The following is a 53,735-nucleotide window of genomic DNA, read 5'->3' as shown; positions in this document are numbered from 1 at the left end:
CATTACGTCAAAGAAGCTGTATACATAAAAAATAGCCATTTGCATAGTGGCATAGGCACTAATGGCAACTCCCAATATAAATGCAGACCAGTGCAATTTTATTTTTAACCCTACGCGAAGAAATATTGAAAATAGTGCGTACTGCAAAGGCAAGTCCAACTTAGGTACATTTAGTACAATCCGCATCAAAAAGGATACGAGAGATATAACCACAGCAAAAAGGATAATCCTGTATTTATACTCTTTAATGGGTAACATATACAAGGCCAAAGGGAAGACGATTATGGCCATTGCATCAAACACCCCAATAATTATATAAAACAAATTGGTTAACACCTTACACCACCCTATATTTAATCTACCTTAATTATATAGTGGTGCATGGCGTAAGCAAGAGGTTTTAAAAATTTACTGATACAATATCCTCCAGCTTAATCCAACTAAAATCATCCTCACCACGAAACAGTTTCACTTCGCGTCTAGCGGTGTTAATTGACGTAACAACACCAGTCATAACCGTATCGTCGAACGGGCTAAATACAGTCACGCTGACAGGCTTACGCGAGTTGTAAGACTCTATTAGAGCCTGCTCAATCAATTGTACCTCCTGGTCGTCCAACTCCGGTTTTCCCCGCCTCTGGCGATCCTGCATGAGCTTTAAATAAGCCTCTTTATGTTCTGGTATGATGATCCGCGAACTTTCCCATAAACCATTACCCTCAAGTTTCTTTCCCATGTATGTAGCCTCCTGATGTATTATGTAACGATTATATTACGAACATTTGTTCCTAACAAGGTGTTTTATTTGCCATCTATAAAACTTTTGTACTAGAAAAATATTCCTAGGTCATATATACTATTTTTATGAAAATGTTGGTTAAATAGGGGGAAGTAATATTGAATAAACCAGTATATAAGAAATGGTGGTTTTGGGCTATCATGGCGTTTGCAGTTATTGGGGGAATAAGTGGCGGTCTAAAAGATAGAGAAGGAACACAGACTGTAGCTGAAGTAGATTCAAAGCAAGTTTCTGAAGCAAAAACTGTACAGGCACCTTCACCAACGGAAAAGGTTGAAACCGCTGTATCTGTCCCAGCCCCTAAGAAAGAAGCAGTATCAACAACCGAAGAAAAAGCTGAGAAAACAGAACCTACACAGGAAGAATGGCAAGCTAGTTATAAACAAATTTTACTCAATGAAACTTCTTCATATATTGAATTGACCGTAAAAGGGACTCTATCAGTTGAGCGTCATGAATCAGCTATTAAGGTTTTAAACAAATATTCTGAAAAGGTAGCACCTAGCGAAAAAGATAATGCTTCGAAACTTGCTGCAGCAGTAGAAAAAGATAATCTTGCTACAGCTCAGAAAATTTATATCTTAATGGGCGGCGATGATTTTCCAGAGTTACACAAAAAACGACTTAAATAATAATAAACCCCGGAGCAATCCGGGGTTTTAATATTCTGTATAGTATCTATTCGCCGCACCTGGGGGCGTAACAATCTTCTGATCACGATCCCAGCCCTCTATTATCATGATGTGGCGGGTATCTCTCTTGTTATCCCATAGAATATAATTATCCCTCTCAAGAGCCAACAGCCCCGCCTTTATGTCCTCTGTACGCCTTCCTGTCTTTATCTCCAGTTCCTTAATTGTTGGTAGTCGGCGGCGACCAGCAGAATAGTTGTACAGTATCCGCAGTAACTTCCGTTCTCGATCAGTGAGCATAAGGTAACACCTTAAGTGCACGCGGCATATTTTCACCACGTACAATATAGCCCTTCTTTTGCAGGCGCTCCATGTACCCATATGCTGTTGATGTAGCTGCCAACCCCAACCCGACTTGTAACTCACGAACCGTTGGTGGATATTTACTTACCTTGATAAATTGTTCGATATAACTCAAGGCTCTCAGTTCTTTCGATGTCAATTTCATCATGATGTCACCCCTTGATGTTTGGATATACTCATTATATACCGAACAAATGTTCTAAACAATGTAAACAAAAAAGAGCAATGAGGAATAATTATTATTCCTCTTGCTCTTTCGCTTTTTCCGCCATCTGGTTGACTATAACACTTACGGTACATTTCTGCTTTTCGGCTTTCTCCTGTAACCATTCAAGTAGCTCAGGCTCGAAGTAAATAGCCTCTCTCACTTTCTTATCCTTTTTTGGTGGTCTTCCCGCCATAAAATCACGCTCCTATTACGCACATTTTACAGCATTTAAAATATTTTAGCAACACTCAAAAAAACTATTTACAAAGCATTTTAAATGCTGTAAAATAGTAAATGTAAGGAGGTGAACAAAGCATATGAAAGATTGGGTAAACCTTATTACGGCAATCATCCAACTAGCTACAGCATTGGCTGTACTCCATGTACACAACGCCAGCCGTAAGAAGACAAAGAAAAAAGGAACCAAACGACGCGGTCGGCGCAGACGTTAAGGATTCCTTTAGAGGTGGCGGCTAGTATAGCGCCATCTCCACCCAATCATAACATAACGGTTTGACATATACAATTGGCGGCGGCCTTACGCTGGAGGTAGTGAAAATGTTCAAAAAGTACAGAGCAACAAAGGAAAATGTAATTTTGTTGGAAAGCGCCATGAAGGAGTTGGGCTATCCCATTGAAAAGATAAGCGCCGCAAAAGATTACAAGAAATTTAAGTATAGTAACTGGCACATCATGTTTCACAACACGGTTAATTCAAAAATGCAAGAACTGGAGGCTGCTCACAATTAATCATCAAGGGGCTTCGGCCCCTCTATACAAGAAGGTGCGAGGACTGATTTCTGAATACTTTAGATGTGGTAAAATTAGATGATAATTTTAAAAGGAGAGGACTATAGATGGGATACAATATTGGAATTGGCGAAGCGATATTACATGTAGACAAGAATGACGGGCAAATAACTGTCGAAATTGAACGTGTTGAGGTTGCTGAAGCACCAGTGTGGGAGCTTCCAGAAAATGATCCGTTTCCCGATTTAGTTGGGAAGGGCAATTTCACGTATCCAAGCAATTCGGGATTTGCGAGGTTCTCTAGTGCGACTGGTCTGAAAGATGTGCTTTTCAACTTCGACAGCACGGCCACAACTTTAATAAAAGATGATGACCTGAAGATAATCCGGCGAGCGAAGGAACAATGGATTACGGATCACCCTAAAAGTATTGCGGGATGGCGCAGGAACGAGGACGATATTCTGGCCAAGTTGATTTGGTATGAATTTTGGTTTGAATGGGCTCTGAATAACTGTAAGATTCCTGCAATTCAATGTAGTTAGTATCCGTCTGAGATATATTCCAATCCAATTTTCTAAAAGGAGGTAACCGTATGGCAACGTTGAGTATGGTGGTTAGTGTAGCTGCGGTCCTCGTATCAGTTTACGTGGCTGTAAAGGTATGGAGGGACAAAGCGTGAAATACGGACCTCGCAAACCCAACCTAAACAAGCGTATAGCAGCCCGTACCAGCCTTAAACGGCAGATTGTACACCGCGCAGGACTCAAGATGCCACGGGGCTGGGGATGGCTCCGTAACCCACGTAAGGCGGCATACAACAAGGTGTACAATCGCAGCACGTTCGATATATTCAAGCTGCTTTCCAAATTGTTCAAATAAAAAAAACTCTGCCGACCAATTAAGGTTAGCAGAGCTTTTTACTATTTGACAATAAACCTCACTTTTGTCCCGTCAGCATACTTATCTAACTGATGGCTTACCCATGATCCTGCTCCTCTGTTATCACTAGGGGTTATGTATCGAATGTCAGCACCTGCGCCACCTTCAGCGCACATTGCCATTGGCCACTCATCACGGTCATATCCTTCTTTAGTCGGATATCCCTTTAGAGACTCCTTCCTGTTTTCCTCGGCTCCATCCCGATCAATCGTACATACAGCAGAGTGTCCGGCTGCAATGGCATCCCTAATATGTGCTCCGGTTTCAGGGTAGCGTGAGCTTGGAAACTCCAACGTATACCCTGTTGCTTGTTGACTAATTGCTGCCGATTCAGCATATACACCTTGTACGGAAAAAATAGCAGCTAGTAAAAATACAATTAAACCTCTTACAAATCCTTTTACCATATGACACCTCCGAAATATGTTAAATCTTCTAAATACTATACTGAAAGATATGTCAAAGTATCGGGCATATTGTCGCTAATTAAAAAGACTCATACCAGTTATTATTACAAACTAATATAAGTCCTATCTGAGATTAAATTTAGGTATTAGGAGGGAGTGTGCTCACAAACTCATAAACACCTACTATACGTTTAGCCGGGTAATCCGGATTTTCAAATACAGTTATGGAATATCCTTGTGGTTTATTAATCATAGAATTAATAACATCTTTTGGTAACTCTTTTTTTAGCGAGGCTTTGATATCAACTTGGTATTTCAGATTATCGTCATCTGAAATTAATTCTTCACCCTTCACTGGTATAGTTTCAGGCAAAGTATAATATTTAGCTAAACTTTCTGGAACACTTATATAAAAATAATATGGATGTTTACCCTCCAATATATATTTTCTAGGCTTGTCTCCAAATTTATAAGTTACACGAAAGGAGACTGAGTTATCAGAGGAATCGTGAGACATTTTAAAATCATAGACAAGAAAGGCGTTAGGGTCTTCAAAATGAGTCCCCGTTAAAAAAGGCTCACTCTTTTCATTGTTCTGATCCTCATTTCTTTCTTCACTTTTGCTCTTATTTGTCCCGTTGTTTACATTATTGCTAGGATTAAGTTTATTATTAGCTGTATCCATCTCTTTATTATTACTGCTACAGGCAACCAGAGTTATAATTATAAATACTAAAATCCATAAACTAGTTTTTCTTAAAATGATCTCTGTCACCCCCTTGAAGTATAAAAAAAGGAAACCAGTTTGGATATTGGTTTCCTATGAAATTATTACAATTTTCTTACAAATATACTATCGGAAAACTCGGAAGTAGTCCAATTTCCAGAGTTATAGGTGCTGCTAACTACCACACCAGAACTATTAGCTCTTTCGATATAGCCACTTGTTTTTACCACTACACTCCCAGCTTTAATAGTATAAACACTTTTCGCTGGAATAGACCATGTAATACTAACTGATTTAGTAGAATCAACTCCTGCATTTACATCAAGAGATGCTTTAACTTTTTGGGCCATAATCTTTAGCTCAGTCTCACCACCAATGGTGACATTTGCAAACTTGCGTATACTTACCGTCCTCGTTACCGAAGTTGTTCCCCCTCCAGTATTAGATACTTCCATAGAAAAGTCTGTAGATTTTTCTCTCGTTGTTTGATAGGGCTCATAATAAGTCCCTGGCCCGGGATATTTAGCCTCCGCAAAAATTACTATTCCTGAAGGGTCGATCGCTTTCTCATACGTTGCTTCAGTAACACTTTCTGCATAAACTGAACTAGAACCTAATGACAATAAAGTTATTACACCTAACAAAGATAAACTTTTTAATTTCTTTTTCACGTGTTATCTCCTATTCTTATTCTTTATTTTCACACCCACAAAATTCAATATTATGGATATACGCTCATTATAATCAAAATATGCTACAATTAAATAAGAATAATTACTCATTTTACAACGGTTCAATATACCTAATACTGTAATATTATGTATATATTTGTCGAATTTTCTGGTCTCTGATTGTAAAATATTATATAAAAGCATCTGCAATTTATTAGTTCTAATTAAAAGACCCCATACTGGTTACATACCAGCGGAGTCCTTTTTCACATCTACTCTAAATTCAAACTGATTCCTCATGAAATAGCTTCCGTTAATCTTAATCGACTCCGGTGTAATCTTCTCCACTATTCCACCGTAGTCCACAATATCTATCAAATCCTCTCCCAACGGCTGGACTACATATACTCTTACCTGGCTTAATGCAGCAGCAAATAGTTCGATATCCGACTTTAACACTTTATATGTATGGTTCATGCTGATCACCTCAGATCATTCAATAAAATATTCCCCTGCCGACAAAACCCAACAAGCGCATAGGCTATTGCCAAATACGCTTGTTGGGCTCTACTTTTTACCATCCTTAAAAAAGAGTCAAGTCAAGTGAAGTAGTATTATCCAACAATTCTTTTCACGAAATTAAATCCAACACGCTTTAGTAATTATGACTAACAGGATAAAGAGCACCAAAATTGCACCTGTCGATGTGAAAGGACAAAAATGTTTGGCCTTGTGCTCATGTCCACATTCACTCACATGAACTCCTCCTTTTTTTAAGTTACGGTATATAGTATGTGTCCTTGAAGAAATTGACAGGGCTAAACGGCAAACCGCAAAAACACCCTACCAGCTTAGCCAGTAGGGTGTCACCGATGCTTTCGGATTGCATAACGGTGCTTCCGTATGTGTTGTTATCAGCATACATGATTTGAATGATGTTGAAAATGTTCGTTATCTTACCGCAAGAAATACTGTAATAGCCATTGCAACAATTGCGGCAACAGTAGCAATAGAACCCCATATATTTGCTGTTACTAACGATTGTGAGTGTTTTACACTTGAGGAAACCTCTGATTTTATCAAGCGTATTTCTTCCTCGACAGAGCTAATCTTCGTTTCAGTTCTTTCTGAGCCCTCTCTAATTGCAGTTAAAATACGTTCCTCGCGTTCTTTAGCTTCTTGTTTCCAACGACGATCCTGTTCCTGCATTTCATCACGGTAACGCTGTTCACGTTCCTGGGCGTCCTTGTGATAACGAGCCTCGCGTTCTCTTGAGTCGCGTTCAATACGTTCAAGCAACAATTTTGTCGAGTCTTCCATGTTATCACCAACCTCTGTATGGTTTTCCTTTGCTGAAGCCGTTTCATATTGTCCCCTAAAAATCCGTTGCAGCAATCCTTCCATAGACGAACTACTTCCCCCCTGAGGAGTATGAACATTTATTTTTACATCTTGATTATTAAAAGACGACTGGGAACTGTATTTACCAGCAGGGATAAAGGATGCATTGCCCTTATTTTTTTGTGTTCCTATAGGAACACCGTTGAATAAGCTGTTTGGGTCTTTAGAAGCGCTTGAACTATTCATCGCTACTTGCTAGAGCGGATTCTGCTCTCCCCTTAAGGTAATTATAAAATTCATCTTTAAAAACTTCATCCCCTTCAAATAAGGATGTTTGTGTTAAGTTAAGCATAAACTCTACAATGTATGCAATACCCGTAGGATCAGCATTTAAATCAAAATATGTTCTATCAGCACGAAACATTCTTATAATGTCCGATTTTGCACCCATCAGTTCACATCTAACTATGTTAAGCGGGGATCTGTTGAATGCCTCAATAGAGGTTCTATAATCAAATTGAAACCTCTGATTTAATGAAATGTAGAAGGATTTGTTTTGTACTAAGTAGTCAGACACTTCATCCATGTATTTGCTTATTACTAATTCTATTGCTCTTCCCGCTGGAGCCTCAAAGATGAGGTCTATCACATCTGCCAAACTTTCATAATTACTATGTTCCCTATTTAAAACGTTCTCAATTGTATTCCATAAAAACAATTTTGTGTTGCTGTCTTCTTTAATAGCAGCATCTATGTATCCAAGACCGGATTTTAGGATGGCTGCAATATCTAGCTGCTGTTCATCCATACATGACACCTCCTAAATATTTCTTTTTCTTAATTATAACAGATCATTTAAAAAAACTATAATCTAGTCTTTTTCAGCCTACACTAACTGATTAACACACCTGCAATTGACTCTATCAATATAGGTGAATTATTAGTCACTTTAACAACCCCAAAAATACCCCACTTGCATCAAGCCAGTAGGGTATTCTGATGAGTTCAAATTAGTGCATAGACTCGTAAACATATTGTAGGAGAAAATAATTTAAAAATTGAATGCAACAAATTTTCTAATTTCAGGTCTCCGATTACGAAGATCAAGTAATAGACGATCGATACCAGTGATGGGTTGAGTTCTTCTATCAAGTCCTTGAACCCTTAATTTTTTTAAGTCAGTTCTTGACATTGTACCAACTCCATCTTCTTCACTCCAATAGTTCAATTCAAGAATCTCCTTTACAGGGAGGTTAATGAGGCTCACTGCGATAGGAGACCGTCTTAAATCTCCAACTCCACCTCTCCCGGGAGCCTTAAGAACCACTTCATATGTCTCGCTCTCGTCAGAATTCCATCCTTCTATCCATGAAGCGTTAACATTATGATCCTCCAAAATTTGCGCTTGTTCACTCAGTAATCTCCCCTGTTGGAAAAGCTTTACTCTGAGAGATGTAATTCTGTTTTGGTTAAAGACCTCAATAAATTCCTCTTCGGTTACATCTCTATTTGTAATAACATAATCAAACTCTGACCCGTATATACCTTGGAAGCCACCATTAATCATTGTGGCAAGACGCGCCAACGCTTGTTCCCTATTAAGATTATTCGCTGGGTACTCTCTATGCTGTATTAGCAGTCTTTGCTCTTGCAAATCAAGTGCAAAATATGTGTTGAGGTACGGAGCTACATCAGGTACATAGGAATTTTTCTCATCATCTACAGAGTTAATGTCTGGAGAGTACTCTTCAGACAGGCATCCACAAATGATACTAGATTGATAATCAATCTCGCTTGTAATGCAATATTCAAAACCTTGTTCTCCCGGGATTTTTGACAATCCTTTAAGGTATTGAAACAAACGCTCTCCATTGGTGACTAAATCACCAGAGTAAATAACCTGGTACACCCTAAAATCCATATGCATAAATAGGCCTATCTCCTCTCATTGGTAGATAGGCCTATATTATCATATTTACGCTACCTTTGTCACATTTTATCTTTTCTAGTAGATAACGGCATCTTCTGCATCAATCCATATATCTAAACCATTTTCAGTTTTAATTCGGATATCTGTTCCAATAGCTGTTTCTGATATTTCCAAAATTGTGCCTACTGCCCCATATATTTCGGGATTACTATTAGAAATTACCTCAATTTTATCATTTACTGCCATACCTAAATCTCCTCCTAATTTGGATTTATAGGACTTATTCTCCATAGCTTGTTCAACTCCTTCTTAATCTTGATATTTATTTATACTTAAACACAATTATTCCACTTCATAACAAATATAACCCCCTGCTAGGTCTTCCGGCAGGGGGTTATATTTGTTTACTCTACTGCTACTCCCGTTACATTCGCTTGTGGTGCTGGAAAAGTATCCTGATGAATTTCAGGTGTCGCGTTTGCCACAGTATCTGCTCCAGTAGCCTGTAAAAGGATTGCAGTAACTTGAGCTGCCAACGATGATACAGCCTCCTTAGCAGCCGCTTGAGTAGCTTTTTCGTTAAGTTGTAATTCCGTTACAATCGCCTTCGTTTTAGAGTTATACTCCAAATATGCCTTTTCTATCGCGGATCGAATCTCTACAGCTGATACAGTAATGCCCTGTTCTGCCAATCGCAATGTAGTATATTGCAAAGCCTCCTGAAGCTTACGTTCTCCCCCAGCTTCTTTAAATGCTGTTTGAGCAAAAGCAAAGCCCTCCCCAGCAATTTTATGAATCACTTCACGTTGCGCTGCCGTTGTACGCGCTTCTAGCCACACGTTAACCTTAGTTTTTAGTTTGTTCAAACCTCCTAAAACAAACGCTGTAAGCACACCCGCAACGGCTGTGACAATGGTGCTTACATATGGTTGTACATTTTCAATAATGGTTTGTGTTTGCATGATTACTTATCCCCTTTCGTTTTCAGACCAGCAATTTTATTTTTCGCTTCCCAAGAAACCTCAGCTCCATAAGATTCTGCGATTGGCCGAAGTTGTACATAAGCGACACCCTCCACAAGCTGCACAGATTGCAATTTTCGATTGTTCAGATATGCGACCTTTTTGGCATTATCCCAGCGTAAAGGGATACCGAGAGCATTCGCCAGCACGCGCAACGGAACGTGAGTCTTTCCATCAAACAGCAGAGCTTTACCCACATTCTCTCCGTTGATTTGGAATGATCCATCCGCAACAGTCGCAGGCTCTTCTTTGGGTACGGATGTCTTCTTCCTAAACCGTGTCCGAAGCTCATCTGCCGTACCGTCAAATTCATTCAAATCGACTGGACCCGCTATGCCAGCCACCTTACGTGTGCCGGACGGCAATGTGCCACCAGCCGAGCCATCGCTATACTGCCAGAAATCCCAGCGTGACCAACCGGATGCGCCAGGCGGAACCTGTGTGGCGCTGTACCGGGCAATCCACAATGGGTAATCTGATAAGCCGCTGAAATTACCGATGAACGAAGGATATGTGTACACGATTGGTCGTACTCCAGTAAGCCGCTCAACTTCCGCCAGAAATGTCTTGGCTACGGCTGTAAGAGCCGCTTTGCTTAAGCCGGACTTATTGGACTCATAATCCATTACTGGTGGCAGATCGAAAGCCGTGATGCCTCCGGCTGAATCAATGGCGCTCACGAAGTTTGCAGCTTCCTTTCGGGCATCCTCCGGCGTTTTCGCAGAGTCGTCTACATAGTGATAAGCTCCTACTAGGACTCCGACAGCTCGTGCAGCCTGTGCATTACCGATGAATGTTTTGTCGCGGTATGACTTCCCTTGACTAGCCTTGATGAAGGCAAACGATAAACCGTCTTCCTTCACTGCCTTCCAATCAATCTTTCCTTGATAACGGGATACGTCTATTCCTTGGGCATTACGGCTGTTTCGTCGTTGCATCCTCTTTCTCTCCTTCCTGGTTACCACTTTTACTTTTTAGAACTTCCACTGCCTGCCGGATCACTGGTGGAATTGGCGCTCCAAGCCTGCCTCCATTCTCAAGAATGGAAAGCAGCTCATTTGCCATATAAAAATAGGCGACTGCATCCCGGAAAAGATGCGAATCGCCTAAGACACCATCAATCAGATGGGATACTGCTACCATTGCAAAAATAAAAACCTTACGAGAAATACCGATAAGACCAATTTTACTTTTTAAGCCTGGTCCCGTTCCTTTCTTCCCTTCTGCTCCCGCTGCCAATAGTCCAGTCACATAATCAAATATGACCAGTGCAAGCAACACCCCCAATACTCCCGACCACCCACCGTAAAAATACGTCACAGCGCTGCTTCCTAAAGCAGTACTGAACTTAAAAACCTCCCACTTATCCACCTTACTTCCCCCGTCTCTCCGTTCAGGAAACTTTTCCTGAGCTATCATCATCTGTTTTCTGTTCCTTTTCCTCTTGGGCCTGTATCTCTGCTAATGCATTTCCTACAGCTATATCCAATCCCTCAAGTATTTCTTTACGTTTATGTGGCTGTGAAGCAATTACAGCAGAAATGACCTCAGTCAATTCTTCAATCGGCCTTGTTAGATCCAGTTGTATATCCAATGTGGATTTTATCTTTGCCATGGGTTCAATCACCTCCTTCGAACGAAAAAAAGACACCTTATTAAAAGTGTCTTGCCGTCATTGTTTTGCTATGGAAATACCTTCTGGCGGAATTACACCGCTATTGAACCAAACTGCATATCCCGAGCCTACAATACATATGGTGAACTGCATCTCGGAAATATATTTCGAAAATTTATGTTTTTCGATTTCAAAAGAAAAAGTAGTGGCTCCAAGTTCTAAAGCTATTGCAGCTCCAGTACCGTCTCCTTCATAAAACTCAGGAATGATTTTTTCATCAACCATTCCCATCAGCGGATCGGCTTGTCCCTCAATTGAAACTCCAAACTACAGGTCGATCCGAACTGATTGATGATTTCAAACAAGCGAACAAGTTCCTTTGGGTTAGACTCAATCATTTTATCTGACATTAAGGTCATCGCCTTTCTTGTGAGTTTTACTATCTTGCGTTCAATTCATACAGTTCCTGAGCAAGCTCTTTCACATCGTTCTCATAGAGCTTCGCCGCAATTTCATAAAGCTCTGGAATCTTTTCCATCACTTTGTCAATGTATTCAATTTTATTTTTCAATTTCGGCTTATTATTTTCGTTATAGCGATCCAACCGAGCAGATAAATTGATGTGATATTTCATCTCGAATTGTTTGTACAGCTCACGCCAGCGTTCTTGATACCTCTTCCCACCTCTACGGACAACTCTATTTAAAATTTGTCGCTTGGCAGCAAGGTCGATATCATCAACTAACCCGACAATGACCGTCTCTTTATATTCAATTTCTTCACGTTGGGATATGATTACTTCGTTTTGTTGTCGCACAACCGCTAAAGTCTGTTTGAACATGGCTCTGGTCTGGTCGTCAGCAAAAGGGAGATATGTTTCAATGAATGCATTTTCGTTCGCTATGTATCCTCCGGTCTTTCTAATAGAAGGTAGTACCTCATCTGCCACCTTAGCCTGAAATGCTTCAGCTACTTCACTTTTTGCCTTCATTGCAAGACGATAGAAAACATTCTCAGGTATATAAGATTCTTTCGCCCACTTGTGGTCGAAACCAAACTCATCCAGGTATTCAAAAATGCGTTCCCACCGGATGCTGTTGTATTCCTTCCCGTTTTTGGTTTCGCACTTAGTAAATCCAAGGCCGCGCACCGTATCTCCTAAATTCAGTTGAGCTGTACCATTCCCATCAATAAAACCTCTTATTCCGTGAATTGTAAGTATATCCATTACTGATCTCACCTTTCTTTGTACGCAAAATAAGCCCCTGAGTTATCAGAGGCTTTCATACTTATATCTTAAATTGGTACTGTTGCTGTAACGCTGCGGATTTTAAAGGGAAACATAAATCAGTGAAAATAAAGTTGTAAACAGACCATACGTTTTCAAACTAACAGGAAGTATAGTTCCAATTATGGTAATATGGGGAATAATCTTTTGTTTGAGTTAGGAGCGAGTTACCCATGGATCTACTCATAATTATTTTAGTGTTCGGTTTTATAACCATAGTAAGTTATCTCAGGGCAATTCATATTTCTCTTCAGCGAATTATAGAATATAAGCGTAAAGAAAATGAATAGCTATTTTTAGATGTGCCAAAGTGTTGGGTGACATAGTTAAACCAACATAGAGATGATTGTTACATACTTGTTGGCTTAATCAATGACATATGGAGGTTAATAGGCAATGGATAACTGGAATGATAAAAATACTTGGGAACAGAGTGAGATTCATATTGACCAACTGACAGGCGAGATTGATCAGATTCTACACAAGATAATTAACGGGCTAGAGGATCTAGGTATAGCATACGGTATCATTAGGGAATTTAGTTATAATCCTGAAGAGCCACCAACCTGGACTATTAGTATTGAGGAATCTAAAACCGTACTCACCTTGGATATCTTATTCCAATATATGAGCCTGCATAGAAACATCGAGGATGCTTTGACTCATTTTATGCATGATCACTTTCCGTACTTTACTTAATGAGAGTATAACGGTGAAGACTATTCAACTAACGGGACATGATTGTTGAGCAGGCGCTATAAGCCTACTCTTTGGGCATTAGGCGCTAATTTGACTATTTTTAAAATGGAGTTGTTTATCATTTTAAAGCATTATAAGATGGTTTCAGACATCGATGTACTTTAAAAAGAAAGAGAAGAAAATATGAAGGCTGAAATTGAAAAAATACCGTCTTGTAGAATTGTATACATGAGACAGATTGGTCCTTATGGAATTGCAAATTCACAACTAATGGAGAAATTTAAATTCTGGGTTGAATCTAATGAATTATTTAATAATACGTCTATTATCCTCGGTATTGCCCAAGATAATCCTGCATTTGTAAAACCGGAAAATTGTCGCTACGATGCGTGTTTGGTTGTTCCAAATGATTACTGTGTTGATGCTGATGAAGTAATCCTGAGCAACATTAGTGGAGGAAGATACGCTGTTTTTAAGATAAATCATACAGCAGAAGCTGTTCAAAAAGCTTGGGCTGAAATATTCCTGGAGTTGGAAAATCAAAGGTTCAGCTTAGATGAAACCAGACCTATCTTGGAGCGATATACAGTTGAACTTATTAATAATCATTATTGCGAAATTTGCGTTCCGATTCAATAGACGTATTAAGATATAGGTTGTTTCTTTATTGAAAGCAGTCTAATACTATCCTCTTTTATAAAAGTAAAAGCCTTCTGTTTAAGAGGGCTTTTGTGTATACAGTATATAATTTTTGTTTGCTTCTAGATTACTACTTATTTATTTAGTAGCTAATGCTGCTTTAAGTTGTTCTAGCTCTTTTTTGTGCTCAAATAAACCGTCTTTGGATTCTTGTAATCCTTTCTCTGTCTCAGTGACGCTTTTTTCAATGCGTTCAATAAGTTTTTGATCGTCGCCTGCCGCACCTAATCTTCTTTTTGTGTCAGTCAATGACTTTTCATATTTTTTAACCTCATTATTATATATATCGATCAATTCCTCCACAGTTCCAATATGCTTCACAATTAGTTCCTTGGACCAATTGGTATATGGGTTATCTTTCAAAGCTATAGCTTGTGACTGCTCTTTAACAACCACATTAGAAGAAGGAGTTACTGTTGTAATTTCAATAGTTTTCCCCTTCACCACTAGGTTCGCCCCCAAAGATTCTGAGATCGAGCGCAAAGGTACATACGCTGTACCATCGACGGCAATAGCGTTTTCAGACAATGTTGTTCCATTTACTCTCACATTGTATTCCCCTGCAACAGTCTTCCCAACTAGTGATTTCACTTGATCTGCCGCAGCTCCACCAGAAGTAGCTAGCAGTACCCCGAGTAAAGCACCTATAAACGTATACATCTTTTTATTCATCTAAATGCCTCCGCTAACGGTCTATTCGTTTCTATTTTATTTCAGTGAAGCTATAGCTTTATTTATTTCTTCTAGTTCAGTCTTATATTTAGCTATATTAGTTTCAGCTTCTTGTATGCCGATTTCTGTATTCTTCTTGGTTTCACTTCTGATCGCCAAAATATCATCAGACACTGCGGTATTCATGTTCGATATCTTCTGAAGGTTAGAAACAGCCTTGTCACGATCTTTTTCGGTATCGGATAAAAATTTTTCAAGTTCGGCCTTTCGCCCATTCAGCTTTTCTTTGGACCACCCTTCATATTTTCCTGTTGAAGCCGTATTTACAGGTTCCGTATCGGCAGTTCCATTAGTAATCTGAATTGTTTTACCATCCACTTTTAAGTTCACTCCTAGAGAGTCAGACACAGCTCTCAAAGGTACATGTGCTTTTCCGTCAACTACTATCGCACTTTCCGACAGAGAGTTTCCATTGACCTTCACAGTGTACTCTCCTGCTACTGTTTGCCCGACTAAAGATTTTAGTTGATCCGCAAATGCACTTCCAGCCGTAGCGACAACCGCACCAATTAACACACCGCTGAGTAAATAAGACCATTTTTTCATTATCCGTACCTCCTACATAGTATATATGTCCTAATATTACCATCGGCAGGAGGTTCAGTAAACATCATGTTGTCGAACTACTAGAGTTTCCTCCAGCAGGAATATTAACTGTAGCCACAGTTTTACCCCGACTAAATAGTTTCAGATTCCTAGAACTTGGATCGAAAGAGGCATTAGTGATTAAACCATTAAACAGATCACCGCGAATCTCTGAAATATCATTCTGCAAATTACTGATAGTTTGCTTTAAGTTCATTATTTTATCTATTTCCAGTCCGTTAACTGTCGCGTCATTGAAGTCAACTTCTCCTTGAAAATAAACCATATCATCTATAGATCGTAGAATCATACCAGCCATATTTCCTAAATGGAATCCATTCGAATCAGCAAAAATACTTCCTCTTGGTGAGCCATTATCCATAAAGAGTAAGGCTCCACCATCATTATATTGTCCTAATGAAATAGCTTCTCCACCGCGTAAGTTATAAGCAGTAAGACCATTAGAGTTTATCTCTATACGCCTACCCTCTTTGGCTGTACGGAATAAGGCTCCTGTAATAATACCGCCCTCGATCTCATTACCGATTAACTTACTCCCTCGTATCGTACTTGCATTAACTGTACTAGCCCTTATATCTGAAGCGTTCATTTCTGAGTTGTCTATCTGCCCAGTCAACTTAATCGAACGAGCTACAACATTCCCCTGCATGTCTACTCGGAATGGCGCAATGGTATAGTCGTCATTCCCTGCACTTATTCCATTCGTATTGATTTTGGTTACATTATTACCACTACCAATCACCAAGGATACAAAGTTACCGAGTTGCCCGACAATCTGTTCAGCAACAACGCCACGTGCTGTAATTGCTGTCCTTGCTGTTTTCCCTCCATCTGTTGTTAGGACTACCCCGTTTGAAGTCATAATAACTTGGTTCTGAGCATTGGTCTTGTCCTGTAGGATTATTCCGCGTTGATCGTACTTGATTTCTGTTTTGGAATTATCAATATCAATCACGGCCTGCTTTGCAAAGGATTCAAATACTTCCGTTCGGATCTTTCCATTACTAAACAAGTTATTGATAATATTTTTGTTCCGCTCCAGGTCAGAAATGATATCGGCATAGTCCCGTAAATTGACATTGGATATGGTAGGCTCGCTGTGTTTGTCACGGCTATATGGATACTCTGTAAGTTCTGTAATCCTGGCTTTGAGTTTGTTCATATTCATTGCTGGGTCAATACACATTACCGTATCACCTAAATGTGGTTCTGGCTCTGTATTGTCAATTTTGAATAGGTCAGCCGTAGATACGGTAACTTCTAGTGTTACATTCTCTTGCTCCCTGAGAGCCTTGCGAGTAGCCTTAAGCAGCTCTTCAGGTTCTTCAATATCCTGCTCTATGATTTCCCCATCGTAAAAAGGAACCGACTCGCTGGCCCAATACTGAGCATAAGGAGAAATCAAGTAGTTTACCGCCAGCTTTCCGTTTACAATCGTTCCTGGTATGCCTGACAGCAAACTCCGCTCCTCTTCGGTCAATTTGGACGCATCCATTCCGATAAAGGTACGTCCATCCTTCAGCTGAGCGAACATACGCGTAACTAGAGACTCACCTTTGTCTTTGAAGGAACTAGATACGATATTCTTTTTAAGCCGATACTGTAGTCCATTGTCAGTCCCGATCTTTTTTCTCAGGTTAATTATGAAGTTGTCTGGCTCTACTTCACACTCATACATCTGAATGATTTTATTAAGCGCTTCAAGACAAGTACCTCGCCCAAAGTCCTTAACATCGTGCAAATCAAATGTGTCGTGAATAACAAACTTAAACCGTCCACCTGTAGCAGCTGTAATCAGGTCTGTGAGTTGATTGATATGGATACCATAGGCTTCTGCAATGTATGAAGCATATGGAAACTTGTAATCATTAAGTTTGAACATGATGTGATTACAGTAGATATTTGCAGTGAGCTTTCGACCTTCCCGTGATCGGCTACGAGACTGGATGACATAAAATTGGCCACGCTCGTCTTGAACGTGGCCTTTGATTGCTATCTTTTCCCTATAGTCTTCGCTGGTCATTGGTACCATAAAGGTTAATTCATAGTCGCTGTTGATCCTGCGCCGCCGCTGAATGTCATAAGAGTCCACCAGCGTACCAACGCGACGCATGTTTTTATCAAACACTTGCATAGTTGGAGTAGGCATAATCCACCTCACTTAATATAAGAATTTATCTCGGTGTGTAATGCGGAACAAAACCGTCCGACCTGTCTCCGGGTCCGTCCAGGTCAGGTTATTATTGCCGAGATTCAAATCGAAGAAATCACCATTGTAAAGATGCGAGACGTTCTGACCATTTCTCATAATTTTGAATTTCCCTGCATCTATAGTAATGACTTCACCAGGACGGAATACGTCCGTAAACTCAATATAATCTGTATGGAATCGGCTGGCCTCGGCTGGCTGCAATCGTCCCTCTCCCGACATAGGTGAAGCTTGTAGAATAATTTCACGAGTATACTGTGCATCTGTTACGCGTCCATCGCCGGACATTGGCATAGCTTCTAAGTCATAAGACCGAACAAAATCGGATTGCGCCCGGCCTTCGCCTGAAAGTTTCACGCCTGCGGTCATATCTAAATTAAAATCCAATATATATTCTGTGACCGTTTCTGTGTCCGTGACATTGAATGACATTAGGTTGAATGCATTGTCAGTTTCGGACCCGCTAATCTCTTTACGCCGGGAATACATTTGTGCCTGACCGGATAAATGAGCGGACAAATCTATTACATTCCCATCCGTTGAGCTGCCCGAATTAAGAGCAAGGCCATTAAATCCACCTGTATTAAACATTAGACCTCCCTCCTAAATTAAGTCCTTCTTGTGCCAATGCAGGTAAGCCTAATTTGAGTATTATAAGCGGATAAAGCCGTTGCGCTGTCTTGGAATGTTTTAAATGTAATCACATCTCCGGCATTGAAATACTGCTGATCGTCCATCGTCATAAACGTGATACGTCCGCTACCAAATCCCACTAGTTCTCTCGTTGTTAAGCTAGCTCCATTTTTATAAACGCTCAGGTTAGCTATGTTTGTATTGGGTAGGTTCTGGATTGTTAACAGTAAATTCGTATGGTACCAACCTGACTTTGGAATGACCACTGAATTCCCTAATTTCATAGCATATCCATCTTCCATGACGGTAGTGATTGGTATATCTAACACCGCTGAGTTAGCAGGTAATGTAATCGCGCCGCTTCTTAAGAAGGTAAACGGAGTGGTTCCAAATATCTGACCTCCCAAATATTGCAACTCTGGATTATCTGCCTGAGGAAGAGTGCCATTAACGCAAATTACGGACCCGGCTTGTGATAATATGCCTGTCACGTTTCCAGTGCCAGTACAGTTTTCTGCATAAAAATTACTTCGTGCATCTGCCGCTATTGCAACATTCTTGTTGGATATCCTACAGTTTACAATTCTTGCATTCGCGTCATAGCTGCCAATGCCATGTTGCGTGGCAGCAACCCCCTCAATGATAACGTTTTGTATTAAAGTCCGATTGCAATAGACTAGGGATATGCCCACTTTATCAGTCGTCGTAATGGTGAGGTTGTAAATGCCCGCGCGGTTCGTAAAATTGTCTACCAATATAGATTTAACCTTGTATAAGCTGGCATCCTCTGTTTCGCCCTTTAGTTCCAGCGTCTGCGCACGCAGCTTGTGCTTAATCTCAACGTCTTCATCATATGTGCCAGGAAGCAACACGATAGAGAATCGGGACAGGCTTATAGGCTTCATTATGCTGACAGCTTTGGCAATGGTTTTAAATGCCTTAGCCTTGGTCAGTCCGTCATTTGAGTCTGATCCGTTAACAGCATCCACGTAATACACATAAGCGTCCGTAAGTTCCATACCTCGCAACTTGTCATCAAGAGATTCAATGTTATGCTGTGCCGCTCGAAGATCGGACGCTGTAAAGTTACGCGCTACCACAGCACCAGATGCCCATGCACGCGCTACTCCTTCAAAGCCACGTACACAGCCTTTAAGCGTGTTATCTTCTATACTTGTATATGTGATTGTCTCTGCTACATCCCCATTGCCCAAAACGGCAATACCTTCGCCTTGAAGCAGAACAGACGCATTTGCAACAGTAATTTCCGTTTGTTTGTCGGTAATCAATTCGGTCAACTCTGTTTTAGGAGAGTTCACCACTGGTGGATACATTTTTTCCATGTTTAACACCTACCCTTCATCAATGTTTATTCGACCAGCCATAAAACGCAGTGAGTCATTTGTCTGCACCGTCCGTGGGTTTGTAACTGCCCCGTGATACATTAAATTGCCTCCGGTCGCTGCCGTACGGATGCCGATATGTGTAACCAATCCCCAATCAGCCGTTGCAATTGGGAAATATACATCTACTGCACTGGCTGCGGCTGCCCTACGATCAGCAATAACCGGAGCGCCAAACGTAACAGCACGCCGCGCATAGCCGCCTCCGCTTACCTCTTGTCCAGTATCTGCGTCTGTCGGGTTGCTAATGTACAGAGCAATATACACGGTCTGTGGAGCTGTGAAATTCGTCCCCCTTAAAGCAGCATTGATACAGGCTGTTTTCCACCAATTACTTTTACTAAGCACTATTTCTTCTTCAGTCGATTTACTGAGCAATGTGTCTACCATATAAAGACCTCCTATTCTACTTGATACTCATTTGCTATACGAAAATTCCGTATGTCGTTGTTTCCTGTGTTGGTAAGCACTATTACAGGACTCGCCCGTTCATCCCCTGTAGAAATAACTGACACTGTTTGTGGAGACTGTGTGATAATGACTTCTTTTATGTTCTCCTCCGACTCTGGGAACGGATGCTCACCCATTTTGATTGGTATAGTCAGTTCCCCATCCCAAAGTATTTTTTCGATGTCCAAGGTTCCAGCGTACCGGCCTATATACCGTCTTCCGGGCAAGTCTGAAAACGTGAATACGATATCCCCTTTTTTGGCATTAAAAAGAGCCGCCACTTGGGCGACTCTCCTATGGTAATCAAGGGTTGTATCATCTGCCATTACGACACATTCAAGGTCAATTGTCCTAGCTCCGTAAGTGCTGCCAAAATCCAATTCCCCATCACGCTCAGCTATTTCTAGAGAATGATCTTTCGTAGGAGGTAGCACGGGTATATTGTGCTTTTTCAACCCCAAACCAATGGATTTAAAAGACTTGCCATCTGCCGTAGCGTCGATCATTAAGACTTACCTCCCCTCGCTTGTAACCTCCGTACCAGGTTATCTCGTTCGGTCCAAAACACCTTTGCTGCGGACTCGTCTTCAATATAAGTATCTCCTGAAGTTACTGTGTAGTAATTGTTGTTATACTGCGGATTTGTCCCATCCCCCGAAGCCATAGAGAAACTCGGCATAGAGAAATCAAGCCTTGGCATTTTGAAACTTATGAGGTTAAACAGGTTACTTTGCTGTTGATCGTTCAGATACATTTCACCGGCTCTTGCGATTACTGGAACCTCTGCGCCCCGGTCCCCTTGGACGATCCCACCAGAATGGAATTTTTGAAGCTTGCCTGTGTCCTTCTTGATGCCATATTTATTCCGTAGAGCAGCATTCTCCTCATGCAGCTTGGCTTTCTCGGCGGTGCCTGCCGAGTACCATTTATCAATATTGGAATTGTATCGCTCCAGGTCGCTATCCTTTTGTGAAAATGAAGATCCAGTATCCAAGGAAGCAGATATTGAAGTAGCATTGATTTCAGCCATTTTCATCTGATAGTCTAAGATGAATTGATCCAACTGGCGCAAGATTTCTGCGTTCTTCTCAGATTCCTTTGAAATCTGCGTATTTTTCAGATCTTCGGATTTGGATTCAACGCCATCTGAATACTCATCGAACTTACTGGTGAGTTCATCATAGTGCTGTTTTGCTGCTTCAATCTGGTCATTGTAATCCTTTTCTCGCTCAGTCTTCTCATCTTGAATCTTTTTCTTTTGGTCCTCCAAGCCACGCTTTGCCAGCGTCCGGTTATGTTCCCGTTGCATATCCTCAATGTCTTTCTCGGTTTGTTTGCGCTCAGCGATACCCTCGGGACCAACGGCGGATTGGAGCAAGGCAAGACGTGCTTGTTTCTCCGCCATAGCACGATCATAGTCCTCGTCTTCATTCGCGGTTTGCATCTTGGCAAGCAAGTCGTCTATGGCCTTGATTTTAGCATCCTGAGCTTCGACAAAAGCATCCCGCTCCGCTTCAATCCGTTTGACTTCCTCATCACGAGTCTTTTCAAGCGTTTCCTTTTCCTTCTTGGCAGCTTCAGTAGCGGCCTTCTTCTGATCCTCCAAAAGTTGCTTCTTCAAGTCATGGACCTGTACATCAATTTCCATGCGTTGCTCTGATCCCTCTTTATAAAGAGCCTGCATTTTTGTCCATGCATTGAGCTGATCAGAAACAGAAATGGCTTCCATGCTTTTTTGGTAATTAATACGTTTCTGAAAATCGGATAGGAATTCATCTTCCAATGCCTTGCGCTTCTCATAGATTTTCTGTTGTAATTCAAAACTTTGTTCGGCGGTACGATCTTTAGCCTTACTCATGCGGATATAAGCATCGTATTCCATTTTTAAAATAGCAATTTGGCCTTGTCCTGCCATTTCCATTTTGGAAGTCTCTTTATCAATCCATTTTTCTGAATTTTGATATCGAAGCTCATTGTACTTGACAGTAAGATCGTAAATTTGCTTTTGGATATCTCTCCGGTTTGCTGGCAGCAGGTAGGCTTTATTTTGTTCTTTGGTATAGAAATCAAGAGATGATCTGGTCATTTCGATTTCTTGCTTGTTGGCCTGCCGCATGCGTTCGTTTTTCTTTTCTAGGTTGGCGACATCTTCTTCGTAGCGAGAATCATTCAATTTCTGAATGTCTCGTCCCCACTGCTTTAAGGCATCCTTGTCTTCCGTGAGGAATTGCTTATGCCGCTGCCCCAAGCGTTTATATCCAGCTATCTGTTGATCTATAGACCATTCATTTCGTTCAGCGATGTACTTGAAGTTGTCCATATCATCGCTGTAAGAATCCTTACGAGCCTCAGCAGCTTCCTTGGCTGCTTTTTCAGCCGATTTTTCTGCATCACTCTTTCCTTTTCCCCCTTTTTTATCTTTGCTTGATGAATCACTAACTCCAAATTTAGGATCTTTGTAGAGCTTCGATAAAGCGTTAATCCGAGTGTCAAAGGATTTTGCTTGATTTTCATATTCAGTGTATATTTCATCAAGCTTTTTTTTGTTATCCAGTTTTTTCTTATCAACATCAAGTTGATTCTTGAAAGGAGCGTTTAAAACTGATCTAATGCCAGTCATGCTATTAAGTTCAGTTTGTCTTTTCGCAACCTCCAACGAACTCTGAGCCATCACACCATTAAGAGCAGCTTTTAATTGAGCTAAATTTCTAATAGCCTCTGCTTCAATGCTATAAGCTTTTAATCGTTCATCGGTGGATACTTTTGTGTTAAACGCTGAAGCCTTCTCGGATTTCAAATCGTCGATTGCTTTCTGAATTTTTGCTTTTCGGAGAACTTCCACAGCATCTTTTTCAAACTTCCATCCATCGCTCGTCTTATATATCTCTGCTGCAAGTTGAGGATATTTTAATATTAGGTCCGTGGCAGCAGCGGCGTTGAGAGACTGTCCTTTTGAAAGGTCGCTCAAGAGATTATTCATCTCAGATACAGCAGTGCCATTGCCTTGAATTTGCTCTCTTAAATCTGCTAATGCTTCCGCCTGAGCTTTGGCACTTTCAGCTGCTGTACCCGACTTCCCTGCAAATTGATCAACCGCATCAACTGCAACTTGGCCTAGCTGCACTGCGACTTCAGCGGCAGAGGCAGCAAGTTTATGGTTCTCCTTCTCTAAACCATTTACTTCGTCCTGGAGCAGCTGAACGGAGTTAGAAGCTTCGTCCAAACTCTTTCCAGTAAAAACGTTTTTAAAGAACTCTCCCATTTGTGAAGCTAGGCTGTCTTTAACTTTAAGGAGTTTCTCTTTTGTTTGCTCCAATTCTTCGGTGTTCTTTTTCAACTGATTGTTAATCTCATTTTGTTGATCGGTAAGCATGTTCTTTCGCGCTTCATTTTGCTTTGTAATCAGTGTGTTCAAAGCGTCAACTTGTATTTGTACGGCCTTTTCACTAAAGTTAGCGGATTCAAGCTGTTTGGCTCCATCCTTGCCTACTGTTATAATTAATGCTTTTGTGACCTCTTCCAGTTGTTTTTTTATTTGAGTTTGCCTCTCGATTGAGGTACCGCTAATTTTAAGCGAATCAGAAAGCGATTTATGAGCATTAACAAGTTTGGGAAGCAAGTCAATTTGTCGCTGATACTGACTTATCATTTGTTGAGCTGCCGAATCTTCATCTTTCAAGTTTTGCGCTCTTTCACGCGCTGCTTTTTCTTCTTTTCCACTTTCCCAAATGACAAGAGCAATTGCCCCAGCCAGCAAAGTCAAACCTGCTGTAGCAGCAGCCATCGTTACAGTGGATAATGCTTGCGCCCTAGTCATAGCTGTAGTTGCAATTGTTGCCTCTGTTGTTGCAGCAGTGGATGCCTGAGTTGCTGCGCTACGTTGGACGGTAGACAATGTTGCTCCTTGAGAAGAAACAATATTCACTTCATTGGCTGTAGTGTTGGCAGCAACAGCCACCGTTTCTGCAACCTTAGCTGTTGTAAGTACTTTCACAGCAGCTACTACATTCATAATTGGCCCGCTGAGGGCTTTATAAGCTAGAAGTAAACCTCCAATAGCTGCCGTACCCTCAAACACACCAGACGGTACTTTGGTAAGGCCAATAAGCAGTTGGTCAATCGCGTCCAAGACATTCTTGATCATTCTTCTTAGCCCGTCGTCGCCTGCATTGTTAAATATCTCAAGCAAAGATGCCTTGGTTTGTGCTGCTTTACGCTGAATAGTATCCATTTGAACCTTCAGGTATTCCATTGTCGATCCGGTTGAGCCTATAGAGGCTGCTGTACCAAGTAAAATATCCCCGGCATTAAGGGAAGCTGCCAATTTGGCATACTGATACACGCCGCGAGAGATATCTGCATATGACTTTGTAAGGTCATAGTTTTTGTCGATTACTTTAGTAGAAAGATCCAACAAGATATCTTCTGCTTTTCTCCATTGCTCTGATCCATTAACAACTTCCTTGGTTGCAACGCCCAAGCGTTCAATTTCTCCCACAGCCTTGTCGGTACGAATCGTACCCAAGACTGTCTTCCACATGTTACCGAGATTTTCACCAGAGAGCGCTGTGTTACGTACACCGGCTGAAATAAGACCGTTCATGAAGTCGAAGCTTACGCCTGTTTGAGCAGCAATCTTACCTGTACGCTCGAAGGCTGCTCCCAAGTCTTTAGCTGGTGCCATCGTATCATGGGCAACCTTGGACCAAGAATCCAGAACGCGCCCACCCAGCACCATAGCGTCATTACTGTCCTTGATTTGCACGCCATACTGAGCAAATGTAGACTCCATTGATTTTGTCGCATCTTCCAAGGATACAAGGTCAACCGTACTGAGCATTGTTGACTTACGTACCATCTCCTGAACAACGCCTGCATCCTTATACATCCGGCCCCAAAGACGTGCTGATTCGGTAACATCCATGATTTCCGAGCCAAGATCATGAGCCGTTCGAATAAATTTGGTTGTTTGGTCATGAAGCTTTTCAGTATTCATAACCATTTCTTTAGTGCCTTCGTTATATTCTAAAAAGTAATGTTCGTTTGTTTGGATATAACCCGCCATGTTGGATTCTATCCCAACCAATCCTTCTTTAAGTGCTTCCTGCACTTTGTGCATGGCTGCATACATTGTGTTGAATACAAGCGCATGCGTAGCCATGTCTCCTACTCGGCTCATCCAATTAGGCGTTGTAGTGAAGGTCTGTTTCATCTGTGCTTCGGTTTGGCTCAGTGAACGACGGATCTTCTGTTCTTCTTGAAGCACCTTTTCGCGAACCTGTGCTTCTTTCTGTTCTCTAGCACGCAGAGCGTTTATCCAGAACTTCTCATAATCCTGAGCGTTCTTCCTTGCTTGTTGTGCTTCCTTATCCGCCATTTGTTGCAACTTCATACGGATAGCCTGTTCTTGCATGAGGACACGTTCACGCGTCTTATCATCCGTTCCTACCCCTGAAACTTTAGCGGCTTTCTGTCCGGTTGATGTCGCCTTATTTTGAAGGGCCTCCATCCGTTTTAGATGCTCTCGTTCCTGCTGCTCAATTGCATCCTCACGCTTTTTTACAATGGCCTGCTGTGCTCTGAGTTTATCGTCGGTTATCTTATTCGCCTGGTCCAGTTGATTCTTCCGAGCATTATTTAATTCTGCCTGTGCAGTACGCTGCTTTACAAGAGCTTCGGATTCAGCGAGAATCTTCTTCCGTCTGTCTTCTGCACTCAAAGCAAACTTATCCGCACTACTGGCTAAGGATTTGAAATTTTTCTCGCTGATTCCTAATTCAGCATTTAGAAGTTTAAACGATTCAGCATTGGCTCTTGCTCCATTGTCGATAACCTTGAATGCAGGTAATATCTTGCTGGTATCCAGGTTTATTCGTGCGCCTACTACGTCCTTATTTAAGTCTGCCACTTAACTCACCTCACAAATGGTTCAGGAAAAGTTTCCTGACCTAAATACAGAAAAAGAGGCATCCTGCATGATTGCGGATGCCTCTTAATTTACTTGGCGAAGAAACCAAGATCAGATAACGTCTTGACCTTCTTCGGCTTTTTGTTTTCCACATTGCCACCGTGAAGAATGATTTCAAATTCCCGGTTTCTGTTCTTGGCTTTCATTAAAGCTCTGATTTTCGGAATAGTCATATTAGGCCACTCCGAATCAGAAATACCATTACTCACGCATAAAGCCCAAAGTTCTAACCAGTCCGTCTCATGATCATCCTCGGCAGGATTAGACTCCTCGTGCTCATCTTCCTCATCGGTCTCTTCATCTGGAGGAAACGACTCAGAATAGAAATCGATCTAATAAGTTGTCCAGTTCTTCAATACCGTCCTGGTCAATCTGTTCATACTCTTCTTCGGTTATTCCTTCAACCAGAACAAGGTTAAATGCCTTTTTATACGTATCCTCTACTTTAGGCCAGTCAACTGCTTCCCGGTCTTCGGTAGCCTCCCATTTTTTCCGGCCTATCGAAAACGAAAACTTGTGTGCTACACCGTCCATCTCTTCACGAACCTGACGGATCAATGCAATGGTCCCGATCTTCACATGCTTTTTGATACCCTCTGCCAACCGAATTTCTGAACCTATATTAAGCGTTTTATCCAATTGTTTGTCTGCCATCTAAATTTCCTCCTCAATGTATGTAACCCCCTACCTGAGCGATAGGGGGTTAAGTTAGTAATTGATTAGATACCGAAAATGATTTCTACTGCATATCGATTAGGATTCTCTGGCGTGATATCCGGCTCCATAATCTCTAGTGCCAATGTATTGGTGGTTGGCTTTTTGCGCTCTTGGGACACGTCCAAAGTCCCGCCGCCGAGAGCCTTCCAAATAGTGAGCTGGCAAGGGACTTCTTTGCCGTTCCGATCATCGGTTAATGAAAAGCGATGTACCAGTTTAAATGGTTTCGGACGGCGTTTACCGCTTAAGCTACTTCTTGTAGCATTCTCCTTTGACCATTTGAACGTAACGGTGATTAATTTCCCTTCGTTTACAACATCAGATGTGATTTTCCCATCAGCAGTAATTACGTACTGCTCTGCTGTTGGGGCAGATGCAACACGAGTCAACTCAGCTAGTTCACCTGTGTCAGTATCTTTTAAATAAACCCGGTCACTCTTATCTACAAAGGTTCCGTTATACTTCGTTGGAGCCTTTAACTTGTAGCCATCAGTTGCATTTAAAAACCCTTGTTCTACTTCATCAAATTGAACTGTTCCTTTTTCCGATTCAGCCCCTTGAGACAGTTCAGCCAAAATATCAGAGTAGCGAGGAACCTCCATAGAGGCTTTATCCCCTAAATCCTTAGCAGTGTAGTGGAATGCGTACCCACTATCGCCGCCCATTACTTTGTCCCAATCAAACTGCAATTGCAAAGTTACTTTAGTGATTTTATCATCAAGAAATTTGAGCCTTCCCCCTTCTTCATAGACCTGCGCTGACCCCACGCCATCAAATACTAAAGGTTGCATATAGTTTCATCCTCCTTATGTGTGAATACAAAAAGAACCGATCAGATTATTTGACCAGTTCCCATAAACGCTTATCAATCTCCGCAATTCGTACGTACTCTTTGGTTAGCTTGTAACCCTGTTTTGGATTCCAAACACTCATAATACCCAACCCTTTAGCAAGTATGATCTTCTCATCTATCAGCTTGTCCCACTCAGTGGGTTCAGGTTTAGGTGGTATAGGTTGAGTCCAATTCAATTCGGCTTCATAAGTTGTACCAGCAAGAGTAAGCACATTAAATTTGTACTTTTTGGTTGCGTTCGCTTCGCTAAACCATAGAGTCTCTTGATCATCGGGTTCAATTTTAACCCCATCTTTTTCAATGCTGGACACATTTGTTTTAGCCAAGGAAACTCGCTTTTGCGCTGAATCAAGCAACTCGTATTCAACATGGTTAACGCCATTGTGATCACCGGATCTTCCCGTTGCTTTCCATACTGTTGCTTCTGCCATTTTAGTTCACCTCAATTCATTCTTAAGTAATCTACATCGAAAATTGCTTTATATCCTTTCGCACCTTGTATTCCAGTAGCAAAGTCTGCGTCATAGGTCAGAACACACAGATATGAAGCAAAGCCCTGAGCAGTCAGTCGTCTGTCATGCAGAATCTTGAATGAACGTTCAAACAACAGCTTCGCTTCATAGGCTGTTTTACCGTAGAAATCAATACAGAACTTACCCTCGAACACCAGTGGATTAGTGGCGTATCGTCCCGGCATGACATATTGGCAGATATGTGGAACTGTGTCCTTAGAAACCGTTATCTCAGGCTCCATGCCTTTCGTAAATCGCTTTACTACCTCAGCAGAGGGTGATGAAGGAGTAAGCTTCAGCATGCTCATAAGTTCCGAATCTGCTTTTAAAGCATTCTGAACAGCATCAATAAGTTGTAGGCTCATTCCTTCACCTCCTTGAAGTATCTGTGATACGGAAAATCAGTTATTACACGGCTAATGCCATCCAAAATACGTTTGCGATTGGACTGGATTGCGATACGCAAAAAGTAGGTCGGCGGTGTAGCTTTGAATGACGCATCAATATCGCCTCGCTCCGCAAGCTCCTCCAAGTCCACCCCAGCATAGCCCCCACCTGATTCCTTCATGGTCCCGTCAATCGCCCGGTACTTTCCACAGGAACGACCTACAATAATACGATCACCTTTGGACCTCAGTCGGTTCCATGCTTCACTATTCATGTAGGTTATTAAACCGGGATTTTGGCTGCTGTCTGCCATCTTGGAGCCTTTACCGAATTGTTCAAGCCACGCCTGCCAGTAATCAGCGGTGATGTCGCCTGAAATCATCTGATTCGCCAGGACAAACATGTGCATTTCCAAGTGGTCCCGAACTGCCGGATAGTACCGTATGCCGCTTTTGGCTGTCAGCATGACCAGTTTCGTTAGCCCGGTAATTTCAACAGCGAGCTTATTCTCCAGATCCTTCGCCGCTTTCGCTGAATCATACCCTGTAATCATCGGCGGTCCTCTGAAAGCTGGACATGCAGCAGATTAGGATACTTTATCCTATCTACCACATCTACCTGGTATGTCTTCCCGCCCATTACAATCCGTTCAGGCGCGGATAGACTTGAGTCTTGAGGGTCTCTTACATCTACTGTCGTCTGTAACTGCAAGGTAAACACGGTACTCGGCAGCAAGCCCGGCTCCTGTTGTCGCAATTGTGCTGTAACATACTGTGCAAAGCACACAATATCAGTAGCAACAGTTATAAAGTCAGGATCACCTATAGGGTTATCGTTGGCATCATAAGCTTGCTGGTATCTCTGAACCTCGATTAAAGCGTTCGTTTTAATCAGAGAACAGTACTTGTCCTTCTCAGTTGTTGTACGTAGAGTCTGTACCAAATACGACGATTCGTTCTGAACTATATCTCCCGGCTTTACAGATGATTTCGAAGAAAACAAACCATTGTACATATACTCTTTTCCGATAACCGTTGTGGCTTTCGTTTCCCTAGACAATATAACGACATCGGGCTCACCATTGACAGTACAAGGTGAATACCTATGAGCGAAGTCTTTAAACATCAGTGACACCGCCTTTCTCTCGCCCGGGTCGGTCCAGCTACACCGAATACTGGAACATCTGTCCCCTGCTGCACTGTTGATATGGACTCGATAAACTCATAGGCTTCATCAACAAGCTGAACAGCGTACTTTTTCCAATCAACAACCTGATTTTCAAAAGAGAAGTCAAAGTCCTTTTTAGACTTCTTGATTCTTGCTATCATGGAAGGGGCCAGTATGGCAGCAACCATACAAACGGCTGCTGCATACACATAAGTTTGATCATCACCAGTTAACTCAGCATAATCAGGAACGGCTTTTACAATCCTCGATTCTCCAATGGGCAAAACAGAAAGAGCGTCTATGTCAGCATCGGATATTACATCCTCACCAACGCCTAGACGCCCTCTAATCTCCTCGTGATATGTTTCTGTAGTGAGTATCTTATTAGTTGCCATCTGCTGCACCGCCTGCAGCACTGATAGCCTGTTTCAATTCTTCAATACTCATTTTGGTGTATCCGGGTATTTTCAATTCCTTAGCTGAGGCTTTCAATTCACCATCGGACTGAAGAATATCAATTTGCTCAAGTAATTCTGCTTCTCGCGCTTTGGACTGTTCTAATTCGGCCTGAAGTTGCAACTCCCGTTCTGAAGGAGAACCATCAAGAGCCCCATTACCATCTACAATCTCCGCAAGCAATTGTCCAGTTGCGGCATTACGGATTTCATTCTTTGCGATATCTACAAGACCATCAGGGGCATCTGTTACGATGTCCCCCGAATTGTATTGCCCAACAGCATCAACCAATACTCTTACAGTTGTCATAAATTAGATCTCCTCTCTTACGCCACTGTTGCGAAGATATGCCAGTTAACGTATTTCAGACGCGGTAGCACTGTTGCACCATTGATGGCTTGCCATTGATCGGGGTCTCCTTGGATCAACTTAGTCAGTGCAAACTTTCCTGTATGACCGGTGAAAATGTCTTCATAGTTATTCGGGCCGGTCACAAGATCCATAATTGAGCCTGTCATACCTTGGCCGATTATGATTACTGCATTATCTGGAATGAACGGATAGAATACGCCAGAGTCATCAATGTAACCACCATCGTAAACTTCATACTTAAGACCATTCAAATTTTGGCTGACAATTTCAGCAAGCGAACCGTCAGTGACAACATCTTTACCAAAAGTGTACTTGATCAATTCGCGGATTTTAGCATTCTGCTTCAAATAGATATCGACTTTCTTATTAACAATAATTTTAACAGGACGAGCCCCACTTCCTCGGAATCGAAGTGACCAGCCATCTAAGTCAGCCAATGGATCTGCTGTTTCGGTATTACTCCACAATACGGATGCTGTTGGCTTGTTATTAGCTGGAACACCATAGTCAATCGTTCTGGCTGGTTTGGTGGATGTGGCTGGTACAATAAGTTTTCCCGTTAATGACTGCCATCTCATCCACTCAAACCGTGTCTCAAGGCGAAGGTTCAGACCGACCATTTTCTCAATCATGTATTCTTCGCCCCACTTTTGCTCAAGACTGTTGCCTGGCTTTCTCAAAGTAGCAATCTTTTCACGGTCAATAACAACCTTTTCTCTCCATTCTTGGTTCGTGAAGTTCATGTGTTTCACCACAGGTGGAGTATGAATAGGTGAAGGATCATTCAATCCTGTAGGTGGCGTCATACCCGTGTCGTCATAGGTGATGTCGTATTCAATAGTGAGTCCAAGTTCCGGTTTGAAGTCAACTCCATTGGTTAGCAATTGAGCCCCGCGAAAACTGTTAATATCCGTCCGAATGTTTTGGACGACTTCCGTAAGAAAATATGGATCAAGTACGTTTGCCATGTGTGTTTATCCCCCTTATACAAAGTAGCAAAGCTTCAGCGCTGTCTTTGCCGCTGCATCAATGCCTATCAATTTAGATTCATAGAAAATGCCAGCAATCCACACCGAAGCGCCAATATCTGAGATTGTTGTATCATTGTCGTTATCCAAAATGCACAAGGCTACTTCGGAACCATTGGTTGCCGATGCGCTATACGCCACCGCTTTATCCTTATCCACCCCAGCCGCTGTTATTTTGCCGATAACTGTCCCTTTTTTCAGGATTCCTTGTCCTTGTTTCAGTAAAATACCTCCGGGAAGCTTTGCCTGAAGATCGGTAGATGCAAGAACCTCTGTAAACTCTTGAGTAATAACCTGACCGGGACCAGGAGCGCCATTATACTGAGATTGCATCATATTATTTATCCTCCTTCAGCAGATTACCTCTGCCTGTATTCTTAAGTGCCGCCCGAGCTTCTTCACGAGCTAATGCTTTAAGTTGTTCTAGCGTTTTCTCGCCACCATCATTTTGTGAGTTAGCTGGCGTTGCTCCATTCAGCGCTCCCTCGGGTAGGTTTACATCATCACCTTGTGTATGGCGACCACCGCCACCCAAAGCAGCTTGTGCCTGCGCTTCATACGTTGCTCCAATTTTTTCAATTTCAGATACTGGCAAATGAGATAATGCCGTTTTCATAGCTTCTACATTAAAGGCTTCTCCAAGAGCACGGACACCAGCTCCACATGCTTGTTCAGTAACTTTGATCTTGTATGTCGCCCCATCAGCAGCCTGAGCGCTCAATGATGTAAGCTTGCTCAGAATATCGGAATCATTATCTACACTCAATGCAGCTCGAATTTGTCCAAGTACACTATTAGCTGTTGCCAATGCAGTTGCTTGGGTTTGTGCTGCTGCCAACGCAGCTTTTTGTTCGTCTGTCACAGTGTCATCTCCTTGGGCCAGTGTGTCGGCCTGTTCTTTTGTTTGATGCTGTTTTGATACAAAAGCAGACATACCGCCTTTGTTGCTGAAAAAATAAAAGACGCGTCCATCGCCATCAAGCGACTTCGCATCTAAAGGTAGTGGTTCATATTCAGTTTGTTTCGGCTGCTCAATTTCACCATGTTGTTTCATCGAGAGAGATTCGCGTGTAATTCCAGCGCCTTCGTACCCTCCATCAAATACAATGGAGTTTTCCATGATGTATCCGTCGTCAGCTAGAACAAGGCATTCTTTGTCGTCATACATTTGTCCACGTATATGCGAGCATGCCGAAGGTCCGTAATAATTACCACCGCAGATACCACACACATGCTTCGTTGTTACAAATCCCGCCGAGGTATCAAAGATAGTTCCTGAATCAATGCCAGTAGCCAGTTGATCCGTTGAGATCCCATTAGCTTCTAGCCCTTTTGCCATGTAATGATCACCGTAGAGTTCCAGTTCCCCTCCCTCTTCGATAATTCGACTGTCAAAAGTTCTGCCATACGGGAAAGATAAGGCTTCCCACTTCTGCCACGGATGGTCAACCAGCAAGGCGACTCCCTCTTTAACCTGATCTGCCATTTTGCGTAGGAAGTTTGGGGTAATCTTCATTTTGTACTTATCAATACGCTTGGTTCCAATGATTCTCGCTTGAAACACATGAGTTTGTTCATCCGTTAAAGGGACCAATGTTTTTTGATTAATCTTCGCCAATTGTTCGGGTGTAGGTTTAGCCATATTGTTTATTCACCTCCCTCCGATGGAGTATTTTCTTCATTTGAGTTAGATTCAAGCTTACGTGTAAGCAAAGGAATAAGTTCGGCCGGAATTTTGGCATTAATACCAAGAGTCCAACGTATTTCCTCAGCAGCTTCCAACGGTGTGATGTAGAAATTCTTCTCCGCTGTGATGTAGTTGCCGATCTTTGAATGACGATCACGTTCAATCTCATTTTCAGAGCGTAGATCAATGGGGAGATAGTCAGCTTCAACTTTTGTTTGAATCCCCTTTACTCTTGCGGACAATGAAAAAGCCCGCTGCCAGAAACGTTTGGTTACGCTCCGCGCGGACTCTACATTTTTGATATATATTTGAGTGTCAATTGAACTATAAGTTTCAGTTGACCCTTGATGCCTAGAAAGAATGGTAAGCAACGTTTTTAGTGAAGTGGCCATTTGAGTATCAATGATATCAATTAGCTTCTTAATATCAATCATTGGACCCGAATTTCCACCCTTCAGATATTCGACTTTTACACTATCCCAGTGGACAAGAGCATCATCTGGATTAAGTGAGTTGAAATGGTTTAGCATCTCATCCATTCGCTCTTTAAGCCATTTTTGCTGTCCATCTGGATTACTCTTTAAGTTGTTCGGCATATTCTTCAGCATGATTTCTTCCAACATGGAGATATCAAGCCGTGGATATCCTTGGTTGTGCACTACTGCTTTTAGATCAGCCAGCACTTGGAGGTGGAAGAAAACTACTTGCAGCACTGGAAGCATGGGCGTTCGTCCATAAGGATCATCAACCATAGGATCAAATTCTTCATAGATGAATGTTGGTGTGTCAATCTTTTTGTAATTTCCAAACCATTCTTCATTCGCGCTCCTCCGTGGGTTCTTTACATACTGCCACGGTGTAAGTCGATTAGTATCCGGTTCCCTACGGAACCAAATTAAAGCCGGATCAACCGGAACAATATCAACTACATCATTACATCGTTCATTCAGCACAACCTCCCCGGCACAAGCACCGCGAACCATGATCATCATCCGCTGGATCGTGTCTAGTTTACCTAATGACCTTCCATGCTGGTATCCCGGCGAAGGTAGCGGTGTATTAAGCATAGCTTTGAGTTCATCCAGTACCTGTTGTCCGCTCTTATCTGCATTCCCATTTGGTTTCTTAGCTGTAAATGTTAATTCGGTATCCCCCATACGTAAGTATGTGTACAGAGCATAGGATACGTCTGGATGAACGGATATAAGCAGTTCCAGCAATTCCTCTGCTGTATAGCTCTGCAACTTTGTAAGGTCAATATTATGAGCCTGCTGATGTTTTTTTGGTAGCCAGTTAAATATGCCCCACGGATTAGCATTATTAGGTACTGTTGCTCTGCCTATACCCATCATCTGCCGCTTTACCGCTGTCGGAAGAACGGAATTCGCCAAAGAATATACGGCTTTATGATACCATTTCAAAATTTCACCACCTTTCATTGCGAACTTCTATGAATACAGAATAACATTGGTTTTATTCGGATTTACTACTGATTTTCAACTGAAAAAGCAGTAACACTCACCAGAACGTTCAACTTTGGAATTTCTTCTTGAATCCTGCAACAAAAAAGAAGGCAGGAAAAGTTTCCTGACCTTCTATATTCATTCATACTTCTATGTCTAAATATCTCATTGGTTTTATTCGGTGTTACTACTGTTATTGAGCAAATACTTATCTTAACTATTTTTCTAGAGTAGGTAATTGTTCATTTTGCTGAAGGAGATCAAATGAATTTGTATAAAATAATTCGAAGAGATTGGAAGAGATAAGTAAAGCGCGGTGGGGTTGAACAAAATTCATTACATCGAACTCATTACCCGATTTGTATACAACCACATTGCCTTCAATGATATCATGCGATCCTATCAAACCAAAACTGTTAGGGTGGCAAAATTCTGATAATTCATCATATACCATCCTAAAATCGATTTCCTTGTTTCCAGATAACTTACGAAACATCGCGTTAGATTCATCGATCATCGTCATTACATTAATTGGATCTGGGGCATCACCGATGCGACCTGGTGTTTTTACACCCAAATTTAATTTATAAAGAGAATTATTAAGATTATCTAAGTCAATGTTCCCTTTGTAGTAGCTATTTAGTTTTTTGTACATATAACCAACTAATCCCGTAGTCTCAAGATGAGCGCGTACATTCAAATTAGAGGATAACGGATTATTGTCATTTAACGAAGAAATAAAACCTTTAGTTAGTACCTTAGATCTGTAAAGGGAGCTTTGCAATAAATGCATCCCCCTTATCCCAATCATACTAACAGGTTTTTCTTTAGGTAAGATTGTTTTACTTATAAAATGGTCATCATGTTTTAGTAAGTGTTCAATACTTCTATTCAAATCATCAAGTAGTCCTATTTTCTTAAAGCTATCAAAGATTTTTTCAGACAACATAAATTCACTTCTCCATTCGTAACTTTTTATAGCCATCATCTTTTTTATATTAACACCTCCAATACTAGGAATCATCACTTGTTGATTACTAAGTAGACTCTAAAAATGTTATTGCTTATTTAGCTATTCTCCCACTACATCTGTTTTCCTTGTCCCGTTCAAGGCTGCAATCATCAGCCTTGCCCTATAAATTCAAAAAAATATGCCGACAAATATTATAAGAGACTAAAAAAAGGAGATTTGTTATGATTTTTGACGCTATTAATATTTTATTTATTACTATTGGTACTTTTATGAGTATTTATGAATGGGTATCTCTTTTTTTCGTTGTTAGAAAATTAGAATCACACTTACTTAAGTACAAGAAAAAAGATTTATTAAATGGCTATGCATTGGAAGATAGACTTTATAAATCTTATAAAGAGTTACCCAAATACAAATTTAATATCATTAAAATAAGTTTAGAATCTTGGGACCCAACTCATAGCATATTCCAGCAACTAATAGATGTATTTAGTAAGTTAATATTCACTATTGCTATAGCTATTATAGGTTACTCGGTAAGTACATCTTCTTCACTGTTAACATACTTAAATAGTAATAAAGCAGAGCTACAAAAAAACAATCGCGAAGCCTGGATTGATCACATTGATAATATTTTTAAACGATTTGCAGAAGGATACCACATTTATGAAGTTATTCTTTTTATTGCTGTAGTTTTTTGCGCAGTCGCAATAAGCCATATAGTTACTGAAGGTATTAAGAAAACACTTCATAAGCGGCACTTGACAGTTATTTATGCAATCGAAAAAGAATCCGCTCAAAAATGATCCTTTTGCAATCAATGTCCAACAGCTTACGGAGATCATCGACCGTTTTAATCTCAAATTGGCCATCCTGAAAATCTTTGATCCGGCCGGGGATACCCTGGATGATGGGGAGGACGTTAGCGCGTCCTCCTTTTTATTTAAACTTATACTAGGCAGATTACAAACCAAACTTGTGAACCATCTGCGGTAACATTAATATAGTGAATGCTACGTTAAACAACGGTTTTATATATGGGGGGAGAATAAATAACAATGGTTAACAAAGAAATACCTCCTGGTGGCCAAAATTCTTGGACAGCATCTGATAAGATTCATACCGACCTGCTTGCCGCTAAAGTTCTAGTTTATAATCCATGTAATTTTAAATGTACTGGACCAATTCCAGAAAAACAAAACGCTGACTATGGGGCCTACTTCTTTAATTTAAATGCTCACTCTATACGATTCCGTATTGCAAAGACAACTCCAAAAAAGGTCGGGCAATTTGTGACTGTATATAAGAGGATTGGGGATGGACCAATCCAACCCTATGACGTATCAGATCCAATCGACTTCTTGGTTATTAGTACACGTAAAGACAGTAACTTGGGGCAATTTGTATTCCCAAAATCTATTCTGATTAAACATAAAATATTATCTAACAAAGGTGAAAGTGGTAAAAGAGCAATACGTATTTATCCACCATGGGACACGCCTACAAGCCTTCAGGCTCAAAAAACTCAGACATGGCAGTTAAAGTATTTTCTTAACATGCCTGTAATCGAACCAATAGACATTTCTCGTGCAAACGTACTTTACGATTTAGAATAATATGTTGCAACACTAGAAAGCCGTACCGGCTCCATACCGGTCGCCTGCTGATATCGCATTTTAATCACATCACAAAATACTGGGTCCAGTTCCATGGTCCTGCAACAGCGGTCGAGCTGATCACAGGTCATAAGGGTAGAGCCGCTGCCGCCAAAGAAATCGACAGTCTCGTCACCACGCTGGCTGCTATTCTTAATTGGAATAGCCAGCAGGTCAAGGGGCTTCTGAGTAGGATGGACATACTTGTTCACATCGCCCCTCGAAACCTCCCATACTGTCTCGGGCAATGGTTCCTCCACAGGCAGACCAGCCTTCCACACCGTTGTCTGTGTCCGATCACCGTACCAAGCAGGAGCTTTCCCCTTCAGGTGGGCATAAAAGACTGGTTCATGTTTAAAACGGTACTGCGCCCAGCCGAAGGATGCAGCATTTTTCACCCAAATACATTGGGTCCGGCTCACAATACCAGCAGCGTTCATAGCATCCTCAAACTCACGTTGATATGATGAAGGATGGAATACATAGATCGCCGCCGTAGGCTGCATTACCACTGTATAGTTGGCAAAAACGGCATACAAAAAGCCCGCGAAGTCCTCGGCGGGCATGTTATCGTTCATGATAGAGCTGCGGCCATCGGTAGCCAGACGTACTGAATCGCTCTCAACGGCCACATTATAAGGTGGATCAGTGACCACCAGCGCTGCTTTGGCTCCGTCCATCAAAAGCGCTACATCATCAGGATTAGTTGCATCTCCACACACCAAGCGGTGCCGACCGAGCTGCCACACATCCCCGCGCCTGGTCTCCGGCTCCTTGATTTCATCTAGAGCACGCTGGACGTCAAAGTCATCATCGGTAACCGGAAGGTCCAAAGCTTCATCATGTGGCACAGCAAATTCTGCGGCCAGATCCTCGAACTCTTCCAAATCGAAGCCGGACAGGGCCAGATTAGCTCCACTCACCTGCAGATCATCAAGCAATCGATAAAGGGCTTCATCATCCCATCGACCGGAAACTTTGTTAAGCGCTAGGTTGAGAAGCTTTTCCTGCTGGTCGTCCAGGTCGACAACACTTACAGTCAGCTCCGTATGACCCAGCTCGTTAACCATGATCTTATAGCGTTGATGGCCTCCAACCATGTTCCCGGTGCGTTCGTTCCAGACGATTAGCTCCACATAACCAAATGATTCGATGCTGGCTTTTAGCTTCTCGTATTCTGGATCACCTGGTTGCAGATCAACCCGTGGGTTATATGCTGCTGCGTTGATTTGTTCGATTGGTAGGACTCTGATTTCCACGATTCATACCCCCTATTTGAGTTGAGTTGGTTTCCGTTATTCGGGTGAGCAGCTAATAGGCTGTCAGAGCGTGTGTATGCCTTCTCTCTGCTCTCTGCTGTACTTCTTCCGGCATTTGTCCGTGTAACAGGAAGGAGGCTCAAAACAGCTTGCATATTGTCATATGAGGACAAAAGAAAAAGCACCCCGAAGGATGCCTCTTAATCATGGAAAAACGTAACCCATATGCCTATAAGGGCTAAAATTCCTAAAGCTGAAATTAAATTTTTTCTGTTGAAAGGTCCAAAGAAAAATTTAAACATTAGAACCAAAGCTGTTATCATAACCAAGAATAATAGTAATTCATTCAAATAGTATACCTCCTTAAAATTTTGCCTAATTCCAAGATTCGACATTCAGGAAAGCTTATCCTTTTTCACACATGCGGTACGGGAACAAAACTGTCTAACACCATCCCACCTGCCCCATACACAACCTTTGCATTTTTTCGGCTGTTTTGGTGGGCCTTTCAACGGGAGCAAAATCCCTTTCTTCTGCTGCTTCTTCAAGACTAAAATCCTTTCAAAAGGCAATAAAAAAAGCCACTCAAATGAGTGACTTGTATCTGCCTATGTATTTTAAGCACCAAAGTAACACAGGCGCTCATTTAAACAAAACAGATTAATTAACGCTCGATATCATTTATTTTTATTATTTGAGCAACTTTTGGCTATGCTGGTCCAGTTTTTCTAATCCATTAACTTTTATAATATGCTTTTTAGCATCTTCAATTAACTTCAACATACTATTAGCCTTTTTCTCTACCTCATTAATCATGTCAATATTGTTAGGATCCTTTATCCAAATAGCTAAATTCACACAATAACTTGAAAGCTGTAACACTTCTGAAATTTTAGCTTTAGAAGATTCGTGTATCCAAATTTCATTTTTATTATAAGCCCTCGTCAATTCTTCCAAACTGCTTAAAGGGGCAAAGTCTTTCGGATCTTCATGAACAATAAATTCGTTACCATAATCAACAAACTGACTATAATATAATTGATAATCAAGTAGTGCACTATAAATGTTACTGTATGCAGATAGTCTGGAGCTCATATTTGCCATCAGTATTCGTTCACGTTCCGCCCTTCTGCTGAAGATCAAAACAGAAATTTGATTTAATATGACCCCCACGATCACGCCGATTAAACTAGACACATTACAACCTACTTTCTTTAATCTTTTTTAAGATATTCGATAACAGATGTTATACTCCTTTAAGACACTTTGTAGTAGTCATGTTTTTTCTTCGAATATGGTTATAGAGAAATCAAAAAGGTCAGCACATTGGCTGACCTGATCACCGAGGCTAAAAGCTGCTGTTCATTCCATGTGATTTTCCATGATACAAATAATTTACCATTGCAAATTTTACCATAGAGGATCATTAAATAGTAAAAAATAGATATCTTCTGGCGAAATATGTACGCTTTAACTAACATTATAACCCAGATGATGTAGTTGTGAGACGAGCTTCTCGTGTGATATGTCATAAATTTCGCCCAACACTATAATTGAAGCAAGTAGAGACACTACACTTCGTTGCAAACAATTGGTCATAGTAGTGTAATCGCCGCCAAACATGACTTCTTTTTTATTATTTTGAGACAAATAAGCATCAATTATACTACTAGAACCATGTGTTATATCGCTTGCCATAGCATAAACTGTTCTATAAAGCTCTTCAAGATAAAATTTCTCCAGAAAGTTCTTAAATACCTTAGTATCGTCTACTTTTCGTGCTCTGTCGCTTAAATAGGGATGCTTACACCAGAATATATGTTTACCGTTCTTAAAGTCTGGATACTTTTCACGAAAGTTCTGCTCCCTTTCTTGAAGGTCTTTGATTTTGCTTGGATCTACCGATGGAGTATGAACAGTCTCTCTACGTTTTTCCCTGTGTTTTTTAAAACGTGTCAAACCTTTATGCAAAGAATTAAATTTTGCTTTGTAATATTCTATCCAAGCGTTTCTTTCTAAGACTGAATTATTTATTTTCTCAGACAACCAAAGATAAGACAAATTAATCAAATTCTCTAGAATAGACCTATTTAAAATTGAGATAGAGTTTCCGTATCCTTGTTGTGCTAAATAAAAAATACTCATTCCTAATTCATATTGATGGGATAAGCAATATTGACTTATATATTCTAATGCCTCAACTTTGTTAGATGCTTCGTTTGAGGCGATTTGCTGTAACCTTCTAGTTTTTGTATTCATTTCTTCTACTATTAATTCATATGTGTATAAAATCGAGGATAAGTTCCTCAATGTTGCTTTATCGACCTCACTCAGTGAGTGCATATTTTTAATTCCCTTCAGAGCAGACGTCCATTTCATGTTGAATTCTTTATTTTCATCAAGCATATATTTCCTCCAAAATAATTATTTTCTATACATTATAGTATAAATAATATAATTAAGACTACGTAAAACTGGCTCTTTGGTTACCACGTTTTGTAAGAAATCCAGATTCGCTCTATGCAAGTAAACCCAGCAGCGTTGCTAGTAAAAATCGTTTCTTAGTTGACCCTATGGAAAGTGCTGTCACTAAGGTCCTCTCCCGTTGCTGATATAATCAAATTCCTCAGGTAGATACGTTGGATAATTTCCCTCTGCTGGCTATTCAGTCAGGCCTGCATCCATCTTACGTTACCTGGCTTCTGAATCACATTCAAGATTCAATTTGTTCAGTTTGTTTATTAATTTCAATATTAGATCCATACTCGCTTGGACTGTATCCCTGCGTTACGCTTACCTCACGCTAGAAAAATACGATTTGCCGATACTGCCCAGCTACATCCTGATATTCTTCCATTACGAGGTGTGTCACTTAACATCTTTTTATCTTTTTACTGCCACACTACCTATTGAAGGAAGCATAATATGTGTGTCTGGTGCCATTAAATATTCTCCAAACGCCAACACAAAAGCGTCAGCTCGGTCTGGTGACTTGAGTCCACGCTTTTTCATATCCTTCTTACTTTCAAGTAGCATTTTACCCTTGCTGGTCATGTTCCATTTACGTGCTGTAAGTTGGGTTATAAGAACATCATCATCAGGCAATTGCAGAACGCTCGCATCTCCATTTATGAAATTACTCATATTCTGTTCCAATTGATCCTTAATAGATGCCCACATTTCAGTAACTAGGTTCCCATAGTGCTCATCTAAAGATGAAGAACCATTGTTAATTGGAATGATTTCATATGGTAGCCCCTCTTCAGCTACGATTTCATTTAGTCGATCCGTTACACCTCCACCTACACCGCTATCATCTACTCTTATTCTGATTCGGTTCAAATCTTGATGAGCTAAATGTAGTTCTTTAGCCAGGCTGATCACCCAGCCAGCAGTAACCATTGTGTCTTTCTTGAAATGATGGTGTTCCCCTACAACTCTTGGCCCTATACCAGCAAACATTGAAGTTTCATCATCACCAAACCGCGCAACGTCCACTCCTATAGTTAGCATGTCTCCGGTGGGTTCAAGATTCACTTCTTTAGCAGCGAATTCGGCAACTTCTAGCGCGATAAATGTATCCGCCTCTCCACGAGGAAACTCACCTTCAACCCGGACTCTCCATACATCACTGCCTTCACCATACTTACGCTTGAGCATAGCGATATTATCCTTGCTTGTTCTTGGGCTGTCTAGACAGGATACCTTACGTGTTTTGTAGTCTGCTCTATCCTTATTGTGCGAATCATAAAAAACACCCGACGTTTTTGTCGGGTTGCCGCACATCAATATTTTATTGAACTCACCAGACAACGTACCCAATATAGCCTCCATGATTGGATCAGCAACACCCGATGCCTCATCCACAATAAATAGCATGTAGTCCTCATGGAAGCCCTGCATGTTCTCAGGTTTGGTTGCTGTCCGAGCTGTAGCGAACCAGCGTTCCTCATAATTCTTCATGTATATTTTGGTCTTAGTCCACTTAAGGATTCGTTTCAGCACCGGACTTTTAGATTGCCATTTATTAATCTCAGCCCATAACACGTCATGTAGCTGCTGTCTTGTAGGAGCTGTACAAATCACTTTTGGATAAGGGAAGCAGGACAGAAACCAAAGGGCTGTTGCAGCTTCCAGTCCGGTTTTCCCTACACCCTGACCTGAACGAACTGAAACACGAGGATTATTAGCTAAATCCATTAGAGTGCTTGCCTGCCAATCATCAGGATAGAACTTAAGCATCTCTTGGCAGAACAATGTGGGATTCTTGCGATACTCAGGAATCCGTTTCTTGAATGCTTGAAGCCTCCGTTTTGTCTCCGGTGAGTCCTTCGTCTTCATTACCTACCACCGCCTCTACCCAATCGTCAATTAAATCGTCTTCTGTATTGCCTTCACCCGTGACCTTTGCCCTTTCAAGCTCAAGTTTCTCACGCTGCATCTTGAGTTTTTCGTTTTCAATCATACGTTTATGATTATCCGGCAACAAATCCATATATTTAGTCAGCACGTCCAATGCCTTGGTTTTGTCGTGTAGCTTTACACTCACTCCGTCCTTACCCTGCTTGACTTCTGAAACCAGAGTTCCATCAATTTCATCGCTGTTTTTAAAAGAGACATAATTATATCTGTACTTCTTTGTTTCTCCAGTCTCCGAATCAAAGATCGGTTCTCCTTCTAATCCAAGAACGTCTTCTTCCTTTTGACCAAATTCCACGTAATCTGTAATGTCTGCAAAAGCTATCTTCATATACTCCATCAGTACGCGCTGAGCATTCAATCCTACCTCGTCGATCATAGATTCCTTATGCTGCCGAATAATGTTTTGAATTTCAACTTTCTTCAACAGAGCGAAACCGATCTGATAGGCGGTTTTCTTACTGTATCCCGCCGCAATGGCTGACCTCGTGGCGTTGAAGTCTCGAAGGTATTCATAAGTGAATATCCTTTGCTTAGGCGTTAATCCATCTTCATCGGGAACTTCCGGTTCAGGTTCTTCAACAATTACAGGAACGTTCTGCACCTTTTTGGAACGTTCCATATTATCAGAGCGTTTCTGTTTTTTTTTCGGAACGTTCCGTATTTCTCGAGTAGAAACCTTTAGCTCTTTAGAGAGCGTATCAACTGTAAGCAGGGTAGCATATACCTCTCTTGGCTTATCACCCTTATATGTACCGACGAGTTTGCGCCGTTCCATTTCATCAATCAGTCGAGCTGCTCTGCTATAACCTATCCTCATCCTTCTCTGCAATAAAGAAACCGAGGCTTGTTTGGCCTCGGCTACAATTTGGACGGCTTTTAGAAAAAGCTCATCAGGATATTCTGTTGGGTCTTCATCTTCATTTGAAGTTTCGTTATTTCGATCCGTTGCATTTTTATTAGAACGTTCCGTATGTTCCGTTTCGTCAGCAAGCATGTCCTCCCACTTATCTTTAGCCTTCCATCCTCTTACCGTACCTTCAGATACACTAAGTTGAGAGGCTATATCTGTGAGACGTATGTTGCCGGAACCGGCTTTGTATAAATCAAATGCTTCGTCCCGTTTTGGATCTCTCTTTCGTCCCATGCCTTGTTATTCACCCCTTTTGATAATGTATCTGAAGCTAAGGAAAAGTTTCCTGGACAAATAAAAAAAGCCGCCTATTGGCGACTTAACTGATACCCCACCATATTCGACTGCTAATATAAATCGAAGCTACTGTACCGACCACTACCGCAACTATTAAAAAAATCCTATATATTTCTCTTGTTAGACCCCTTGGTATGAATGTACACAAAATCTCACCTAGAATATAAATCACTACCGCTGTAATCGCTCCAATAATGAACGGGCCTGCCCCATCCCATATTCCTGTCCAAGTCATCATTTTTTCCCTCCTGTTCTTTATTTCGTCAGGAGAGTGTCAACCTATTAATGTTCATCTAACTAATTCATTCAAAAGGCCTCCTATTGGCAATTATAATACGCATAATAATGCGCATTTTCTCATTTACGCGCATAATAATACGTGTTATAATTCATAATATAGAAAGGAGGTAAGCGATGCCGAAACAAATAACAGTCAGAGAGTTGACCAAACGGTTGAGAAGAGAAGGGTTTGGACCTTCTCCTTCTCACACTGGCAACAGCACTAGTCACAAAAGATGGAAACATAAAGATGATCCAACACGTTACGCGGATATCAGTTTCCATAATGACGGAGCCACCATACCGATTGGAACAATCAAGAGCATCGAGAAGACAACAGGGGTTAAGTTTTAACCCCTGGGCTTCTCTCCAAACGCTTACCTCACTGTACGGACTATTCGTCGTCTTCTATATATATAACACGACGAATAAACAAAAATAATTAAATTAAAGGAGCGAGATAAATTGAAAAACACCTATATTTACCCTGCTGTTGTTGAAAAAGCAGTTGATGGTTTAGGACTGTATTTCCCGGATATTCCCGGTACGGCCGTTCTTGCACCTGATATACAAACGGCTGTTGTTGATGCTAAGAACATGCTGGTTGATCGTATATTGGAATTAGAAGACACAAAAATGGACATTCCTAGTCCATCTGATCCGACCAGCATTGAATTAAACGATGCCAGTGACCGGATTGTGTACATCGAAGTATTCTTGCCACCTTATAGGGAGTCCGAAGCAAATAAATCTGTCACAGTAAATTGCACTGTACCACAATATTTACGGAATGCCGGACGGGATGCTGGGCTGAATTTTTCTCAGCTACTTCAAAGCTCCATTAAAGATGCACTCGGCATAAAACAAAAATAATTAAAGAGTGAAATAAAATGAATGAGGCGTCCATAGCGGGCGCCTTTTTTTACATAAGTCGGGTAAGGTATTACAGTAGTTCTGCTGCGAGCTGTTTGAGCACTGGCGGCGTTGCGATGAGCTGACCATCATTTTTATTTCCTTTGACGAAAGCTTTATCCTCACGGGCATAATAGACAACACCCTGGCCCTCTACGACAGGAAAGCCACTTTCGTCGTCCGTCAAGGATGTTTGTACGTGCTTACCGTGCTGGGCTGCATGTTCTTCATCGTGCAAGTGTAGAATACCGTCAGAGCTGAGAAATGCAAAACGTGGTTGTGTAGACATAATTCATATTCCTCCTAAAGTGGGTTTGATTTGTTCCTGAGTAAAGTGTAAATCCTTTCTAATGCGCACCTACTACGGATTTACTAGTTCCTACTATCAGCAGAAAATAAAGTAGTAGACTGAGCCTAGAAATTGAAACAGCGACAACCAAGGACGAAAAAAAGTCCTCGACTGTCGCTGTTCCATTGAACTAACGTTCCTCGTTAGCTTAATTCCGAAATCCCTCGGGCAGACCGAGGGCGATAGCCCCAATGTGTTTGAATATGGTGTTATCTGATGGATACGCCATCTAGGAAACACTAACATTTCTTTTACTTAATTTCTTAAATACCGAGTATTCCTTATTGGACTTAATAAAACTTAATATCTTTTCGGCACATTCTATTGGATTCATCTCTTCAGTATTTACTTCGAGGTCATATTCATCAATGCAATATACTTTGCTGAACTGTGAAGCTGCTAGTCCAATATTTCTATCTCCTCTTGTTTGCTCTCTTCTTATGAGTTCTTCTTTCGAGCATATTACACCTATAAATAACGTAGGCTGATCGAAAAATTGATCAAGAAACTCATTAAACCTCTTGTCATTGTCGATTATGGTATCTGCTATTACATTAAAACCCAATTCTAACAACAATTTAATTGTCGATTGGTACACTGAGAATATGGAATCATCAAGTATTTGTGAGACAACTTGATGATCTATTTCTTTTGGAGGATCATCTGGAAATTTATTATTAATAAAATCATAGTAATTATTAAAAAAATCATCAATTGATAAATGATAAAAAAGGATCTCTTTCTGATTTATGAGTTCAGTCGATATGGAGGTCTTTCCCGAACTTGAAGTTCCATTTAGAAAAACTAACATCCCTTGCTTCAATTTAATCATCCCTTCAAAAAAATAATTATTTCGTATCTTTCAGATAACGTTATATTCACAAAGTTCATTAAATTATCCAACTCAGAAAATATTCGAGAAACGATTGAACTATCCTGTCAGTTAGTTCAATAAAAAGAACGCTCCCGCGCCTTCGCTTGGGCTACGTCCTCCTCATTATATTTCATTTCCAATCACCTATTAAAGAACGTACGCGGGTAGCATGTAGTGCTTAAACAGGGGACTTATCTTAACCTAAGCACTAAGAAAATACTTTGTTTTTCAGTCTAGAACTTTAGACACCTAAAATTAAGACCGCAAAGGCTTAAGCCCTTACGGTCTAATTTACTTCTGGCACCCTGAGTCCAATTTCACCTTCCTTGTTTCGTCCCCGACCATAGTCGATGGTGACAAAATCCAATGTACGGTTTGTTTTTAGGCTGTTTGCTATATTAACAATAACCCTACGCCGTTTATCTGCAAATGTAGTTGCTGAGATAGGTGGAATGTCCTTACGATAACCCTTTTCTAAATATTGTTGAGCTTTGAGATATTTCATACCATCCAAAAATAACAACTTTGCTATCAACCCCTCATGCTTATCACGCATATTATTTATTGCAAACTTAATGTTATTCGTGAGGAATTGATAAAATTTATAATTTACATGACGCTGGTCTTTTAGTAGAACGGCGTTGGCTGTCACATCTGCTGTCAACTCTTGTCCCGAAACTCGTTTAGCAACCGATCCCTCTGCCGAAAGCAAATCATATGCAGCCATACCGTTTTCCAACTGTTGAAGCGAATATTCATAGTTTTTGATTACATCAATTAAGTCAGTATATTTGTTTAGCAGCCACTTTGTTTTTCTTATATCTACTGCATCTACATCGTCAAAAAAGTTTACTTGGACTATTCTCTGTGTATCAGTAGACTCATCTTCAAGACTATTTACTATACACATTTGATTATCATTCATCATTTATCATTCCTTTATATAATGTGATAATTTGGTGAAATCGTTATTTCTGGTAGTTAAATGGAAATAGAAACACTATAATAACCTTACACCATAGTTTGCACACGGAGATAAACAAACTAAGGAGGCTTTACTGTTGAAAAAATCTATTATCGCTTTGGCTGCTGGCACAGTTCTTCTTGGGGCATTGTCTGTACCGTCTTTAGGTTTTGCAGAACAACCCCAAACTTCAGCAAATATTTCTTCTGAGACATCATATACTCCGTCTCAAAAGAACAGCAAATGGGTCACTGGTATCAGAGGTGCAACGGTTAATGAGGATAAGAAATCGACAGTTCCAACTTCAAAATTTTACATAGAAGGAGGCTTTGCAGGAGATCTTTATTTGTATAAATGGCAACAAAAAGGCAACCATAGAGTATGCCCATTATATCAAGGCTTCGTTTACAAAATACTCCCTTAATAATAAAAACAACTCTAAAGTAAGCACTTTTTTTCATAAGTGCTTACTTTTTTCATCGTTATTATCTGCCATATTTTATACTCACCTCGCTTGGCGGCACCGTCTCTATTAGGATATACCTATCTATACTGACAATCCCCACATATAACAGTAATGCGCATAATATAGAGGTATAGGCTCTTATCATGGATTGTTCTCCCGGCGCATGGATTTGTACGCTGCGGCTAAGGCATCACCCATAGCGTAAGCTTCTGGTATCCGCCACAAGTATTTCTCGCGAATTTTCGGTGCAGCGAAGTAGAGAGAATGAAACAGTTCATCTTTTCCAGTCAAATGCTGACCCATTAGATTCTTGTTATAGTCTTTGGCAAAAGCCGGATGATCGAAGAACATGCCCCATATCTTATGGATGTGGGCGCGATGCTTACTGGCTACATACGTTTTAATAACGAGCATGCCAAGTGCTGGATTTTCTTTTATAGCATCGTACATATCTTCACGGAATTCTTTACGCACTGATCGGTACTTGTTTTTAATGTAACGACTCATACATCCACCTCGTTTGGCAGGAGAGCTTTTAGTCTGGCTATCTCTGCATCCTTTAGTTGTATAAGTGATTCAGCCTGATCCGCACGTGCTCTGTGCTTTTCCAAAGCTTTGCATGCTGCTTCGTATGCATCTGGTGTCGGGTACTTGCGGAATGCTTCTCTACGCCATTTCTCAGCTTCTTGGAGCCAGTAAGGAAGGGCTTCGGGTGCATTAATCACGAAACGCATGAATGCTTCCTTTCTGACATTTGGACCAAGCAAATCATCAAATATATACTCAAACTCACTACCAATGACTATTTCCTGGTTAGAATCTTCTATCCACTCAGCTTCTTCTGTAGAAACCCATGCCCAAGGCGTTGGTGGCAGGCCAGCACATCCGTTCATATCCTCTTGCCAGCTACGTGGTTTATCTGTCATTGTTGTTCCTCCCCATCCTCTTCATTGTCATAGTACTCTTCCCACCAAGCTGATAATGTTCCGCAATCTGGGCATTTAATCTGTATCCACGGTCCGTCCTGATTCCAGCGATAATGATGTCCTTTTCCACATCCGGTACATCTGATGTATCCCTGCGACCATGGCGAATTATGAGCTCCGTTAATCACATGTACCGGGTAAGGGGTTGCTTTCGGATCATAGTGAGGTGTATACATAACCTCTTCTAATTTAATTTCTGGTTTCTTCATGTATCTATATCCTCCCTTGGTATCATTACGTTCATTCGCACGATATGATCGGGTACACCCTGTATTGGTTTAATCCTTAATGGATAATGTCATATAAGCAGCCTCTGCCCTCTCTCGGGGACTTGCTGTGAGCAATGAACCGATGGCGGACACTTTGATCCATTCTTCGTCATCCAACTCCGCATAGTCGGACATTTCGCCTCCCCAACAGATGTACATGATTCGTCTTGCGTATCCTACTCGATCAATCTCTATAGCCTTTGCCTGTACCTCCAGAGAGGCGGCAGGATCGTTACAGTAGTTCGGCACAAAACCCCATAACTCATCCAGCGGGAATAATGACTCATGCACGTTATCTCCGTTAGGGCACATGAGCCATCCCCACTTATCTTTGTACTCTGATATGGTGTATCCCATGTATTCTGCAAGCCATCTATTAAGCTGCTGGTCTGTCATATCCAACATGTCTATCATCCTTCCAACGCTCTGTCACCCTGACGGAGCGTATTGTATTGGTGGTTACTCCCCTAATGCATCTAACTCCTGACCTATTGCAAGCAAAGCTTCATCCGCTATTTGAGATGGATTTATACGGCGTGTGGTCCATACTTCCAGAAACTGATCATCTATGGTTTCGGACCATTCACCGTTTATGATACTGTTCAAAGCATCTGTCGCCGTTTCCAGCGCTGCGCTTTGTCGGGCTATTGCCCGGTCCCTCTCTGCAAGCTGCTGCTGGAGTGAGTCTATTTGTGCATAGGCGGCATCAAGAGCGTTGACCAAATCAAACACATCATTACTCATATGAGCTTCTTCACCCCGAGCATCGTCGGCTTTGTTCCAAATAGTTTTCAAATCTTCTTCTGACATAGGTTGCAGACCATCCGGTAAATTAATTATCCGTTCACTCACCTTTACCGCCTCCATCGAAATTTTTGTAGAACAATACTGACAACATGTTGTGCTTGTCCGTATCATAGTTGCAGTATCTATAGTGGATGTAGCCCTCTATATCCTCATAAAGTGCAAATACTGTATCTCCGTCCTCGTCCATGTAAAACCGCTCTATACGGCGTTTGAGGTGTATTATCCCAACTTATTCTCTCCTTGGGGCTGTAGCAGCTCCGGGTTATCGTGTATGTTTCCAGCGACATGCATGTTTTCCTCGCCATATTCATCTAGTGGATACAAACGTCCGTTGGATTGGCTTTTCAGCGCATAACCAGCCGTTTCCTTGTTCCAAACTACCGTATATATCCCGTCATTATGTGTACATCCGTATTCACTATCGCAGTCGCAGGCAATGAGCATAATGTCACTATTGTAAAACTCTATTCCGTAATAATTCACATATTGACCTACTGTTTCAGGGTCTACTGGATGTGATTTTGCTCTATGGTCTACAATGTCCACCCTGCCGTTGTGCTGCCAGATATCTCCGAATGCCCATTCTCCGTTATCAAGTCGTTTACCACGGAATTTAATATCTCTCATGCTTATCGCTCCTTAGGGGTATAGGGTAAGAGGCTGTTATGCCTCATCCCTCTGTTCTTTCATGAAAACTATCCAGTGCGTTTTACTGCGCTTATTGCCAAATAGCGGCGGTTGCGGGAACAGTTTTTTTAATTGGCTCAAGCTGACTTGATCTTCATTCCATTTAAATATGAGCGTTCCATTCGGCTTGAGTACACGCATGCACTCTGCGAATCCGCGCTGTAAATCTTCCTTCCATGTATCTTGGTTTAATCTGCCGTATTTTTTGGCCAACCATGATTCATCGCCTGCCTTGAGTAAGTGTGGTGGATCGAATACCACCATGTAGAATGCTTCATCCTCAAAAGGCATGCTACGGAAATCCGCAATCACGTCTGGTGAAACATTAAGTGTGCGACCATCGCATAACGTGTCATTTAATTCCCGGTTATCGGCATAAACGACATCAGGGTTGTCTTTATCAAACCAAAACATCCGACTGCCGCAGCACGCGTCCAGTATCCGTTGCATGTAATACTCTCTCCTTTGGTATAGGTAGTAGGGGGTGTATCCCCCTTAAAATAGTGTTAATTGCAACAGCAACAATCCTCTATGCTTGCTTTTGCCGATCCGCCGCCACCCTGCCGCCTTAAAGCAGCAGCCGGGGTTTATGCTGCGGACTTTGCTGCCATCTACATAGGTTATTAGTCCATCGTGTGGAGGCTGCCCCCACTCTGCGTAGGTTGCCGATACTGCTGCCTGGATCATGTCGGAGCTGCGCAGGCTGGACTCGTTACGAAAAATAGTGCATTCCCAAGCTTTCAATCCGTCATCCCTTATCCCAGCCCAACTCACCCACACCGCATCCCCAGCCGCAGTCCGCAGCACCAAGTTTCGTCCCGGCCTACAAAACTGCGGGGAACCTATTGTCTGCCTGCTGTAATGCCTATCTGCCAACAGGCGGCAGGATACGTCCCCTTTATGGGTTACAAGCCACGGACCATATTGCGGTATATCAAGCATTAGTTGGTTCATGTTCCCTTGTATCCCCCTTATGGAGGGCTAAGCCCCCTCCTTCTTATCCCCTATGGGGCTAGAAATTCCTTCCCATGACTCTGCTGCAACGATCTTTACACTTCCATCCGTGGTGCTTAAAGTGTATTTCCGCTCTTGACTATCAAGTCCCATTTCGTACCAGGGGTCTATATGAAATGAAAATGCCTTCTGCCTATTTAGATAAGCAGCTACCACATTCCATGCTTTCTGTACGTCCTTTGGTACATTTCCCATTGTTATGTCCTCTCTGCCCTTGGGGGCTATAGATCAATCCTCGAACCGCTCACCATAACCATAAGAAGGTGCTGGTACGCTGAAATTTTTCAAAGCATCAGATATCATGTTTGTAAAAACGAGCATTTGCTTATCATCCATAGCTTCCAACAGCCGTATCTCTTTAGCCTTCAAAGTTCGGCCTGCCGCTGAAGTAATCAGTTCCATTACTGGCTTCATGTAATCTAGATGCTCTCTCTTCTCAGCTTCCATCCGTTCACGCGCCGCCTGCTTGCGGTTGTACTCTTCCCAATCTTGTTCGTCAAACCAAAATCTAGGTCCATAAGTTAATGAATATGTCGTTATCCATCCTTGGAGTTCTTCCTCGTTTGTCTGGATACGATCATGACAGGTATCGCAGACACGCATGGCATTTGTCTTTACACCGCGTCCGCTTCTGCCTCTTGGCATTACGTGATGGGTTTGAGTGGATTTACGACCACACCCACATTGACAGATGCCTTGTGTCTCTTCTATTAATTCAGTAATTACTTCTGGCGGAAATTCAGCTCGGTCAGCCCGAGAAGGACGTGACTGGTGGTGAGCAAGAATGTCCTTCTTCCATTCTGGAATCGGCTTTTTGCTTTTCTTACGCTGTCTAAGGCTGCTGAACGATTTCTTTTCTTTGACTTTTTTCTCCGGTTTCCAGAATGTTTGATGAGACATTCTCCTCGCCACCTTTCCAACAATTTAGTTTCGTATTTCCTGTGCTTATGCTTATATTTTGTACCTAATCCGTTACGGCTCCACTGCGGATTTCAGAGGTTCAAGCAGCCCTGCTTCTTCTAAAACGGAATAATATTTATATCTTTCTTTCGTTGTTACGTGCACTTTGCTTATTGTGTGAGATGCATAGAAGGCCACGGCCTGCTGCACTTCGATCGGCTCTTCATCAAGCTTGTTCAAGTCGAGCTTTTTCACGAACTACTCTCCCTTACAAGGTGATCATATTTTTCTTCAAATCCACTCTTTATATCTGGTGGTAAGGTTTCAATAACTTCTTCCCACAAACTCAACAATTCATTGTTATGAGAGTTAGATTTTTGAATCTGAGCGTATCGCTCCGACAAAGCCGTGGTAAATTCGTCAGCCTCTTGTTTCGTCATATCCGCCCTCCTATATGTTTTCAGTTCCAGTACAAGGTTGCTCGTTCGGATACAGAGTTGCGTAGTCGAATCATTCAGCGTAGGAAAAGTTTCCTGAACTGATCTTGGCTTGTGCCAACCTCACCGGATGATCCCGGTGAACGCTCTGAGCTTAATGACCTGTTTATACTCGCTCAGACGAGTTTTTAATTCTTTGATCCAAATTGTGAGTAGGATGAAACTCCACTCGAATTCCCAAAACCCATCTTGCCAGAATACCCATTGCTTGTATGTTTTTCTCATTGATAATTCACTCCTATTTATTATCTAATTTAGTTAAACTATTTTCGATAGGATTAATATATAACGAATTTCGTTAGTAGTCAAGGAAATTATAATCTTGATTCGTTTAACTATTTTTGATAAGTTAATGTAAGAGAGGTGGCTGCTATGTTTCGTTTAAAATTAGATCAGATACTTGAATCTAAGCCTGACTGGACTATGTATAAATTACATATTCAAACGGGCATTAGGCCAAATACTATAAGTGACATGGTGAA

General features: G+C 41.4%; 76 protein-coding genes (2 of these 76 only partly in view). 13 read left to right on the top strand and 63 right to left on the bottom strand.

Annotated elements, in window-relative coordinates; genetic code table 11:
* Positions 1-336: the 5' end (the start) of a hypothetical protein gene (locus MKX59_RS12955; protein ID WP_076295967.1), read on the bottom strand. The gene continues 378 nt to the left of window position 1, outside the view; only the first 336 of its 714 coding nucleotides appear in the window; the start codon lies at positions 334-336; its stop codon lies off the left edge, out of view.
* A 64-nt stretch (positions 337-400) separates the two neighbouring features.
* Positions 401-736, bottom strand: a complete 336-nt coding sequence (locus MKX59_RS12950) for a YolD-like family protein (RefSeq protein ID WP_076295968.1) — start codon at positions 734-736, stop codon at positions 401-403.
* A gap of 161 nt (positions 737-897) precedes the next feature.
* Here MKX59_RS12950 and MKX59_RS12945 point away from each other — a divergent pair, with 161 nt between their 5' ends.
* Positions 898-1,431, top strand: coding sequence for a hypothetical protein (locus MKX59_RS12945; RefSeq protein WP_076295969.1), 534 nt, complete (start codon positions 898-900; stop codon positions 1,429-1,431).
* Between the two features lie 289 nt (positions 1,432-1,720).
* Here MKX59_RS12945 and MKX59_RS12940 read toward each other — a convergent pair whose 3' ends face one another.
* Together MKX59_RS12940 and MKX59_RS12935 are read right to left on the bottom strand one after the other, a co-directional pair.
* A complete protein-coding gene (locus MKX59_RS12940; RefSeq protein WP_076295971.1) occupies positions 1,721-1,942 on the bottom strand; it encodes a LexA family protein in 222 nt (73 codons plus the stop codon).
* A 91-nt stretch (positions 1,943-2,033) separates the two neighbouring features.
* The gene (locus MKX59_RS12935) at positions 2,034-2,195 is read right to left on the bottom strand and encodes a hypothetical protein (RefSeq protein WP_179086227.1); all 162 of its coding nucleotides are present in this window, start codon (positions 2,193-2,195) and stop codon (positions 2,034-2,036) included.
* Between the two features lie 124 nt (positions 2,196-2,319).
* Between MKX59_RS12935 and MKX59_RS12930 the strand changes: the two genes are divergently transcribed.
* The 4 genes from MKX59_RS12930 to MKX59_RS12915 all read left to right on the top strand — a co-directional run bounded on the left by MKX59_RS12930 (position 2,320) and on the right by MKX59_RS12915 (position 3,631).
* Entirely contained in the window at positions 2,320-2,454 is a 135-nt protein-coding gene (locus tag MKX59_RS12930) for a hypothetical protein (protein WP_256704534.1), read from the top strand.
* A 106-nt stretch (positions 2,455-2,560) separates the two neighbouring features.
* The gene (locus MKX59_RS12925) at positions 2,561-2,752 is read left to right on the top strand and encodes a hypothetical protein (protein WP_076295972.1); all 192 of its coding nucleotides are present in this window, start codon (positions 2,561-2,563) and stop codon (positions 2,750-2,752) included.
* 107 nt (positions 2,753-2,859) lie between these two features.
* On the top strand, positions 2,860-3,294 hold the full coding sequence (locus tag MKX59_RS12920) for a hypothetical protein (protein ID WP_076295973.1): 435 nt from the start codon (positions 2,860-2,862) through the stop codon (positions 3,292-3,294).
* Positions 3,295-3,427: 133 nt separating this feature from the next.
* Positions 3,428-3,631, top strand: a complete 204-nt coding sequence (locus MKX59_RS12915) for a hypothetical protein (RefSeq protein WP_076295974.1) — start codon at positions 3,428-3,430, stop codon at positions 3,629-3,631.
* A 41-nt stretch (positions 3,632-3,672) separates the two neighbouring features.
* Here MKX59_RS12915 and MKX59_RS12910 read toward each other — a convergent pair whose 3' ends face one another.
* The 14 genes from MKX59_RS12910 to MKX59_RS12840 all read right to left on the bottom strand — a co-directional run bounded on the left by MKX59_RS12910 (position 3,673) and on the right by MKX59_RS12840 (position 12,632).
* Positions 3,673-4,098: a NucA/NucB deoxyribonuclease domain-containing protein gene (locus MKX59_RS12910; protein WP_076295975.1), complete on the bottom strand. Its 426-nt coding sequence runs from the start codon at positions 4,096-4,098 to the stop codon at positions 3,673-3,675.
* A 139-nt stretch (positions 4,099-4,237) separates the two neighbouring features.
* A complete protein-coding gene (locus MKX59_RS12905) occupies positions 4,238-4,783 on the bottom strand; it encodes a hypothetical protein (RefSeq protein ID WP_076296016.1) in 546 nt (181 codons plus the stop codon).
* A 146-nt stretch (positions 4,784-4,929) separates the two neighbouring features.
* A complete protein-coding gene (locus MKX59_RS12900) occupies positions 4,930-5,496 on the bottom strand; it encodes a hypothetical protein (protein WP_076295976.1) in 567 nt (188 codons plus the stop codon).
* Between the two features lie 243 nt (positions 5,497-5,739).
* Positions 5,740-5,973: a hypothetical protein gene (locus MKX59_RS12895; RefSeq protein ID WP_076295977.1), complete on the bottom strand. Its 234-nt coding sequence runs from the start codon at positions 5,971-5,973 to the stop codon at positions 5,740-5,742.
* 474 nt (positions 5,974-6,447) lie between these two features.
* Complete coding sequence (locus tag MKX59_RS12885; protein ID WP_081391291.1) at positions 6,448-7,083, bottom strand: hypothetical protein; 636 nt, start codon at positions 7,081-7,083, stop codon at positions 6,448-6,450.
* Positions 7,076-7,645 carry a hypothetical protein gene (locus tag MKX59_RS12880; RefSeq protein WP_076295979.1) on the bottom strand — a complete coding sequence of 190 codons (570 nt, stop codon included), beginning with the start codon at positions 7,643-7,645 and terminating at the stop codon, positions 7,076-7,078. The genes MKX59_RS12885 and MKX59_RS12880 overlap by 8 nt, the downstream gene beginning before the upstream one ends.
* A 243-nt stretch (positions 7,646-7,888) precedes the next feature.
* Positions 7,889-8,764, bottom strand: a complete 876-nt coding sequence (locus tag MKX59_RS12875) for a hypothetical protein (protein WP_076295980.1) — start codon at positions 8,762-8,764, stop codon at positions 7,889-7,891.
* 78 nt (positions 8,765-8,842) lie between these two features.
* Positions 8,843-9,058, bottom strand: coding sequence for a hypothetical protein (locus tag MKX59_RS12870; protein ID WP_076295981.1), 216 nt, complete (start codon positions 9,056-9,058; stop codon positions 8,843-8,845).
* 113 nt (positions 9,059-9,171) lie between these two features.
* A complete protein-coding gene (locus MKX59_RS12865; RefSeq protein WP_076295982.1) occupies positions 9,172-9,729 on the bottom strand; it encodes a phage holin, LLH family in 558 nt (185 codons plus the stop codon).
* A gap of 2 nt (positions 9,730-9,731) precedes the next feature.
* Positions 9,732-10,727: a GH25 family lysozyme gene (locus MKX59_RS12860; RefSeq protein ID WP_076295983.1), complete on the bottom strand. Its 996-nt coding sequence runs from the start codon at positions 10,725-10,727 to the stop codon at positions 9,732-9,734.
* Positions 10,705-11,208 (bottom strand): phage holin family protein, encoded by a 504-nt coding sequence (locus MKX59_RS12855; RefSeq protein WP_076296017.1) that lies wholly within the window; start codon positions 11,206-11,208, stop codon positions 10,705-10,707. The genes MKX59_RS12860 and MKX59_RS12855 overlap by 23 nt, the downstream gene beginning before the upstream one ends.
* The gene (locus MKX59_RS12850) at positions 11,183-11,404 is read right to left on the bottom strand and encodes a hypothetical protein (protein ID WP_076158322.1); all 222 of its coding nucleotides are present in this window, start codon (positions 11,402-11,404) and stop codon (positions 11,183-11,185) included. The genes MKX59_RS12855 and MKX59_RS12850 overlap by 26 nt, the downstream gene beginning before the upstream one ends.
* 57 nt (positions 11,405-11,461) lie before the next feature.
* Complete coding sequence (locus tag MKX59_RS12845) at positions 11,462-11,695, bottom strand: hypothetical protein (protein WP_340858465.1); 234 nt, start codon at positions 11,693-11,695, stop codon at positions 11,462-11,464.
* Positions 11,696-11,843: 148 nt separating this feature from the next.
* Positions 11,844-12,632 carry a BRO family protein gene (locus MKX59_RS12840; RefSeq protein ID WP_076295984.1) on the bottom strand — a complete coding sequence of 263 codons (789 nt, stop codon included), beginning with the start codon at positions 12,630-12,632 and terminating at the stop codon, positions 11,844-11,846.
* Positions 12,633-13,088: 456 nt separating this feature from the next.
* Here MKX59_RS12840 and MKX59_RS12835 point away from each other — a divergent pair, with 456 nt between their 5' ends.
* Both MKX59_RS12835 and MKX59_RS12830 read left to right on the top strand, forming a co-directional pair.
* Entirely contained in the window at positions 13,089-13,391 is a 303-nt protein-coding gene (locus MKX59_RS12835; RefSeq protein ID WP_076264643.1) for a hypothetical protein, read from the top strand.
* A gap of 183 nt (positions 13,392-13,574) precedes the next feature.
* The gene (locus MKX59_RS12830; protein WP_076264644.1) at positions 13,575-14,030 is read left to right on the top strand and encodes an AraC family transcriptional regulator; all 456 of its coding nucleotides are present in this window, start codon (positions 13,575-13,577) and stop codon (positions 14,028-14,030) included.
* Between the two features lie 138 nt (positions 14,031-14,168).
* Here the strand turns inward: MKX59_RS12830 and MKX59_RS12825 are convergent, their stop codons facing one another.
* The 22 genes from MKX59_RS12825 to MKX59_RS12720 form a co-directional block, all read right to left on the bottom strand.
* Positions 14,169-14,762, bottom strand: coding sequence for a stalk domain-containing protein (locus MKX59_RS12825; protein ID WP_076295985.1), 594 nt, complete (start codon positions 14,760-14,762; stop codon positions 14,169-14,171).
* Between the two features lie 36 nt (positions 14,763-14,798).
* Positions 14,799-15,368, bottom strand: a complete 570-nt coding sequence (locus MKX59_RS12820; RefSeq protein ID WP_076295986.1) for a 2,' 3'-cyclic nucleotide 2'-phosphodiesterase — start codon at positions 15,366-15,368, stop codon at positions 14,799-14,801.
* 64 nt (positions 15,369-15,432) lie between these two features.
* Complete coding sequence (locus tag MKX59_RS12815) at positions 15,433-17,577, bottom strand: phage tail protein (protein ID WP_076295987.1); 2,145 nt, start codon at positions 17,575-17,577, stop codon at positions 15,433-15,435.
* 12 nt (positions 17,578-17,589) lie between these two features.
* Complete coding sequence (locus tag MKX59_RS12810) at positions 17,590-18,228, bottom strand: phage distal tail protein (protein ID WP_076295988.1); 639 nt, start codon at positions 18,226-18,228, stop codon at positions 17,590-17,592.
* A gap of 17 nt (positions 18,229-18,245) precedes the next feature.
* On the bottom strand, positions 18,246-19,613 hold the full coding sequence (locus tag MKX59_RS12805) for a right-handed parallel beta-helix repeat-containing protein (RefSeq protein ID WP_143757190.1): 1,368 nt from the start codon (positions 19,611-19,613) through the stop codon (positions 18,246-18,248).
* A gap of 9 nt (positions 19,614-19,622) precedes the next feature.
* On the bottom strand, positions 19,623-20,063 hold the full coding sequence (locus MKX59_RS12800; RefSeq protein WP_076295989.1) for a phage tail fiber protein: 441 nt from the start codon (positions 20,061-20,063) through the stop codon (positions 19,623-19,625).
* A gap of 11 nt (positions 20,064-20,074) precedes the next feature.
* Positions 20,075-20,629: a phage tail domain-containing protein gene (locus MKX59_RS12795; protein WP_076295990.1), complete on the bottom strand. Its 555-nt coding sequence runs from the start codon at positions 20,627-20,629 to the stop codon at positions 20,075-20,077.
* Positions 20,629-26,031 carry a phage tail tape measure protein gene (locus MKX59_RS12790; RefSeq protein WP_076295991.1) on the bottom strand — a complete coding sequence of 1,801 codons (5,403 nt, stop codon included), beginning with the start codon at positions 26,029-26,031 and terminating at the stop codon, positions 20,629-20,631. Before MKX59_RS12790 ends, MKX59_RS12795 begins: the two co-directional genes overlap by 1 nt.
* 89 nt (positions 26,032-26,120) lie before the next feature.
* Positions 26,121-26,264, bottom strand: coding sequence for a hypothetical protein (locus tag MKX59_RS12785; RefSeq protein ID WP_167518779.1), 144 nt, complete (start codon positions 26,262-26,264; stop codon positions 26,121-26,123).
* A gap of 142 nt (positions 26,265-26,406) precedes the next feature.
* On the bottom strand, positions 26,407-26,745 hold the full coding sequence (locus tag MKX59_RS12780) for a hypothetical protein (protein ID WP_076295992.1): 339 nt from the start codon (positions 26,743-26,745) through the stop codon (positions 26,407-26,409).
* Between the two features lie 65 nt (positions 26,746-26,810).
* A complete protein-coding gene (locus MKX59_RS12775) occupies positions 26,811-27,599 on the bottom strand; it encodes a hypothetical protein (RefSeq protein ID WP_076295993.1) in 789 nt (262 codons plus the stop codon).
* Between the two features lie 46 nt (positions 27,600-27,645).
* Complete coding sequence (locus MKX59_RS12770) at positions 27,646-28,092, bottom strand: hypothetical protein (RefSeq protein ID WP_076295994.1); 447 nt, start codon at positions 28,090-28,092, stop codon at positions 27,646-27,648.
* 11 nt (positions 28,093-28,103) lie between these two features.
* The gene (locus MKX59_RS12765) at positions 28,104-28,538 is read right to left on the bottom strand and encodes a hypothetical protein (RefSeq protein ID WP_076295995.1); all 435 of its coding nucleotides are present in this window, start codon (positions 28,536-28,538) and stop codon (positions 28,104-28,106) included.
* A complete protein-coding gene (locus MKX59_RS12760) occupies positions 28,535-29,113 on the bottom strand; it encodes a hypothetical protein (RefSeq protein ID WP_340858464.1) in 579 nt (192 codons plus the stop codon). The genes MKX59_RS12765 and MKX59_RS12760 overlap by 4 nt, the downstream gene beginning before the upstream one ends.
* On the bottom strand, positions 29,110-29,685 hold the full coding sequence (locus tag MKX59_RS12755) for a hypothetical protein (protein ID WP_076295997.1): 576 nt from the start codon (positions 29,683-29,685) through the stop codon (positions 29,110-29,112). The genes MKX59_RS12760 and MKX59_RS12755 overlap by 4 nt, the downstream gene beginning before the upstream one ends.
* Positions 29,685-30,122: a hypothetical protein gene (locus MKX59_RS12750; RefSeq protein WP_076295998.1), complete on the bottom strand. Its 438-nt coding sequence runs from the start codon at positions 30,120-30,122 to the stop codon at positions 29,685-29,687. Before MKX59_RS12750 ends, MKX59_RS12755 begins: the two co-directional genes overlap by 1 nt.
* Positions 30,112-30,492 (bottom strand): hypothetical protein, encoded by a 381-nt coding sequence (locus tag MKX59_RS12745; protein WP_076295999.1) that lies wholly within the window; start codon positions 30,490-30,492, stop codon positions 30,112-30,114. Before MKX59_RS12745 ends, MKX59_RS12750 begins: the two co-directional genes overlap by 11 nt.
* 17 nt (positions 30,493-30,509) lie before the next feature.
* On the bottom strand, positions 30,510-31,523 hold the full coding sequence (locus MKX59_RS12740; RefSeq protein WP_016822040.1) for a major capsid protein: 1,014 nt from the start codon (positions 31,521-31,523) through the stop codon (positions 30,510-30,512).
* Between the two features lie 15 nt (positions 31,524-31,538).
* Complete coding sequence (locus MKX59_RS12735) at positions 31,539-31,919, bottom strand: head decoration protein (protein WP_076296000.1); 381 nt, start codon at positions 31,917-31,919, stop codon at positions 31,539-31,541.
* A gap of 1 nt (position 31,920) precedes the next feature.
* The gene (locus MKX59_RS12730) at positions 31,921-33,225 is read right to left on the bottom strand and encodes a hypothetical protein (RefSeq protein WP_076296001.1); all 1,305 of its coding nucleotides are present in this window, start codon (positions 33,223-33,225) and stop codon (positions 31,921-31,923) included.
* A gap of 5 nt (positions 33,226-33,230) precedes the next feature.
* The gene (locus tag MKX59_RS12725; RefSeq protein WP_256704536.1) at positions 33,231-34,691 is read right to left on the bottom strand and encodes a hypothetical protein; all 1,461 of its coding nucleotides are present in this window, start codon (positions 34,689-34,691) and stop codon (positions 33,231-33,233) included.
* A gap of 259 nt (positions 34,692-34,950) precedes the next feature.
* Entirely contained in the window at positions 34,951-35,682 is a 732-nt protein-coding gene (locus tag MKX59_RS12720; protein ID WP_179086228.1) for a hypothetical protein, read from the bottom strand.
* Positions 35,683-35,927: 245 nt separating this feature from the next.
* Here MKX59_RS12720 and MKX59_RS12715 point away from each other — a divergent pair, with 245 nt between their 5' ends.
* Both MKX59_RS12715 and MKX59_RS12710 read left to right on the top strand, forming a co-directional pair.
* Positions 35,928-36,512, top strand: a complete 585-nt coding sequence (locus tag MKX59_RS12715; protein ID WP_076296004.1) for a hypothetical protein — start codon at positions 35,928-35,930, stop codon at positions 36,510-36,512.
* Between the two features lie 252 nt (positions 36,513-36,764).
* A complete protein-coding gene (locus MKX59_RS12710; RefSeq protein WP_076296006.1) occupies positions 36,765-37,322 on the top strand; it encodes a MepB family protein in 558 nt (185 codons plus the stop codon).
* Here MKX59_RS12710 and MKX59_RS12705 read toward each other — a convergent pair.
* The 7 genes from MKX59_RS12705 to MKX59_RS12675 all read right to left on the bottom strand — a co-directional run bounded on the left by MKX59_RS12705 (position 37,307) and on the right by MKX59_RS12675 (position 44,487).
* Positions 37,307-38,620, bottom strand: coding sequence for a site-specific DNA-methyltransferase (locus tag MKX59_RS12705; RefSeq protein ID WP_076296007.1), 1,314 nt, complete (start codon positions 38,618-38,620; stop codon positions 37,307-37,309). The two genes, MKX59_RS12710 and MKX59_RS12705, sit on opposite strands and share 16 nt — an antisense overlap.
* 200 nt (positions 38,621-38,820) lie before the next feature.
* Complete coding sequence (locus MKX59_RS12700; RefSeq protein WP_179086229.1) at positions 38,821-38,970, bottom strand: hypothetical protein; 150 nt, start codon at positions 38,968-38,970, stop codon at positions 38,821-38,823.
* 340 nt (positions 38,971-39,310) lie between these two features.
* Entirely contained in the window at positions 39,311-39,817 is a 507-nt protein-coding gene (locus MKX59_RS12695) for a hypothetical protein (RefSeq protein WP_076296008.1), read from the bottom strand.
* 273 nt (positions 39,818-40,090) lie between these two features.
* Positions 40,091-41,026, bottom strand: coding sequence for a DUF5677 domain-containing protein (locus MKX59_RS12690; protein ID WP_076296009.1), 936 nt, complete (start codon positions 41,024-41,026; stop codon positions 40,091-40,093).
* 477 nt (positions 41,027-41,503) lie between these two features.
* On the bottom strand, positions 41,504-42,961 hold the full coding sequence (locus tag MKX59_RS12685) for a DEAD/DEAH box helicase family protein (RefSeq protein ID WP_076296010.1): 1,458 nt from the start codon (positions 42,959-42,961) through the stop codon (positions 41,504-41,506).
* Positions 42,897-44,186: a terminase small subunit gene (locus MKX59_RS12680; RefSeq protein ID WP_076296011.1), complete on the bottom strand. Its 1,290-nt coding sequence runs from the start codon at positions 44,184-44,186 to the stop codon at positions 42,897-42,899. Before MKX59_RS12680 ends, MKX59_RS12685 begins: the two co-directional genes overlap by 65 nt.
* An 85-nt stretch (positions 44,187-44,271) precedes the next feature.
* The gene (locus tag MKX59_RS12675) at positions 44,272-44,487 is read right to left on the bottom strand and encodes a hypothetical protein (protein ID WP_076296012.1); all 216 of its coding nucleotides are present in this window, start codon (positions 44,485-44,487) and stop codon (positions 44,272-44,274) included.
* A gap of 176 nt (positions 44,488-44,663) precedes the next feature.
* On the opposite strand from MKX59_RS12675, the gene MKX59_RS12670 reads away from it, so the two are divergent.
* Positions 44,664-44,882: a type II toxin-antitoxin system HicA family toxin gene (locus MKX59_RS12670; protein WP_076296013.1), complete on the top strand. Its 219-nt coding sequence runs from the start codon at positions 44,664-44,666 to the stop codon at positions 44,880-44,882.
* 111 nt (positions 44,883-44,993) lie between these two features.
* Positions 44,994-45,401, top strand: a complete 408-nt coding sequence (locus MKX59_RS12665) for a type II toxin-antitoxin system HicB family antitoxin (RefSeq protein WP_076296014.1) — start codon at positions 44,994-44,996, stop codon at positions 45,399-45,401.
* 70 nt (positions 45,402-45,471) lie between these two features.
* On the opposite strand, the gene MKX59_RS12660 is transcribed toward MKX59_RS12665, so the two are convergent.
* The 3 genes from MKX59_RS12660 to MKX59_RS12650 form a co-directional block, all read right to left on the bottom strand.
* A complete protein-coding gene (locus MKX59_RS12660) occupies positions 45,472-45,729 on the bottom strand; it encodes a hypothetical protein (RefSeq protein ID WP_076296015.1) in 258 nt (85 codons plus the stop codon).
* Between the two features lie 289 nt (positions 45,730-46,018).
* The gene (locus MKX59_RS12655; protein ID WP_340858457.1) at positions 46,019-46,612 is read right to left on the bottom strand and encodes a chloramphenicol phosphotransferase CPT family protein; all 594 of its coding nucleotides are present in this window, start codon (positions 46,610-46,612) and stop codon (positions 46,019-46,021) included.
* A gap of 337 nt (positions 46,613-46,949) precedes the next feature.
* Positions 46,950-47,588 carry a hypothetical protein gene (locus MKX59_RS12650; RefSeq protein ID WP_076295343.1) on the bottom strand — a complete coding sequence of 213 codons (639 nt, stop codon included), beginning with the start codon at positions 47,586-47,588 and terminating at the stop codon, positions 46,950-46,952.
* Positions 47,589-47,724: 136 nt separating this feature from the next.
* Here MKX59_RS12650 and MKX59_RS12645 point away from each other — a divergent pair, with 136 nt between their 5' ends.
* Entirely contained in the window at positions 47,725-48,051 is a 327-nt protein-coding gene (locus MKX59_RS12645; protein WP_071641211.1) for a hypothetical protein, read from the top strand.
* A gap of 183 nt (positions 48,052-48,234) precedes the next feature.
* On the opposite strand, the gene MKX59_RS12640 is transcribed toward MKX59_RS12645, so the two are convergent.
* The 13 genes from MKX59_RS12640 to MKX59_RS12580 form a co-directional block, all read right to left on the bottom strand.
* Positions 48,235-48,600, bottom strand: coding sequence for a hypothetical protein (locus MKX59_RS12640; RefSeq protein ID WP_076295342.1), 366 nt, complete (start codon positions 48,598-48,600; stop codon positions 48,235-48,237).
* Positions 48,597-49,019: a hypothetical protein gene (locus MKX59_RS12635; RefSeq protein ID WP_076295341.1), complete on the bottom strand. Its 423-nt coding sequence runs from the start codon at positions 49,017-49,019 to the stop codon at positions 48,597-48,599. The genes MKX59_RS12640 and MKX59_RS12635 overlap by 4 nt, the downstream gene beginning before the upstream one ends.
* On the bottom strand, positions 49,016-49,288 hold the full coding sequence (locus MKX59_RS12630) for a hypothetical protein (protein ID WP_076295340.1): 273 nt from the start codon (positions 49,286-49,288) through the stop codon (positions 49,016-49,018). The genes MKX59_RS12635 and MKX59_RS12630 overlap by 4 nt, the downstream gene beginning before the upstream one ends.
* Before the next feature lie 69 nt (positions 49,289-49,357).
* Complete coding sequence (locus MKX59_RS12625) at positions 49,358-49,753, bottom strand: hypothetical protein (RefSeq protein ID WP_081391253.1); 396 nt, start codon at positions 49,751-49,753, stop codon at positions 49,358-49,360.
* Positions 49,754-49,807: 54 nt separating this feature from the next.
* Positions 49,808-50,200, bottom strand: a complete 393-nt coding sequence (locus tag MKX59_RS12620) for a hypothetical protein (RefSeq protein ID WP_256704496.1) — start codon at positions 50,198-50,200, stop codon at positions 49,808-49,810.
* Positions 50,193-50,342: a hypothetical protein gene (locus MKX59_RS12615; protein WP_340858454.1), complete on the bottom strand. Its 150-nt coding sequence runs from the start codon at positions 50,340-50,342 to the stop codon at positions 50,193-50,195. The genes MKX59_RS12620 and MKX59_RS12615 overlap by 8 nt, the downstream gene beginning before the upstream one ends.
* Positions 50,343-50,374: 32 nt before the next feature.
* The gene (locus MKX59_RS12610) at positions 50,375-50,782 is read right to left on the bottom strand and encodes a YopX family protein (RefSeq protein WP_076295337.1); all 408 of its coding nucleotides are present in this window, start codon (positions 50,780-50,782) and stop codon (positions 50,375-50,377) included.
* A gap of 36 nt (positions 50,783-50,818) precedes the next feature.
* Positions 50,819-51,292, bottom strand: coding sequence for a class I SAM-dependent methyltransferase (locus tag MKX59_RS12605; protein WP_076295336.1), 474 nt, complete (start codon positions 51,290-51,292; stop codon positions 50,819-50,821).
* Between the two features lie 45 nt (positions 51,293-51,337).
* Positions 51,338-51,796 carry a hypothetical protein gene (locus MKX59_RS12600; protein WP_076295335.1) on the bottom strand — a complete coding sequence of 153 codons (459 nt, stop codon included), beginning with the start codon at positions 51,794-51,796 and terminating at the stop codon, positions 51,338-51,340.
* 27 nt (positions 51,797-51,823) lie between these two features.
* A complete protein-coding gene (locus MKX59_RS12595; RefSeq protein WP_340858453.1) occupies positions 51,824-52,051 on the bottom strand; it encodes a hypothetical protein in 228 nt (75 codons plus the stop codon).
* A gap of 33 nt (positions 52,052-52,084) precedes the next feature.
* On the bottom strand, positions 52,085-52,756 hold the full coding sequence (locus tag MKX59_RS12590; protein ID WP_076295333.1) for an HNH endonuclease: 672 nt from the start codon (positions 52,754-52,756) through the stop codon (positions 52,085-52,087).
* Between the two features lie 72 nt (positions 52,757-52,828).
* Positions 52,829-53,011 (bottom strand): hypothetical protein, encoded by a 183-nt coding sequence (locus tag MKX59_RS12585; protein ID WP_076295332.1) that lies wholly within the window; start codon positions 53,009-53,011, stop codon positions 52,829-52,831.
* The gene (locus tag MKX59_RS12580; protein ID WP_076295331.1) at positions 53,008-53,196 is read right to left on the bottom strand and encodes a hypothetical protein; all 189 of its coding nucleotides are present in this window, start codon (positions 53,194-53,196) and stop codon (positions 53,008-53,010) included. The genes MKX59_RS12585 and MKX59_RS12580 overlap by 4 nt, the downstream gene beginning before the upstream one ends.
* A gap of 429 nt (positions 53,197-53,625) precedes the next feature.
* Here MKX59_RS12580 and MKX59_RS12575 point away from each other — a divergent pair, with 429 nt between their 5' ends.
* Positions 53,626-53,735 carry the beginning of a helix-turn-helix domain-containing protein gene (locus MKX59_RS12575; RefSeq protein WP_076295330.1) on the top strand. It continues 118 nt past the right edge of the window, so the window shows 110 of its 228 coding nt (coding positions 1-110); it begins with the start codon at positions 53,626-53,628; the stop codon falls past the right edge of the window.

This window comes from Paenibacillus sp. FSL R7-0340, assembly GCF_038002205.1.
Taxonomy (GTDB): Bacteria; Bacillota; Bacilli; order Paenibacillales; family Paenibacillaceae; genus Paenibacillus; species Paenibacillus polymyxa_B.
Note: the sequence above shows the minus strand (reverse complement) of the source record. Positions and strands in the feature narration are given on the sequence as shown.

Excerpts from the sequence above, each read along its gene's own strand:
- MKX59_RS12950 (WP_076295968.1), bottom strand. The coding sequence starts at position 736 with ATGGGAAAGAAACTTGAGGGTAATGGTTTATGGGAAAGTTCGCGGATC.
- MKX59_RS12940 (WP_076295971.1), bottom strand. The coding sequence starts at position 1,942 with ATGATGAAATTGACATCGAAAGAACTGAGAGCCTTGAGTTATATCGAA.
- MKX59_RS12935 (WP_179086227.1), bottom strand. The coding sequence starts at position 2,195 with ATGGCGGGAAGACCACCAAAAAAGGATAAGAAAGTGAGAGAGGCTATT.
- MKX59_RS12930 (WP_256704534.1), top strand. The coding sequence starts at position 2,320 with ATGAAAGATTGGGTAAACCTTATTACGGCAATCATCCAACTAGCTACA.
- MKX59_RS12925 (WP_076295972.1), top strand. The coding sequence starts at position 2,561 with ATGTTCAAAAAGTACAGAGCAACAAAGGAAAATGTAATTTTGTTGGAA.
- MKX59_RS12920 (WP_076295973.1), top strand. The coding sequence starts at position 2,860 with ATGGGATACAATATTGGAATTGGCGAAGCGATATTACATGTAGACAAG.
- MKX59_RS12910 (WP_076295975.1), bottom strand. The coding sequence starts at position 4,098 with ATGGTAAAAGGATTTGTAAGAGGTTTAATTGTATTTTTACTAGCTGCT.
- MKX59_RS12905 (WP_076296016.1), bottom strand. The coding sequence starts at position 4,783 with ATGGATACAGCTAATAATAAACTTAATCCTAGCAATAATGTAAACAAC.
- MKX59_RS12895 (WP_076295977.1), bottom strand. The coding sequence starts at position 5,973 with ATGAACCATACATATAAAGTGTTAAAGTCGGATATCGAACTATTTGCT.
- MKX59_RS12885 (WP_081391291.1), bottom strand. The coding sequence starts at position 7,083 with ATGAATAGTTCAAGCGCTTCTAAAGACCCAAACAGCTTATTCAACGGT.
- MKX59_RS12880 (WP_076295979.1), bottom strand. The coding sequence starts at position 7,645 with ATGGATGAACAGCAGCTAGATATTGCAGCCATCCTAAAATCCGGTCTT.
- MKX59_RS12875 (WP_076295980.1), bottom strand. The coding sequence starts at position 8,764 with ATGCATATGGATTTTAGGGTGTACCAGGTTATTTACTCTGGTGATTTA.
- MKX59_RS12870 (WP_076295981.1), bottom strand. The coding sequence starts at position 9,058 with ATGGAGAATAAGTCCTATAAATCCAAATTAGGAGGAGATTTAGGTATG.
- MKX59_RS12865 (WP_076295982.1), bottom strand. The coding sequence starts at position 9,729 with ATGCAAACACAAACCATTATTGAAAATGTACAACCATATGTAAGCACC.
- MKX59_RS12860 (WP_076295983.1), bottom strand. The coding sequence starts at position 10,727 with ATGCAACGACGAAACAGCCGTAATGCCCAAGGAATAGACGTATCCCGT.
- MKX59_RS12855 (WP_076296017.1), bottom strand. The coding sequence starts at position 11,208 with ATGATAGCTCAGGAAAAGTTTCCTGAACGGAGAGACGGGGGAAGTAAG.
- MKX59_RS12850 (WP_076158322.1), bottom strand. The coding sequence starts at position 11,404 with ATGGCAAAGATAAAATCCACATTGGATATACAACTGGATCTAACAAGG.
- MKX59_RS12845 (WP_340858465.1), bottom strand. The coding sequence starts at position 11,695 with ATGGGAATGGTTGATGAAAAAATCATTCCTGAGTTTTATGAAGGAGAC.
- MKX59_RS12840 (WP_076295984.1), bottom strand. The coding sequence starts at position 12,632 with ATGGATATACTTACAATTCACGGAATAAGAGGTTTTATTGATGGGAAT.
- MKX59_RS12835 (WP_076264643.1), top strand. The coding sequence starts at position 13,089 with ATGGATAACTGGAATGATAAAAATACTTGGGAACAGAGTGAGATTCAT.
- MKX59_RS12830 (WP_076264644.1), top strand. The coding sequence starts at position 13,575 with ATGAAGGCTGAAATTGAAAAAATACCGTCTTGTAGAATTGTATACATG.
- MKX59_RS12825 (WP_076295985.1), bottom strand. The coding sequence starts at position 14,762 with ATGAATAAAAAGATGTATACGTTTATAGGTGCTTTACTCGGGGTACTG.
- MKX59_RS12820 (WP_076295986.1), bottom strand. The coding sequence starts at position 15,368 with ATGAAAAAATGGTCTTATTTACTCAGCGGTGTGTTAATTGGTGCGGTT.
- MKX59_RS12815 (WP_076295987.1), bottom strand. The coding sequence starts at position 17,577 with ATGCCTACTCCAACTATGCAAGTGTTTGATAAAAACATGCGTCGCGTT.
- MKX59_RS12810 (WP_076295988.1), bottom strand. The coding sequence starts at position 18,228 with ATGTTTAATACAGGTGGATTTAATGGCCTTGCTCTTAATTCGGGCAGC.
- MKX59_RS12805 (WP_143757190.1), bottom strand. The coding sequence starts at position 19,613 with ATGGAAAAAATGTATCCACCAGTGGTGAACTCTCCTAAAACAGAGTTG.
- MKX59_RS12800 (WP_076295989.1), bottom strand. The coding sequence starts at position 20,063 with ATGGTAGACACATTGCTCAGTAAATCGACTGAAGAAGAAATAGTGCTT.
- MKX59_RS12795 (WP_076295990.1), bottom strand. The coding sequence starts at position 20,629 with ATGATCGACGCTACGGCAGATGGCAAGTCTTTTAAATCCATTGGTTTG.
- MKX59_RS12785 (WP_167518779.1), bottom strand. The coding sequence starts at position 26,264 with ATGACTATTCCGAAAATCAGAGCTTTAATGAAAGCCAAGAACAGAAAC.
- MKX59_RS12780 (WP_076295992.1), bottom strand. The coding sequence starts at position 26,745 with ATGGCAGACAAACAATTGGATAAAACGCTTAATATAGGTTCAGAAATT.
- MKX59_RS12775 (WP_076295993.1), bottom strand. The coding sequence starts at position 27,599 with ATGCAACCTTTAGTATTTGATGGCGTGGGGTCAGCGCAGGTCTATGAA.
- MKX59_RS12770 (WP_076295994.1), bottom strand. The coding sequence starts at position 28,092 with ATGGCAGAAGCAACAGTATGGAAAGCAACGGGAAGATCCGGTGATCAC.
- MKX59_RS12765 (WP_076295995.1), bottom strand. The coding sequence starts at position 28,538 with ATGAGCCTACAACTTATTGATGCTGTTCAGAATGCTTTAAAAGCAGAT.
- MKX59_RS12760 (WP_340858464.1), bottom strand. The coding sequence starts at position 29,113 with ATGATTACAGGGTATGATTCAGCGAAAGCGGCGAAGGATCTGGAGAAT.
- MKX59_RS12755 (WP_076295997.1), bottom strand. The coding sequence starts at position 29,685 with ATGTTTAAAGACTTCGCTCATAGGTATTCACCTTGTACTGTCAATGGT.
- MKX59_RS12750 (WP_076295998.1), bottom strand. The coding sequence starts at position 30,122 with ATGGCAACTAATAAGATACTCACTACAGAAACATATCACGAGGAGATT.
- MKX59_RS12745 (WP_076295999.1), bottom strand. The coding sequence starts at position 30,492 with ATGACAACTGTAAGAGTATTGGTTGATGCTGTTGGGCAATACAATTCG.
- MKX59_RS12740 (WP_016822040.1), bottom strand. The coding sequence starts at position 31,523 with ATGGCAAACGTACTTGATCCATATTTTCTTACGGAAGTCGTCCAAAAC.
- MKX59_RS12735 (WP_076296000.1), bottom strand. The coding sequence starts at position 31,919 with ATGATGCAATCTCAGTATAATGGCGCTCCTGGTCCCGGTCAGGTTATT.
- MKX59_RS12730 (WP_076296001.1), bottom strand. The coding sequence starts at position 33,225 with ATGGCTAAACCTACACCCGAACAATTGGCGAAGATTAATCAAAAAACA.
- MKX59_RS12720 (WP_179086228.1), bottom strand. The coding sequence starts at position 35,682 with ATGTTGTCTGAAAAAATCTTTGATAGCTTTAAGAAAATAGGACTACTT.
- MKX59_RS12715 (WP_076296004.1), top strand. The coding sequence starts at position 35,928 with ATGATTTTTGACGCTATTAATATTTTATTTATTACTATTGGTACTTTT.
- MKX59_RS12710 (WP_076296006.1), top strand. The coding sequence starts at position 36,765 with ATGGTTAACAAAGAAATACCTCCTGGTGGCCAAAATTCTTGGACAGCA.
- MKX59_RS12690 (WP_076296009.1), bottom strand. The coding sequence starts at position 41,026 with ATGCTTGATGAAAATAAAGAATTCAACATGAAATGGACGTCTGCTCTG.
- MKX59_RS12685 (WP_076296010.1), bottom strand. The coding sequence starts at position 42,961 with ATGAAGACGAAGGACTCACCGGAGACAAAACGGAGGCTTCAAGCATTC.
- MKX59_RS12680 (WP_076296011.1), bottom strand. The coding sequence starts at position 44,186 with ATGGGACGAAAGAGAGATCCAAAACGGGACGAAGCATTTGATTTATAC.
- MKX59_RS12675 (WP_076296012.1), bottom strand. The coding sequence starts at position 44,487 with ATGATGACTTGGACAGGAATATGGGATGGGGCAGGCCCGTTCATTATT.
- MKX59_RS12670 (WP_076296013.1), top strand. The coding sequence starts at position 44,664 with ATGCCGAAACAAATAACAGTCAGAGAGTTGACCAAACGGTTGAGAAGA.
- MKX59_RS12660 (WP_076296015.1), bottom strand. The coding sequence starts at position 45,729 with ATGTCTACACAACCACGTTTTGCATTTCTCAGCTCTGACGGTATTCTA.
- MKX59_RS12650 (WP_076295343.1), bottom strand. The coding sequence starts at position 47,588 with ATGAATGATAATCAAATGTGTATAGTAAATAGTCTTGAAGATGAGTCT.
- MKX59_RS12640 (WP_076295342.1), bottom strand. The coding sequence starts at position 48,600 with ATGAGTCGTTACATTAAAAACAAGTACCGATCAGTGCGTAAAGAATTC.
- MKX59_RS12635 (WP_076295341.1), bottom strand. The coding sequence starts at position 49,019 with ATGACAGATAAACCACGTAGCTGGCAAGAGGATATGAACGGATGTGCT.
- MKX59_RS12630 (WP_076295340.1), bottom strand. The coding sequence starts at position 49,288 with ATGAAGAAACCAGAAATTAAATTAGAAGAGGTTATGTATACACCTCAC.
- MKX59_RS12625 (WP_081391253.1), bottom strand. The coding sequence starts at position 49,753 with ATGTTGGATATGACAGACCAGCAGCTTAATAGATGGCTTGCAGAATAC.
- MKX59_RS12615 (WP_340858454.1), bottom strand. The coding sequence starts at position 50,342 with ATGGACGAGGACGGAGATACAGTATTTGCACTTTATGAGGATATAGAG.
- MKX59_RS12610 (WP_076295337.1), bottom strand. The coding sequence starts at position 50,782 with ATGAGAGATATTAAATTCCGTGGTAAACGACTTGATAACGGAGAATGG.
- MKX59_RS12605 (WP_076295336.1), bottom strand. The coding sequence starts at position 51,292 with ATGCAACGGATACTGGACGCGTGCTGCGGCAGTCGGATGTTTTGGTTT.
- MKX59_RS12600 (WP_076295335.1), bottom strand. The coding sequence starts at position 51,796 with ATGAACCAACTAATGCTTGATATACCGCAATATGGTCCGTGGCTTGTA.
- MKX59_RS12595 (WP_340858453.1), bottom strand. The coding sequence starts at position 52,051 with ATGGGAAATGTACCAAAGGACGTACAGAAAGCATGGAATGTGGTAGCT.
- MKX59_RS12590 (WP_076295333.1), bottom strand. The coding sequence starts at position 52,756 with ATGTCTCATCAAACATTCTGGAAACCGGAGAAAAAAGTCAAAGAAAAG.
- MKX59_RS12580 (WP_076295331.1), bottom strand. The coding sequence starts at position 53,196 with ATGACGAAACAAGAGGCTGACGAATTTACCACGGCTTTGTCGGAGCGA.